We start from the raw sequence: 57,671 nt of genomic DNA on the forward strand, positions 1-57,671 counted from the left end.
TGCTTGTAGCCGACCTCGACCTGCTCGCCGGTCGAGAGCTGGAAGTCCTTCTGGGTCAGCGACAAGGTGATCAGGCTGCCGACCGGATCGACGGCCGTGGCATACTGGGCGTAGAGCGCCGTGCCCGGTACCGGCGTGTAGACGGCGCCGAAGCGGTAGCTCACCGCGCTGAGATCCTTCGTGAAGCTTGCCGAGGGCGTGCGCAGGTCCTCACGGCGCAAAGTCGGCGCCTCGTAGCGCACGCCGGCGATCAGCGAGAGCTGGTCGGAGAGGATGAGGCGATCCTCGGCGAAGACCGCGTACTGGTTCGTGCTGGTGCGGTAGCCGGGGCTGGTCCCGTTCACCCGCAGGAACCGGCCGGGATCAAAGGCAAAGGGATCGACGCTGCTGGTGCCGCCGTAAGGCGCGTTGTTGGTGTGCAGGAAGTCGATGTGGTTGACGTCGAAGCCGGCCACGAACTCGTTGCGGATGTCGAACAAGCTGCCTCGGTGGGTGATGTCGAAGCGGTTCCCGGTCTGCTCCTGGTCGTGGAAGATCTCGATGTAGTCGCTGCGGTTGATCCGGCCCGTGCCGGGCGCGAAGCGGTAGCTCTCCACGTCACGGTAGCGCCGGGCCGAGGTGAGGCGGTAGGCGGTGTTGCGGATCGTGATGTCCGCGCTCGGGCTCCACTCGGTCTTGAGCTGGGTCCAGTTGTCCTTGAAGATGATCCGGCTGTCGTCGACGTTGTAGTTGCGGAAGCGGGTGCGGGGATCGATGCCGCCGTTGATCAGCGGCGTGCCGAAGTAGCGCATCGGCTCCTGGTAGCCGTAGTCGTTCGAGAGGGTGAAGGCGAGGTCGGGTGTGGCCTGGTAGAGCAGCGAGCCCGAGATCGCGAGATTGCGGAAGTCGCCGTTCTCCCGCAGCCAGCCGTTCGCGACGTTGCCGCTGATGTTGAAGCGGTAGGCGAATTGCTCGCCGACGGCGCCGCCGCTGTCGAGGGCGAGACGCCTGATCCCGTCCGAGCCGACGGCGGCGCGCGCCTCGTTGATCGAGACGAAGGTCGGCTTCTTGGGCACCACGTTGATGATGCCGCCGATGGCGCCTTCGCCGAACAGGACCGAGGCCGGGCCGCGCAGCACCTCGATGCGATCGACGTTCCAGGTGTCGAACGGATAGGTGATGGTGCCCGCGCCGACATAGAGCCGGGTGCCGTCGTAGAGCTGCATGACCGAGTTCAGGCCGGCAAAGCCGCGCGAGGTGTAGGACGTGCCGCCGTTGCCCGGCGCGCCGATGGTGGTGATGCCGGTGGCGTTCTGGGTGACTGCGTCGGTGACGTTGTTCTGGCCGCGCTCGCGGATCTTCTGGCCTGGGATGATCTCGATGCTGGCCGGCGTCTCCAGCGGCGTGAGGTTCAGCCGGCTGCCGCTGCGGCTTGGCGTAGCGAGGTTGAGCCCGGACGGGGCGGCTGTGTATGGCCCGTTGCCGGCGCCAGAGCCGGAACCGATGACCGACAATGTATCGAGCGTGACAGACCCGGCCTGCGCGGATCGCGGCAGCGCGTCTTCCTGAGCCAGTGCAGGGGCAAACCCGACGAAGGCGAAGACGGCCGATAGTGAAAGGGCGGACGCAGAGCGAAGCGACGGCATCAAGCCTGTCGCGATAAGAGCAATGGAAGACATCGGGAGACCCCGGGCGACGGCAGTGGCACGTCACCGCGAACTCGTCTCCACGAGCCCTCCTGGAGGGAGGAACCCGTCTCGACACCCATCAGGACACCCCGCCCGACGCGTTTCGCGTGTGACCACGACTGACGGCAGGTCTCCTGGCTCGCGGGTCACTGCCCTCTCATCGTCTTCCCAGATGCCGGAGCGTCCAGTGACGTGTTGATGATGGGCTCGCCGCTTACAGTTGCGGGGGCAGCCGCGGCATCGGGCCAAGCACCCTCACCTCGTTCCCTTTTGATCCCCGAGGGGAACCGTCGCATTTGAAGCTCGCATTGGTTTCGATGCTCGTCAAGGCCTTTCGAGCATTCTCCTAAGTTAGATCCTACGGGCAGAAATGATTTCCCTAATCAAATGAGGTTCAAACGCTGATGGTAAGACCAGTCATTTACTTTTATTTGCATCTAGAGCGTTTTCGGTCTGGGCTGAATCGGACGGGTGGGGTTCACGTGGGGCTTGTGGGCTGATTCACTGCTCGCTCTGGATGAGGAGCGATGGATGGGCCGACCCTACAGCCAGGATCTTCGCGAGCGTGTCGTGGATGCTGCGGCAGCGACGTCGTGCCGGCAGGCGGCAGCGCGATTTGGGGTCGGTGTCGCGACCTCGATCCGCTGGATGACCGCACTGACGACGACCGGGACGGTGGCGGCTCGTCCGCAAGGACGGGCACGCCGCTCGAAGCTCGATCCGCACGAGGCGTTCCTGCGCGGCCTGATCGACGAGAAGGTGGACATCACCCTGGAGGAGATGCGCGCCCGGCTGCGGGACGAGCACGGTCTGACGGTCGGGCTCGGCACGCTGTGGAGCTTCCTCGACGCGCGGGATCTCAGCTACAAAAAAAGACAGCCCACGCCGCCGAGCAAGAGCGGCCGGATGTGAGGGTTGCGCGCGAGGCCTGGTTCGAGGGCCAGCCCGATCGCGATCCGACCCGCCTCGTGTTCCTCGACGAGACGTGGACCTCCACCAACATGGCCCGCACACGCGGGCGCTCTCCGCGCGGCGAGCGGCTGCGCTCGCCCGTGCCGCACGGCCATTGGAAGACTACGACCCTCGTCGCCGGCCTGCGCCTGTCCGGGATCGCCGCACCCTTCGTGCTCGATGGGCCGATCAACCGCGACGCCTTCCAGGCTTACGTCGATCGCGTGCTGGTGCCCGAACTCGTTCCCGGTGACATCGTCGTCATGGACAACCTCTCCAGCCACAAGGGTCCGGCGGTGCGAGCGGCGATCGAAGCCGCGGGGGCGCGGTTGCTGTTCCTCCCGCCCTACAGCCCCGACTTCAACCCGGTCGAGATGGCCTTCTCCAAGCTCAAGGCGGGCTTGCGCAAGGCAGCCGCGCGCACCGTCGAGGGACTGTGGGCGGCCATCGGGCGGCTCATCGAGACCGTCACGCCCGCAGAGTGCGCCAACTTCTTCGCCGCCGCAGGATACGAACCAGATTAAACCGAAAACGCTCTAGAGCGTCGTGTTTTCGCATCGGATTTTCCCGAAAGCCGAAAACCGTCTGTCGGCCCGATGCTCTAGTAAAAGATCGTCGACCGGATGCCAAAGACGGCGCCGCTCTTGATCTTCTCTTGAGGTCTGCTCGGATTGACGACACCGCCACTAGGATTGAAAATGTATCCAAAATCGGGCTGCACGAGCCAGCCGGGTACGATCTGAGCTTGGTAGCTAAGCTTGAGCGTGGCCTCATGACTGCGGATTGGCTGAAAAGCTTTGGTGACGCGTGCAACGTCGCGATCAAAGGCTTGGGCACTCTTGCGATCTTGGCATAAATGAAACTCGCGCCGAATTTGTCGTTAGGCCGGCCATCGATCATGTTCGCGAAAACGATGCCCCCATCGGCCCAGATATCGACGAGCGCGACGTCCGATGGGCTTCCTGCGACGCGGGCATAGAGTGAGACGCCACTCTCATGATCCCCACCTTGAGGCCGATAGATCTGTTGGTCGATCACGCCATAGATACCGCTGCTGCCGCGGATCCGACGAGCAATTCCGTCACTGGACAGACTCGCGAGCGAGACGCCGACTCTATCGAAACGCTGGTCGTCGAAATTGCCGAAATGCTGGTAGCCGCCTAGCTTTAGTCTGGTTGCCAGGGCCTCGGCGACCTGCTCCTGGTTGTCGCGGTATTGCACCTCTGCCATGACCAACGGCGGATCGCCGATCGGGAAGTTCGTGCCGGTTCTATTAGCGAACCGTTGCTCGCCAGGAACGCCGTTGAAGATAGCAACAAGGGCAGACGTCTTTTCATCCGGATCGTATCGCAACCGCACGCCGGGCGTCAAAACAGGATAGGCCGGACTACCTGCCGCTCTACTTTCCGGAGGTCGACCGCTTCCGGCACAACAGCCGCTCGGACTGGTTCTTCGCCTTCCTCGATCGCTTCCCCACGCCTGCCAGCATCACCGCGCTGAGTAAGGAGGCCTTCATCGCTGCTGCCTGGGACGTGGTCGGGCGCAAGGTCGCCAAGGCGCAGCTGCTCGGGGACATCTACGAGACGGCCCGCAGCTCGATCGGACTGCCGGTGCCACCCGATGCTCCGGCGGTGAGCATGTTCCGGCTCGTCATCGGCGAGGTGCGCGGCCTGATCCAGCAGCGCGACGCCATCGAGGCCGCGGCCGAGGCACTCCTGACGGACTCTTCCGACTACAAGCTGCTGCGCCGCATCCCTGGCATCGGCCCGATCAACGCCCTGACTATCCTGGCCGAGACCGGCGATCTGCGCCGCTTCGGCCACCATCGGCAGTTCCTGAAGTTCTGCAGGTTGGATCTGGCGACCCAGCAGTCCGGTACCTTCCGCGGTCAGACCAAGCTGTCGAAGTACGGCAACGCCCGGCTCCGGCGCACCCTCTGGCTGGCCGGACAGGTCGCCATCCGGCAGCGGGAGAACGGCTTCCGCGACAAGTTCGAGCGCTACATCGCCCGTGACCGGCACAATGCCGACCTGCGGCGCAAGGCGCTGACCGCGATCACCGCCAAGATGGCGCGCGTGGTGCACGCCGTCATCAAGACCGGTGCCGACTACCGGCCCTTCGTCGAGGGGCCGGTGCCAGGTGGGAGAACCCCTCTCAGCAGAGCCGTGAGGGCGTGAGAGCCACGACCCTGTAGACAATGCTCGGGTCTCCTGCCTGGATCGACATCTCGTGTTGAGGACGGTGAGGACCACGGCGCTACGTGCCGGTTGGATCCTGTGTTCGCTATGGCCGAGAGTTCTTCCAGATTGGCAGGAGCCACCTGGATCGACGTTGACGACGATCACGCCGCAAGCGCATGTTCGCGGGCAGAGACCTGTTGCCCGACCCGCCGTGTTTCCTCGCTACGTAGGACGTTGTCGACCCTCAGGCTCTTGAGCCGACCCCGTAGCTGAACCAGCGTGTCCAGGACCTCGACCACCTGGAACGCGCGGAAGTTGGCTCGCGGGGTGAGTGAGAGCGCCTCTCGCGTGTGGCAATCGACGACGGTCAGGATCCGGAATGGACGCCCGTCGAAGAGGCTGTCTGACATGAAATCCAGCGCCCAGACCTCGTTTGGTCCACCCACCGCTGGCCGGCCCTGGCGATAGCGCCAAGCTCGCTTGCGCTTGGGCAGCTTAGGCCGGATCGACAGCCCTTCGTCGCGGTAGATCCGGTAAGTGCGCTTATGGTTCACCGCCCAGCCCTCCCGCCGTAACAGGATGTGGAGGCGCCGATAGCCGTAACGGACCCGTGCTGCGGCCAGCTCCTTGAGCCGCATTCGTAGCGCCACCTGCGGGTCCGAGCGCTTACGGTAGCGCTGAGACGAGCGGCCAAAGCTCGTGGCCTGACAGGCCCGACGCTCGCTGATGCCGTAGGCCACCTGCAGGTGACCAGCGACCTCACGACGAACGGCTAAGCCTCACCACTTTCGCTTGAGTACGTCCTGAAGCATGGAGCGATCCAGCGTCAGGTCGGCGACCAATCGCTTAAGCTTGCTGTTCTCGTCCTCCAGCTGCTTCAGCCGACGGATCTCCGGCACGCCCATGCCAACGAACTGCTTCTTCCACCGGTAAAAGGTTGGCTCGGATACACCCATCTTCCGGCAGACCTCGTCCACCGTCGCGCCGTTCTCTGCCTGCCGCAGGGCAAAGGCGATCTGTTCGTTCGTAAAGCGTTTGCGAGTCATGGCATCCACCCTCCTTCAGGGTTCAGGATGCCCGAAAAACTTGCGAGCGAAATGGACCAGTTCGCTGGGTCAGGACCACACCACGGTCGCCACCGCCAATCAGGAAACGGCCAAATTGTCTACGATAATGACGGTTATCATAGCGAATTTGTGGATCGTTAGGATCTGGGCGGCTAAGCTCCGGCTATGAAGCTTGAAGCCGATGTTCCTGACCGTTCTCAGATTCGCGACTCACGTCCCCTCCCCGTCCCACTCGCAGAAGAGCGGTCGCCCGACCTCGAGATTCTCGCTGAACGCTTCGAGCAGCACGCTCGCGCCGCGCGCGGCGCCTTCGCTGACAACACGCTGCGCGCGCTCGCCACCGACAGCCGGATCTTCGCCGCTTGGTGCCGTGAAAACGAGCACGCGATGTTGCCTGCAACACCGCAGACCGTCACGAACTTTTTGGATGCGCAAGCCAAGGTGAAGTCCCGCGCCACGGTCGAGCGCTACCGCTCGTCGATCGCCGCTCTCCACCGCGCGGCTGGGCTAACGAATCCCTGCAATGATGAGCTTGTCCGGCTCGCGGTCAAGCGCATCAGCCGGACCAAGGGCCGGCGTCAAAAGCAGGCCGAGCCACTCAACCGCCCGAACATCGAGCGCATGCTCGATCAAAAGGCGACGACCCGCCGGCATAAACGCGTCACGGAAGCCGAGCCGGAAGTGCCGCTCATCGGCTTGCGCAACGCGGCCCTCGTCGCGGTCGCCTACGACACGCTGCTGCGCCGTTCGGAACTCGTCGCGCTGCACGTCGAGGATGTCGAGCGCACGGCTGACGGCTCAGGAACCATCCTGGTGCGCCGCTCCAAAACCGACCAGGAGGGAGAGGGCGCGATCAAGTATCTCGCGCCCGACACGATGGAGCGGGTCTCCGCATGGCTCGTGCAGGCAGGCCTGACGCATGGCCCTCTGTTTCGGCCTTTGACCAAGGGTGGCCGTGTTGGAGCGTCGCCGCTCGGCGGTGCCGAGGTGTACCGTATATATAGAGAGATCGCCTTGGCTGCTGGCGTGAAGCTCGCCCGCCCCCCCTCCGGGCACTCGACGCGCGTCGGCGCGACGCAGGACATGTTTGCCGCCGGGTTTGAGCTCCTCGAGGTCATGCAGGCGGGTTCGTGGAAGACGCCGGCCATGCCGGCCCGGTACGGCGAGCGCCTTAGGGCACAGCGTGGTGCCGCCCGTAAGCTTGCGAGCCTTCAGAACCGTATGTAGCTTTAACCGGCTACTCTTGCTGTTACGCAGATTTTCGTGCCTCCAGCACTTCTTGGATCTCCTTGGCTTTCGCATCCGCGGACGCCATCGCATCGCGAACGAGGCTCAGATGGGTGTGAGCATCGGTGCCATCGCCTTCAGTCGACCTGATGCCCGTCTCCAAGTTCCGGCACGCTTGCGAAATGGCGTAAAACCCGAACATGCCGGCGGTGGAAAATCAGAGCGTGCGCATCGCTGGCGACGCTGCGTCCTCCGGTGGTATCGATCGGCTCGCCTTTGAGACTGCGGTCGAGATCCGCCACGAATTTTGCCAGCATGGCGACCGCCATCTTACCGCCGATCATCTCCACGTGATCGTCGAGCGTGGCCGCGTTGTGTCCGGATGCCACCTCGGTCCGCATAGCGCTGTCCAATCCAGCAGGAGCGTTGGCTCCTGCCCAGTGCACGATGACGACGCGAAGGTGATCGGGAACGAACGGCTTTCCACCATGTGCGTTCGTGCCGGCGGCCTGGCACGAGTCTACGTCGCGCGGCAGCACGTTCGCAGTCGTGGCGATGATTGACAGCGTCTTGAGCGGGCCGCCGAGCGCCCGGATGCGTCGGGACGCTTACCTGCCATCCATGCTTGGCATCTGCACGTCCAGTCCTGACTGATACTCCCAATCAGCCCGGTCCAAAGCCAGTTCGTTAGTCAGGTAGGATCGACCGGCTCCTCCTCCTCCTCCTCCTCCTCCGGGGGGCTTTGAAAAATGCCCTTGCGCCTTCATCGACAACTGGATCATGCAATACCGGATGATCCGGTCACATGACGAAAATTGTCCAATGCCTCTGCTGAGAAGGTCAGTATCAACACAGCGACGCATATGCTGCAGGACTTTCGACGCAGACGTATCGTCGACGCAAAGCGACCTCATTATCTTGAAAACGGCTTAAGCCCTTCGGGCACTCTTCGCAGTCGTCGATAAAAGTCACCGAACGAAGTCGCCAATGAACCTGTTGGTGAGGGCAAAGGTGTGCCGTGCCCAGCGGCATCACCTGATTACCACAGGATGCGTCGAACTGGACCGGCAGGAGACCAGACGTTGACGCCCGGCCGATGTCTCTGCCAACGTCGAGGCTGGCGAAGGCAACGGTTGCCAGGGGCGAGTAGGTAACAGCGTGGGCGTCGGCGATGTCTGGGCCGCAGAAACCGTGACCAAGCGAGCGCTTGTTGTATGACCGATGAGACCTTCGCTCCCCTCACCATCGCGGACTACGCGGCGCAGGCGGCGCTCACCGATCAGCACAGTGACGGCGGTTCCCTAGCTTTCCCGCTCCTCGGTCTCTTCGGCGAGGCAGGGAGCCTCCTTAGCGAGGTCAAGAAAAAGCAGCGCGATCATGCCTCCTACCGTGGCTACGCGGGAGCCGTCGTCGAGGAGCTCGGCGATGTCCTCTGGTATCTGGCGGCGGTCGCGTCCCGCGTGAACGTCCGTTTGTCCGATGTCTTCGTCGAGGCTGCATCCACGATGGGCGCCAGCGGCACGATCACGCTGGCGGCCTTGCAGCCCGCCATCATGTCCCGGGCGGGTGAACCGACGATCGCTTTCGAGCGCACGCTGCTGAAGCTGGCGGGTGAAATCGGGCTTCTCGTGATGGATCTCCAGGAGCGAGGTACGGAGGAGCGCGATAACCTTCCGCGCAGCCGTTTGGCGGTCATCGCACGGACGCTTATTCAAGCGGCCAACGAGGCCGGTGTTACGCTTGAGGCGGCGGCGGTCAAGAACCTCGCCAAGATCGCCGACCGCTGGCCGCGCCAGCGCCACTATCCAGCGCCTCTCGACGCAAACGCGGAGCCAGAGGAACGCCTACCACGCAGGCTCACCATCGAGATCTTCGAGCGGCAGGTTCGAGGGCGCACCTTCGTCTTCCAGCGCTGCAACGGCATCAACATCGGGGATCGGCTGACCGATAACGCGATGGCCGCCGACGACTACCGATTCCACGATGCCTTCCACTACGCCTACGTTGCCGTGCTGGGCTGGTCGCCAGTCACCCGCGCGCTCTTCCGCCTGAAAAGAAAATCCGCCCCGAAGGTCGATGAGGCGCAAGATGGCGCCCGCGCGACGCTGATCGAGGAGGGGATCACCACCTGGATCTTCGGGCAGGCAATTGAACTCGACCTGTTTGACGGTATGAAGCCGGGCGACCTGCCGTTCGACCTGCTGAAGCACGTCCGGCAGTTCGTGGTGGGCTACGAGGCCGAACGATGCCCGTTATGGCTTTGGGAAGAAGCCATCCTTCAAGGCTACGCGGCGTTCCGCTTTCTGCGCGAGCACCGACGCGGACGTCTCATTCTCGACTTGGACAAGCATCAAATGACAATCGAGCCGCTTTCGTGAAAACGCCTCGCACCTTTGCCGACGCTCTTGCCGACACGGCGCTTAAGTCGGTGTTCAACCCCTATCGCGATCACTGCGTCCTCCACGACCGCGATGACGGTGCGCGCGTCCGCAAGCGCAATCTAGTTCATTGCCTGGAAGCGTCGATCGAGACGAAGGTCGACACGATCTGGATCGCCCGTGATCTTGGCTATCGCGGTGGGCGCCGAACCGGCGTGCCACTCACCGACGAGGTTCACCTGACGTCCGCGAGCGCGCTCCTCGGCGGGATCACGCTCGACCGCGCGACGCGAGGCCCCGTCGTCGCCGAGCGCACGGCCGCGGTCGTCTGGCGGGTTCTCACGCAAATCGAGGCGCCAGCCGTCCTCTGGAACATCTTCCCGCTGCATCCACACGAGCCGGACGATTCTCTTTCCAACCGTTGCCACACTCGCTCTGAGCGAGACGCCACTTGGCCCTTCCTGACCGCGCTCATTGCGATGATCGCGCCGCGTCGGATTGTGGCGATCGGGCGCGATGCCGGGTTGGCACTCTCCGGGATCGAAATCCCGGTGATGACGGTCCGCCACCCGAGCTATGGCGGACAATCGGAATTCATTGCTGGCGTGCATGCGATCTACGGGTTACATAAAAACGACCCCGCTCCGGAGCTACCCTTTCTGTCATCTCAGGCCGCGAGTGGGGCAATGGCCTGATCGAACTGCGCGAGGAGAGCCTTAATCTCCCCGCGCGTGGCGCCGGCAGGCTGGTCGATCTTCGCGTGGGTCGACACCACGGTCAGTGGACCGACTTCCAGCCCGGTCTCGCGGGCAACGAAGGCCATCAGGCGGCCCAGGCCGATCAGATTTCCGAGCAGCTTTTCGACATAATAATGGTTCCGGTACTGAGCCGTAAGCGTCACCTTGCGCGGTGAACCAGGAACGATCTTGAAGCTCATGAAGCTCAGGCACTGACCGCCGTAGACGGAGTTGTCGACGTCGCGGATGGGATCGAACAACGAGAGCTCGAACTTGTTGAGCGCCCGCACGCTGTCGTCGTTCATCCGCTCGACGATGTCCCACAGCTGGTTTGGCGGAACCCCAGTAGTTCCTTGGTAAGCGATCATCCGCTCGAAATAGTAGCCGGACCACCGACCGCCGCGGCGCACTTTCGGCAAGACCCGATCGTTGAACACGTCGAAGAACGCTGGCGCGCCGTGCCGCAGGTACAGCGAGGTCGGAAAGATCGTGTTTGCGACCGTCTCGATCGGTTTTGCCCGATCGGCGAGGAAGCCGTCGACGGTTGCCACGCCCGGATGTGCGACTGTCGATGCCGCCGTCGGATCATCAATGTCGATGATTACGTTGTAGGCTTCGTGATTGCGCATGTCGTCGACACGGCGCACCGCTTCGCGCCAGGCGCTCGCGCAGTCAGGCTGCGAAGGGACGGGCAGATACATCGACATCCTCCGTGAGAAGCGCGGCCCCGAACAGGCGCGGCACGATGAACCCTTCGGTCAGCCAGCCATGGCCTCCGACACCCCAACCCGGACCCCAGCTATTGCGCACGAGGATCGCGCGCCCGCTCTGGATCGTCCCGTGACCGACCGCGACCACTGCGTGCCGCCGCGCGGGGTCGGGCGCCTCACCAGCCGCCGGCTGAACCACCCCTTCGAGCGTCGGCATGAAGAAGGATCGAGACAGCCTCAGCAGCAGGATGACCGGACGCTCCGCGTCGAGCTCGGCAACAATCGCATCGACGGCGTGAGCATGAGGTGCGCCGGCCCTTCCGAATCGCGGGCCGACCGCCGCAGGCGGTGACCACAGAGCGGGATCGGTAGGAGGCGCCGTGAGATACGGCCACCTGATCTCCTCCGGCTGCCCCTCGTGACGCAGCGTCGCCAGCATCGCCGACAGCGTTGCGCCCTGGTCAGGCGATCGTCCTGCGCGCTGCTGCGCGTGGTAGAAGGCGAACTCGCACGACAGCGGCGACCACCCCAGCCGCAACGCGGCGTGCGCGTCGCTCGCCGCGAAGGCGAGGCAGGTCGGGCGCGATCCCTGGTTGCGGGCCGCTCCGAACTCGGACCGCAGATCTTTGAGAATGGTCACGGAGGTCATGCGGCTTCAAGCAGCCTCCGCCGCTCGGCCCGCGAGAGGCCTTCCTCTTCGGGTCCCGTAAGATCGAAGTCGAGCTGCAAACGGGAGAGCGGCGGATCGGGCTCCCATGGCCGGCGCTCGTCGAGCTGCAACGATCCGCGACCGCCTTCCTCGGGCGTCGCAGTTACGCGACGGATGACAGGGCCGCCGATGCCGTCGCCATCGGTGGCTTCCGTTGCATCGCAAACAACCGCGAAACCGCTCGCCGCGAGCTGCTCGATGTTCCAGAGATAGCCGCCCCCGCTATGCTCCTTGAGACGGAGCACGAAGAGGTCGTTTCGGCTCCCATCGATGCGAGTTCCGGCGTCGCGCTCGGTCAGCAGCCAGACATCGCCCCGATAATCCTGGGGTCGATAGTCCTGCAGCAACGCGACCTTCAACTCGCGCGGCTGCGTCTGCTGAAGCTCGCGTGCCAAGGCCACCGCAATCATCCGGTGGCGCACGAGGGTCCAGCATGTAGCCTCGTAGCTGGCACCGAGCCGCAGAGCGAGCTGATACACCCGGTTTGGTCGCCGAAAGTCGTCCACCGTCCAGCCCTGGCGCGCGGAGTGCCATTGGATCAGCCAGCGCGGCATCATGAATCCGACCGCGAAGGCGTCAGCCTCGACTTCCTGGAAGTCTTCCGCTGATGCACCTGTCATCGGCATGCGCCGCAGAATGCTCTCGTCATCGAGGCTCGGCAGATGCTTCATGGCGTAGTGGCCGAGTTCGTGCGCGGCGGTGAACCGCTGGATTGCCATCGACCGCTGCGTCGTGACGAGAATGCCCGGCGCGGGATCGTTGAGATAGGCGCCGAGCAACCCTTGCAGAGGGCGCAGCAGCAACGGCAGATCGAGGGCCTGGATCGCGCCGAAGATATCGACGGGTCCTCCACGCGCCTCAACCATGCCACGCATCTCGAGCGTTTGATGGAGGCGCGCGGCCGCCATGGTCCCGGCCCGCACTGCGCCTGCATAATCGGCGGCGGCCATGCGCGTCAGCCCCGAACTATTTTCGCGCGCGTCCGCAGATAATCCGCGAAGCGGCCGAGCTCGTCACGATCCTGCATCGACAGTGCGGCGGCCCGACGGGCAAGATGCGCGACATCGACGGGCAAGGCCGCCGCCTCGTCCTCTCCCGTGAAGAATGCGGCCGGCTGCCGATAAAGCTTAGCCAAGCGCGTCAGCTCGATCGCTTCTACCCGCCGCTGGCCATTCTCGATGTCGGTCAGCGCGGTGCGCGGGATCTTGAGATAAGTCGCAACCTCCTCCTGCTTCAGGCCAAGATATTTGCGGGCTTCGCGCAGCCTTTCGCCGAGCCGGCGACGCTCGGCGTCGTCTTCGTCTTGCGGGGTCGCGGCCTGGGTCATCACTTACCTCCTGTGTGCTTCTTCCAATAGGCCTCGATCTTCGGCAGCAGATGCGCCAGCGCCTGATCGACCGAGCCATAGCCGCCTGTCCTCACCACGCTGTCCGGGAGCTCGACGCCGAGGATTGGCTCGACGATGCACAGGATCGACACCACCACCAAAGAGTCGATCTGGAACGACGTGCTTCCGATCGCCGCCAATGTTGGCGGCAAAGCGACACCTTTGATCGAGGCCTCACCCTTGACCACCTCGATTAACTCGCTGCGCAAATCCTTCGCGACCGCTGCCAAAGGGAACGGTGCTGCGGTGGGAGTGGAAGTGGGTGGCGCGAGCGTAGCAGTCGTCATGGCGTCCCTTTCCAGCACTTGCAACCAACGTAATGTCGGATTTAACGACATGCAAGGGCATAACGGCTGGCCGCATGCTTTGGGCTTCTGGCTGGTCGCCTCCCTCGACACGGTGACCGGTTGAGTGTGTTCAGCAGCGGCGCGGCTGGCTAAACAGGGTTATGGCTGACCGCGCGACCTTCCTTCACATCACCGATGCTCATGTGTCCGCATCCGGCGCTCCGTTTGAACGGGATGACCGGAAGGTCGACGTCGCGGGTCTCCTTGCCGCTGCCCGCGAAGGGCCGCTCGAGCTTTTGTTCCGACGCTTGGCCGAACGGTTGACCAGAGACAGCCGCACGCTCGACGGCGTGTTCTTCTCGGGTGACGCGCAAAGCAAAGGCGCAGCGGGTGGCCATGAGCTCGTCTTCAAGCTGATCGCAGAACATCTCTGCGTTGCGGCCGACCACATCGTCTCCGTCCCAGGCAATCACGACGTGCCGCGCGACGCCGATCCCGGCACCGCCGAACGCTACGAGAGTTTCGTCCGGGTCTGGAGCGCTGCGGGCTGCGTCGTGCCGTGGCTCGACGGCATCGATGGCTGGCCGGCGATCGCGGAGCCGGGACGGCATCGGCTGGTCGCCGCCGACCGTAGCTGGGCGGTGTTCCCGATCAACACCAGCAACTGGTCGCACGTCAGCTCAGTCCTGCCCGAGCCGCTGCGGAGCCATTGGAACACGATTCCCGAGACGCTTGCGCCGGGCGATGCGACCGTGGCGGCGCAGTTGCGGTCACAGCTCCAGGCTCTGGCTCGGTACGACATGGCCCGCGTATCGGAGCATCAACTTGAGGCCTTGCGAGCGCTCGTCGCCTCGACGCCTCAGCCGGCTCGCGGCCGCCAGCTGCGTATCGCGGTGATGCACCACCATCTCCGCTCGCCCAGCTTGCGGGAGGAGTTGAAGCCCTTCGCAGATATGTCGAACCTCGAACAGGTTCGTGCTTTCCTGCGCGGCAGCGGCATCGGCTTGGTCATCCACGGGCACAAGCACGAGCATGCCACCTATTTCGACCATATCTACGCCGGCGATACCGATGACATGCATCGCGTCCTCGTCATCTCCGGCGCGACCTTCGAGGTCGGACGCGAGACGGACGCGGTCCGGCTCATCACGCTCGACGGTCTCCCGCACACGCCCGAGGTGAAGATCGAAGCGATCCCGCTTCCGCGATCGGGCGCCGAAGACCTGCGGCCGGCACCAACCATCCGCCGGCTATGGACGACTGGCGTCCGCCCCGCTGAGACCGTCCTTGTCTCGCCCGGCGCGCCTGTAATCGTCGAGGGTGCAGACCTCGACGAGGTCTACGCGCGCGCTCTTGCCATCGCCGGGACGAACGCGAAGCGGGGCACCCTGATCGTCCACCTCGATCTGCCCGACGACGACGGCAAGACGCTGCCGTTGCCCAGCGCCTATGCCGTTCCAGACGACCTGCAAGGTGATGAGCGACAAGCTTGGCTGCGCGAACTGGTTGAGTGGTGGCAGCTCGACCGATCGCAGCTGGAACCGCGCATTCCCTACCTCCACGGCGCACGTCTGCGGCGATACGGCGGCAAGATCGACCAGATCGCGCGCATCATCGCGCTCCTCAGGACGAAGCCGAGCACCAGGGCAATTGCCGTTCTCGTTGACCCATTCCGTGACTTCGCGCCGAACGGCGCGGGCGAGGAGTTTGCGTCCTTCTGCCTCATCGAGTTTCGTCGAAGGGACGCTGACGCCGGTCGCATCGCCGTCGATGCGATCGCCTTCTATCGGGCGCAGGAATTCGAACGTTGGTGGCCGATCAACATCGCCGAGTTGCGCTTCCTGCAACGAGAGATTTGCGAAGAGCTCGGCTATCGTCCCGGGCGGATCACCACCATCGCCGCTGACGCGCGAACGATCTCCCGATCGCCCACCCAGGTCGCGATGCCGATCGTCGATCGATGGCTCGACCAAGCTCCCGAGCGGCTTCACCTCCTCGCTGACGCCCTCGTGCACAAGGCCGCGCGGGGCGACGCCCAGGCGAGCGCCGTTCGCGAATGGCGGCGCTCGCTGGCAGAGCTGCGTACGGCAACCAATGGGTTCAATTCCGATGGCATTCCCGTCGCGATCGAAGGGCTTCTCACGCTTGCCGCCTACATCGAGGCGACCGCGACGGTTGGCGATGAGGAGCTTCCAATCCTGGCGCGAAACCTGGGCGACCTCGCGCGAGTCAACGAGACGTTCGAGCATTCGACGCGCTCCCGTGCCGCGTTCAACCGATGGTCGCCCGTGGCGCAGAGTCTCGTGTCAGCGTTGGAGCGCATGACCGACACACGCTTGCCCGACGATCGCTTAAAGGCCGCCGGGGGAGGCGAGGGCGCTGCATAAATCCGACGAAAGCGCCCTGCCCTTCTGCATCGGCAGCTGCACCAGACAGATTACCCCCTGGGGCAAAGCCCAATGTTCCATAATGATAATTTTATCTTGATCTTTTAAAGATTGATAGAACAGGCTATAGTTCCATAACGAATGTTATGCGAATGCGTGGTGTTAACGCAAAATTGAGACTGGAATATTGATAAGGTGGGTGCGGGCGCCGCGCAAGTTTTAGAGCCAGAGGAGGGCCGGAGCGAATTGCCGGGAAGGATGGTCGGAGAGAACCTCCGGCGCCCGGCGCGAAAGCTTCCCGATGGCCAGACCTGCGACCGACCGCGCGACACAACCCGAGCGCACCAACCTCTACCGTGAAATCACCGATCGGATCATCGCCCAACTTGAGGCCGGCTGCGTCCCTTGGGTCCAGCCCTGGGGCAGCGGCCGCGGAACCGTCGCGGTGGCCATGCCGCGCAACGCCGCCACGGCCCGGGCGTATAGCGGCATCAACGTCATGCTGCTTTGGGCGGCGGGCATCGCAGCGGGCTATCGCGATCAACGCTGGCTGACGTTCCGCCAAGCCCTGTCTCTCGGCGGCTGCGTGCGCAAGGGCGAGCACGGGACCGGGATCGTTTACGCCGATCGCTTCACGCCGAAAGACGAACGCCGATGGGCCGATCGCGACGGGGACGCGGCCCGGCAGGTGGCGTTCCTCAAACGCTTCACCGTCTTCAACGTTGCGCAGGTCGACGGCCTGCCCGCGAACTTCACCGCGCCGCTGCTCCCGCCGCGCGAGGATCTCGTCCTGCCGCGCTTCCGTATGCTGATGGAAGCCTCCGGCGTGACCATCCGCGTCGGTGGCGGCGTGGCCTTCTACCGTCCTTGCGACGACGTGGTCGTGCTGCCCCCGCCAGAGGCGTTCCACGAGCCGATCAACTTCCACCGTACCGCCGCGCATGAGCTCTCGCACGCCACCGGCCATCGCTCGCGCCTGGACCGCTCGATGAAGGAGCCGCGCGGCGGCCCCTGCTATGCCCGTGAGGAACTGGTGGCCGAGATTTCCGCAGCCTATGTGTGCGCGAGCCTCGGTATCGTTCCGACCGTACGCCACGCCGACTATATTTCTGCCTGGCTCCAGGTCCTGCGCGATGACGAGCGGGCCATAGTGCGTGCGGCCTCTCACGCCAGCAAGGCCGCCGACTGGCTGCTTGATCGCCTCGCGCTCGCGGAAGAGAGCTCGGATACGGCCGTAAATGACGGTGAAGGAACGCCAATCTCGGTGACAGCGCGGGAGAAGCAGCATATGCAGGGTCGGGCCGCGTGACGCGTTTCCACGGTTAGCTCCGATCAACACACGATTCGGGAGATGGGAAGCGGAGGGCGTCGATGTCCCTCGACCATGCGTACTCGGAGATAGGCTGTCGCCTCACCCCAGGCTCTGCAACCCGACCGAGGAAAGAGGGGCCATCTCGGTCGTCGTAAACTAGACCGGTCATGGTTCTGACGGTCGAAACCGGCGTCGCGCGTCGGCAAGTCGCCAAGGGCCCAGGCTACGCTGCTCCGGTCTGCCGTTCTCCCCATCGCGGCGCTGCCCTCCAGAGGAAGAGGGCGGCGCTGCGCGTCATGACGGAATCGAGAGCGGAGGAGAGGCCTCCGGCGCCCGTCGCGGAGACATGATGATGGCGAATACGGTTCAGAAGATCACACTGGCGCCCGCCCGCCCGATCCCCTTCAACAAGCTGGTGTTAAGCCAAGCGAACGTCCGGCGCGTGAAGGTCGGCGTGCCGGTCGAGGACCTCGCTGAGTCGATCGCCCGACGAGGCCTGATCCAGAGCCTGCACGTTCGGCCAGTGATCGACGGCGAGGGTCGGGAGACCGGGATGTACGAGGTGCCGGCCGGCGGCCGGCGCTTCCGGGCCCTCGAGCTCTTGGTGAAGCAGAAGCGGCTGGTGAAGACCGCACCGATACCCTGCATCGTCTCGGATGCCGCCAGCGGCGTCCTGATCGAGGAGATCTCGCTGGCCGAGAACGTCGAGCGGGCGCCGCTCCATCCCCTCGACCAGTTCCGCGCCTTCCAGGCGATGCGCGAGAAGGGCATGACCGAGGAGGCTGTTGCCGCGGCCTTCTTCGTGCCGGTCAACGTGGTCAAGCAGCGACTACGCCTTGCGACGGTCGCGCCCGCGCTGCTCGATGTCTACGCCGTTGACGGCATGACGCTCGAGCAGCTCATGGCCTTCACCATCACGCACGATCACGCCCGCCAGGAGCAGGTCTGGGAGGCGGTGCGGCATTCCTGGTCGAAGGAGCCTTATCAGATCCGGCGGCTCCTAACCGAGAAGGCCGCGCAGGCGTCGGACAAACGGGTCCTGTTCGTCGGGATGGACGCCTACGAGGCAGCCGGGGGCACTGTGCTACGCGACCTGTTCCAGGCCGATGGCGGCGGCTGGCTCCAGGATGTCGCACTTCTCGACCGCCTCACGGCCGAGAAGCTGAAGGCCGAGGCCGAAGAGGTCGCAGCCGAGGGCTGGAAGTGGATCGAGGTCGCGATGAACTTCCCCTACGGTCATCAGTTCGGCCTTCGCCGGATCGACGGCGAGCCCGTTGAGACGACCGGGGCGGAGCAGGCGACGATCGACGCCCTTACGGCCGAACAGGAGCGGCTCGTGGCCGAGCATGAGCAAGAGGACGAACTGCCGGAAGCGGTTGACGATCGGCTCGGCGAGATCGAGGCGGCGCTCGAGCAACTGGCGCACCGCCCGTTGCGCTACGATCCGGCCGAGATCGCCTGCGCAGGCGCCTTCGTCGGCCTCGGCCATGACGGCCGGTTGCGGGTCGAGCGCGGCTACGTCCGGCCTGAGGACGACGTGCCAGCCGCTCCGGCCTCGGAGAGCGAGGGCGAAACCTCGGACGGTAAGACTGGCCGAACCGGTGCGCCCGCGCAGCCGGCGGTGAAGCGGGCCGTCATCACAATCGGGGGGACGCCGCCCGCGTCCGAGCCGGAAGAGGAAGACGGCATCCGGCCCCTCCCCGAACGCTTGATGGCGGAGCTGACGGCGCACCGCACGCTGGCGCTGCGCGATGCCGTGGCGAGCCGTCCGCAGGTCGCACTGACGGCGCTGCTGCACAAGCTGGTGCTCGACACCTTCCACGTCCGCTCGGGATCGGGCTGCCTCGAGGTCTCGGTCCGAGAGATCCACTTCGCCGCGCAAGCCGAGGATTTGAAGGACAGCGCCTGCGCCCGCGCCGTCGCCGAGCGGCATGCGAGCTGGGAGGCCGAGTTGCCCGCCGAGAGCGATGCGCTCTGGGAGTGGCTTGCCGCCCTCGACGACGCGAGCCGCTTGGCCTTGCTCGCGCATTGCGTCAGCTTCGGGATTAACGCTCTTCACGAGAAGCCGAACCCCTACGGCGGGATAGGCGTCTCGGAACACGGAGTGCGGGTCCGCCTCGCCCAGGCCGACCGTCTCGCGCGAGCGACGGACCTCGACATGGTGTCCGCCGGATGGCGCCCTACCACGGCGAACTATCTCGGCCGCGTCACCAAAGCGCGTATCCTGGAAGCCGTACGGGAGGGGGCAAGCGAGCGGGCAGCGCAGCTCATCGACCACCTGAAGAAGGCCGAGATGGCGAAGGAGGCCGAGCGCCTCCTCGCGGACACCGGCTGGCTGCCCGAGCCGCTGCGCGTCGACGCTGGCGATGGCGAGCCAGCCACGGCCGAAGGACGTGACACCGATTCCTGCGGGACGGACGAGGCCGACGCGCTGCCGGCCTTCCTGGTTGCTGATGCCGCGGCCGCGCAGGACGGTTCGGTTGCCGAGCCCTACGGCGTCGCCGCGGATTCGGCGTCAAGCCAGATCGGACAAGCGGCTTCGGGCACGAGCCCGGAGCCGGCTCGGTCGATCGTTCGTTGTCAGGCTGTTGTGGGACGCGCGGGCGATACGATCTGACGCCGCCCGGCTCACGGCCTCGTCCGCTGGCGGCTCGTCCCGACCTGTGCGGTGCCTGGTGTTATACGCGGTGGAGCGTGCGACCACCGCCTTGGTCGACAGTCCGACCATCAATGTTCGCAGTTTCGCACGCGGCCTATCTGATCATCCGTCAACGATGCGCCGCTGCGGGTCGGAACGGGATCAGCATCAGTTTCCCGCCGCTTGAGCCCAAGGGCTCACTCCGCTCTGGAGGGCGCAATTCCTTGGTCACGCCCGCGGCCTTCCACGATCAACCCTCAAGGGGTCCGCTACGCTGAGGCGTGCGGCCGCTGCGGCTCGCGCCTCCACGGTGATCGCGGCCGCGTCCGGACTCATCGGGCACCCGTCGAGCGGGGATGGCCCCCGCCACAGGACGGGAGCCGGACCATGGCGCACGATCTCACCCTCGCCCGCAGCTACGCCTATCACCTCGCCCGGACTCTGATGGTCTGCATCACCCTGTTCCAGACCGACGACGGCTACGGTGTCATGCCCTCCGACGAGTTCGACGGCGATGCTGCCACCGTCGTCCTGGAATTCGATCCCTACGCGATCTGAACGACCGCGAGAGGGTCGGGACCGTCCGACGGCCCCGACCCTTATCCGGCGAGAGCTTTTCACAGACCATCCAACACCTGAGTCCGCATCGCGGTCCGGCTCCAGCGCGGCAAGGGCTTGGATTATAGCTTTCAGGCGAGCCGGCTGTTCGGCGCTGTCATGAAACCACAACTCGATGGCGACCGGGTCGAGCGTGTCGACATAGGCCGAACCCAGCACGGCTCAGCCTGATGCCCGAAGCGTGCGGGTGTTGTGCTGGTCGCGCCGTACCCGCTCGACCATTGGCAGCTCCGGGCCGTTCTGCAGCAGCCTGTCCTTCGGCCAAGTAAGCATCGGGCGCCCCTTATCTGACGTCTTCGACGAATTCGGGATGCCGGTCCAGAACCCGGATGAACTGGATGGTCGAACCGCTCGGCTCCACGAGTCCTCGACCGTGATTGTCGAAGGAACCCTCGCCGATTTGGGGCAACGCTGCCGCCACGCGTTGGGAAGGCTTCAGCTTCGCCGGGACCCGGCGGATCGTCGTCGGCGTCGGCACGCGGCCGATCGTTTCGTCCAGGCAGTGCCGCGCGTAGGCAACCACTTCCAAGCCGCCACCGATAGCCACCCCTCCCCTTCCGAGTCGTGTCTTGACGCGTCGACCGTAAGCGTCTCGCCCTTGCCGGCAACCGCGAATGGGTGCGTGCCGCGCCCAAGCATCCGTCCTGACTTCGGTGACGGTATCGTCCCAAGACGTGCGTCCGTCGGCATCCTGATCGCTTCTCGAACGACATGCCCCGAGACGCCGAGACCACGTCCATCTCGACCTTCATGGAGAGCACTGACCCGTCAGCCGCTACCTGATCGACGTTCTGCCAGATCGTCGGTCGGCGAAGGTGGCCAACGACGTCACGACCATCGTCGGCTCGAGGCCGAGAATCGTGGCAGCGCCCCACAGCGGTCGACGCCAAGGACCGCCGTGTCGCGTAGAAATTCTGACCGCCATCGTCGAGACCGACCCGAGAATCTGCGTCACCGCGTTGAGCTCTTTCGTGGGAAGCTGCTGCTCCTCGCCTGATCCTGATTGCGCGACGGTGGCAGCGCTATCGGCCGGCGCACAGCGCTAGAACGGGAGGCGGATCAAGTGCTCGACCGAGCGGCGATCGAACGGTGAATCCGTCACGGCGGTCTTCGAAGCGGCGTGTCACCAGCCTCTCCGCGATGGACCTGTCGCAGCCCGGTGACCGCGCGGCCTCTCTCATGGCTTGATCTGGCCGGGGACGGCTAGCGCCTCGTCCGGCTTAGCCGCAACGGCGGCCGGTCAAGTTTCTTCCCCTGCTGCGCTGACGCTCTCGCATTCCTCGCGGGACAACAAACCCGCCCGTCCGCCGTCCTCCGCTGACGCTTCGGCCCGCTGACGCAGGTGCGGCGCCGACCGCCTCCGGCCTCACCGATCGCCATCGAGGCCGCGGCGGTCGCGGGCTCGGAGCAGGACACGGAGACATCTCATGGCGACCATCGGCAACTTCACCAAGAACGAAGACGGCTTCACCGGCCAGATCGTCACCCTCTCGGTTCAAGCCCGCAACGTCCGGATCGTTCAGGATCCTCGCGCAGCCGGTGAGAACGCCCCCAGCCACCGGGTCTATGTGGGTCGGGCCGAGATCGGAGCGGCGTGGTCCAGGCGCTCGAACGAGGGCCGCGAGTACCTCAGCCTGAAGCTGGACGATCCGAGCTTCACGGCGCCGATCTACGCGAACCTCTTCGACGACGAAGAGGGCGAGGGCTACTCGCTGATCTGGTCCCGGCCCACGAGCCGCCGAGACTGAGACGCGCCGCGATGCCTCGCCCGGTATGCCGGGCGGGGCGCAGCCTGATCCCTTCAGGCCACTGACGGGAGACGCTGCTGGCTCTCACGGTCATCGACGGGGCGGTGGGATCGCGGGCCTCTTGATGCGCCAGCGACCGCGAGGATTTCTCTCGGCTTGGTAAGGCGCCCTCTCTCGTCATGCGTCCTCGGTGGGGACCCGGAGTCGGAGGAAGGCGGGGACAGGATCGAGCCGGTGCGGATCGAGAGAGAGCGCCGCCTGGGCTCGGTCCGTCCTGCTCTCCCGGAATCTCGTCAATGACCGCCCTCCCCTCCTCCGCAGCGGCCCCAGTCGCGGCGGCGCCTCCGCACGTCTCTCGTACCGATCGAGCCGCCGCGATCGTCGCGGCCGGCCGTCACCTCGGATCCCATCTGGAGCGCGGCGAACCGATCGACGCTGTAGCTTTGCGCTCCGCTATGGAGACCGCCTTCGGCGCGTCCGACGCGGCCGGTGCCTGGGCCTGGAAGCTGGCCTACGAGGCCGGCGAGGTCGCGACCGTGCTGTTCCTGCGCAAGTACGGTCGCGCGCTGTTCCGCGCGGCCCCCTCCCCGGCTGCGCGTCTCGTGCTTCTGTCGAAGATTGCCGGCCTTCTGCCCGCGCATACGCGGCGCTCCGAGGAGACGCTGACGCGCCAGCAGTTCTCGACGCCTCTCCCTATGGGGCTCGCCGCACTGACCGCCGCAGCGATTACCCCGGGCGATCGGATCCTTGAACCCTCGGCCGGGACAGGGCTTCTGGCCATCCTGGCCGAGATCGCCGGCGGCGTGCTCACGCTCAACGAACTCGCCCAGACCCGTGCCGGCATCCTGGCCTCGCTCTTCCCGGCGACCCCCCTCACCCGCTTCGACGCCGCTCAGATCGACGATCATCTCGATCCGGACGTCGTTCCCAGCGTCGTACTGATGAACCCGCCCTTCTCCGTGCTCGCCAATGTCTCGGGCCGTATGTCCGACGCTGTCCTGTGCCACGTGGCCTCGGCGCTGGCTCGCCTGGCGCCCGGCGGCCGGCTTGTGACGATCACCGGAGCTGGCTTCTCGCCGGAGGCATCCGCGTGGCGTGACGCCTTCATCCGGCTGCAAGCCCAGGGCACCGTCGTGTTCACGACGGCGGTCGACGGTACCGTTTTCGCGCGCCACGGCACGACGATCGATACGCGGCTGACCGTCATCGACAAGCGGCCGGCGGACGAGCCGACCCACTTTCCGGCCGCAGCGGGCATGGCGCCCGACCTCCCCACCCTGCTTGCGTGGATTTCGGAGCGTGTGCCGCCGCGGCTGCCGATCGCCGTCCCGCCGCTCCCGCCGAGCACACCGATCGTCGGCGGGCGACCCGCCGGCGTGCCGCCAGGCGCCGCCACCTTCCACCGGCCCGCCCTCGCCCGCGCCGTGGTCGAGCTCAAGGGTGCCGAGCTGGTCTACGAGACCGTGGACGGGAAGCCCGACGCCAAGGGGAGGCTGACGGAGGCTCTTTACGAGACCTATGCGCTACAGGCGATCCATATCCCGAGCGCACAGCCGCATCCCACCAAGCTTGTGCAATCGGCCGCGATGGCCTCGGTCGCTCCGCCAAAGCCCTCTCATCGCCCGCTGCTGCCCGCGACCGTGGTCGCGGACGGCCTGCTCTCGGACGCCCAGCTCGAGACCGTGATCTACGCCGGCGACGCACACGCCGCCCATCTCACCGGATCATGGACGGTCGATCCAACCTTCGACACGGTCGCCGCGGCATCGGAGGATGCGGCGAACGCGGTGCGCTTCCGCCGCGGCTTCATGGTCGGCGACGGCACCGGGACCGGCAAGGGCCGCCAGGTCGCCGGCATCCTCCTCGACAACTGGCTGTCCGGCCGGCGCAAGGCGGTGTGGGTGTCGAAGTCCGATACCCTGATCGAGGACGCGCAGCGCGACTGGTCGGCACTCGGTCAGGAGCGGTTGCTGGTGACGCCGCTATCGCGCTTCCCGCAGGGTAAGCCGATCGCGCTGTCGGAGGGCATCCTGTTCACCACCTACGCCACCCTGCGCTCGGACGAGCGCGGCGAGAAGGTCTCCCGCGTCCGCCAGATCGTCGATTGGCTCGGCGCCGGCTTCGACGGCGTCATCGTCTTCGACGAGAGCCACGCCATGCAAAATGCGGCGGGGGGCAAGGGGGAGCGCGGCGACGTCGCCGCCTCGCAGCAAGGTCGAGCGGGACTACGCCTTCAGCACGCGCTTCCCGACGCCCGCGTGCTCTACGTTTCGGCGACGGGGGCGACCACCGTGAACAACCTCGCCTACGCTCAGCGCCTCGGTCTCTGGGGCGGAGCCGACTTTCCCTTCGCGACGCGTACGGAATTCGTCCAGGCGATCGAGGCGGGCGGCGTCGCTGCGATGGAGGTGTTGGCGTGCGATCTGCGGGCGCTCGGCCTCTACACCGCCCGCTCCCTGTCTTATGAGGGCGTCGCCTACGACCTCGTCGAGCATGCGCTGACGCCCGAGCAAACCGCGACCTACGACGCCTATGCCGGGGCCTTTGCGATCATCCATACCAACCTCGACGCAGCGATGCAGGCGGCCAACATCACCGGGACGTCTGGCACGCTGAACGCTCAAGCGAAATCCGCCGCGCGTTCGGCCTTCGAGTCGACCAAGCAGCGCTTCTTCGGTCATCTGCTGACCTCGATGAAGACGCCGACGCTGATCCGGGCCATCGAGCGGGATCTGGCGGCGGGTCATGCCGCGGTCGTGCAGATCGTCTCGACCGGCGAGGCCCTGACCGAGAGGCGATTGGCCGAGATTCCGCCCGAGGAATGGGACGATCTCTCGATCGACGTGACGCCGCGAGAGTACGTGCTCGGATACCTCCAGCACGCCTTCCCGGTGCAACTCTACGAGCCGTTCTCGGACAGCGAGGGAAACCTCTCCTCCCGGCCGGTCGCCCGCGATGGCCAGCCAGTCTTCTGCCGCGAGGCGGTGGCGAGGCGCGACGCCCTGATCGAGCGGCTTGCCGCGCTCGACGCCGTGCCAAGCGCCCTCGACGCGATCGTGCAGCATTTCGGGACCGACACCGTCGCCGAGGTGACCGGGCGCTCGCGCCGAATCGCGAGGAAGCGCAGTGCCAACGGCATCGACCGCCTCGCGGTCGAGAGCCGAGCCGGTGGCGCCAATCTCGCCGAGACCGCGGCGTTCATGGACGACGTGAAGCGCATCCTCGTCTTCTCGGAGGCGGGCGGCACCGGGCGCTCGTACCATGCCGATCTGACGGCGAAGAACCGGCGGCTGCGGGTGCATTACCTGCTCGAGCCGGGCTGGAAGGCGGATGCGGCGATACAGGGGCTCGGGCGTACCAACCGCACGAACCAGGCGCAGCCGCCCCTATTCAGGCCGGTTGCCACCGACGTGAAGGCCGAGAAGCGCTTTCTTTCGACCATCGCACGCCGGCTCGACACATTGGGTGCAATAACCCGCGGTGCTCGCCAGACCGGCGGTCAGGGCCTGTTTCGGCCCGCGGACAATCTGGAAAGCGCTTACGCTCGGGATGCCCTGCGGCACCTCTATGGGTTGATCGTGCTCGGCAAGGTCGAGGGCTGCACCCTCGACACCTTCGAGTCGACGGCGGGCTTGAGGCTGACGGGTGAGACCGGAGGCCTCCTCGACGAGCTGCCGCCGATCACGACCTTCCTGAATCGGCTTCTGGCGCTCACCATTTCGTTGCAGAACGTCTTGTTCGAGGCGTTCGAGGGTCTGCTCGCTGCCCGGATCGAGGGAGCTATCGCCAGCGGCAGCTACGACGTCGGGCTGGAGACGTTGCAGGCGGAAAGCTTCACTGTCACGGGCACTCACGTGATCCACGTGCATCCCGGCACTGGTGCCGAGACGCGGCTGCTGACCATCGCCCAGCGCGAACGCAACAAGCCGGTGACGCTCGTCGATGCTCTTGGGCGTCTGGACGACCCCCGTGCTCGGCTACTGCTCAACGAGCGATCCGGCCGCGCTGCCGTGCAGGTACCCGCGCCCGGCATCATGCTCGAGGACGGGTCGATCGAACGGCGGATACGGCTGATCAGGCCGATGGAGACGCAGGGGCTCCCGGAGCGGATGATGGCGGAGACGCACTGGGTCGAAGTTGGTCCGGAGGCTTTCGCAGCCGCCTGGAAGGCGGAACTCGCCGAGGTGCCGCCCTTTACCGACTCGACCCTTCACATGGTCGCCGGGCTACTGCTGCCGATTTGGAAGCGACTACCAACCGAATCGACGCGGGTGTACCGGCTCCAGACCGACACAGGCGCGCGTATCGTCGGTCGGCGAGTGTCGCCGGCCTGGGCTGCATCGGTGCTGGCGAGCCAGGGCGGTATCACTCTGTCGGCCAAGGAGGCGCACGCCGCCCTCCTCGATGGTCGTACGGTGCTCGACCTCGCGGGCGGGCTCCAGCTCCGCCGCGTGCGGGTGATGGGTGTCCACCGCATCGAGCTGTGCGGCTTCACCGAGCCGATGCGCGACCGGCTGCGCGCGCAGGGCCTGTTCGGTGAGATCATCGCCTGGAAGCTCCGGTTCTTCGTACCCGTCGACGCCGGCGGTATTGGAGTGATGGCGAGAGTTCTTGAAGCTCACGACATCATCCGCGTCGCGGACCGTGAGGTGGCGTGATGGACCGCATTGAGATTTCCGAACTAGCCAGACGCCTCGGCGAGAACGCCGAAAGCGTCTGCCGGCACTATCTCTCGAACGGCCGCCGCCAGGGGCGATACTGGCTCGTCGGCGACGTCCACAACAGTGCGGGCTCGTCGCTCTACGTTCGCCTGACGGGGCCGGGTTCCGGCCATGGCCGGCGTGGCAAGTGGACGGACGCGGCCACCGGAGAGCATGGCGACCTCATCGACCTGATCCGGCTTAACCGCAGCCACGACGACTGGTGCGAGACCCTGGACGAGGTGCGCCAGTTCCTGCGCCTGCCGCGGCCGGTTGTCTCTGGATCCGAGCCGCGGTGCGAGACCCGCGTGAGCGCTGATCGCAATGCCTCTGAGGCCGCCCGGCGCCTGTTCCGCATCGGCCGGCCCTTGGCGGGAACACCAGCTGCCGCCTACCTTGCCGGCCGCGGGCTCGGCCACGCACTCGGTGCGGCCCCTCTGCGCTACCATCCCCGCTGCTACCACCGCCTGAAGGACGGCACGGCGGTCCAGCACCCTGCCCTGCTGGCCGCGGTCACGAATCTCGGCGGGACAGTCACGGGCGTGTCCCGTACCTGGCTCGCCCGTGACGGAAGCGGCAAGGCAGCCTTGGCCGATCCGCGTCGAGCGCTCGGCCACCTGCTCGGCCACGGGGTGAGGTTCGCTGGCACCGTTACGGACGTGCTCGTGGCCAGCGAGGGGTTGGAGACCATCCTGTCGGTGCGCCGTTCGCTGCCAGCGATCCCGGCGGTGGCCGCTCTGTCGGCCAACCATCTGTCTGCCCTCCTTCTGCCCTCTGGCCTGCGCCGTCTCTACGTCGCTCGGGATGCTGACGCAGAGGGGCTACGCGCCTATACGGCGCTCAGGGCCCGGGCTGAGGCCGCGGGTGTCCCCGAGGTGTGGGAGCTCGTCCCGGCCGAGGACGATTTCAACGCGGACCTGATGCGCCTCGGTCCACGCGGCCTGGCGCTGCATCTCGCGCCCCAGCTCGCCGAGGCAGATGCGATGGCTCATCTCCACCTCGAAAGCGACGCGGCCGATGTGGCGGCCTGATCCGGTCGGGAGGCCGGACTGCTGCTGATTGACGGGCAGCACGGAGGTTCCGGGAAGAGCCGGCGCAGCGGCCTTCCTCAGAGGACGACCGATACCGGGTCGGGTGCCACGCGCAACGGCCTGCGGCCGACGATTTTCCGCCGCCGCCCAAGAGCGGCTTTGCAGCGCGAGGCAAAATCGTTGCCGCCGGCCGTCCTCCGCTGCCGCTTCGGCCCTCGCGTCCCATCGCGATTGTCTGCGATGGGTCCCTGCCCGCTCGGATGCGCACGCCCTCCGATCCCGGTCCGGATCGCCATGAAGGCCGCGGCGGTCGCGGCTTCCCGGACCCAAGAGGCCCTTTTATGCTCGATCATCATGAGTCCCGCGCATTCGCCACGGATCGTCACGGCGCCGGCCAGGGCGATCACCTTCTGGAGGAGTTGCTGACTCACCACTACCGACCGTTCGAGCAGGACGCGGACCCACGTCCCCTGCCCGAGCCCGAGGCGGTCGACGCCGCAGTCACGGGTGCGATGAACGCGCTCACCGACGTGCTCACCGATACTCGCCTCGAGGACGATGCCACCGATCTGCTCTGGGGTTTCGTCAACCTCTTCCATCGCCGCGTCGAGCACCTCGAGCGCAAGCTCGACGACAACGAGGTGGCGCAGAAGCGATCCCAGGGTGAGCAGGATGGATCGGAGGTACGCTCGGTCGAGCTCGAGCGACTGATCGCAGAAGGGCTCAGCCTGATCGAACGGCGCAACGCCTTCGAGTTCACCCGCGACGCGGCCGCAGCCGTCTACAGCGTCCAGACCGGCTCGCTCTGGCGCCCGCGTTCCGGCTCACAGGTCAACCGCCGCACGATGACCGCAGCGATGATCGACTCGCGCGACTTCCTGGCCGCCAAACGCAGGGCGGAAACCGAGATCCTGGTACCGCCGGGACCGCGCATCGCCTTCACCGGCGGCAACGACTATCAGGACGTGGAGCAGATCTGGAGCGTGCTCGACAAGGTCAAGGCGAAGCACCCGACCATGGTGCTGTTGCACGGCGGCAGCCCGAAAGGCGCCGAGCTGATCGCTGCGAAATGGGCCGACAGCCGTCAGGTCCCGCAGGTCGCGTTCCGGCCGGACTGGACGAAGCACAATCGGGCCGCTCCATTCCGGCGCAACGACGCGATGCTGGAGGCGCTGCCAATTGGTGTCGTGGCCTTCCCTGGCAGCGGCATCAGCGAAAACCTCGCCGATAAGGCGCGGGACCGTGGCATCCCGATCCAGCGAGGCGTGCGTGCCGGCGCGTGAGCGCTAGCGCGTCCGCCACAGTGCCCCGACCAGGACAAGATTGAGCAGGGCCATGCCGGCAAGCAAGCCGAACGTGGCACCAGCGCCACCGTGGGCGAGGACGAAGGCCCCGACCGGTGGGGCCAGGGCTTGGGCAACCAGGCCCGGCCGCGCCAGGCGGCCGACCAGCGGCGCGTAGCGTTCCGGGCCGAACAGCACCAGCGGCACCGTGCCCCGTGCGATCGAATAGATCCCGTTGCCGGCGCCGTAGAGGATCACCGCCAGGGCGACCAGCGGCAGGCCTAGGGCCAGCAGCAAAACCCCGAGCGCGACCAGGCTCATTGCCGCCGTCAGGGTCCACAGCGGATGGTGCCGGCCCTTGAACATCATCTCCACGATGCGGGCCGCCACCTGGGACGGGCCAATCAGCGCGCCAAACGTCACCGCTGAGGCGAGCGGCACGCCCCGGGCTTGCAGCAACGTCAGCACATGGGCTGAAAACAGGCTCATCACCGCGCCGCCCAAAACCAGCACGCCGGCCATCAACAGTAACGGGCGGCGCTCGTGCGGCGCCAGGTCGACCGCTGGTGCAGAGCCGGCGCTGATGCCGGTCGACCGGGCCGCCGCTGGGATCAGCAGCAAGACCAGCGGCAGCGAGACCACCAGCTGCAACCCGGCATAGACGAAACATGCCCCTCGCCAGCCGCCATGATCGAGAAGGAACGCCGAGAGTGGCCAGCTCACCGTGCTGGCGAACCCGCCCCACAGGGTCAGGGAAGTGATCGCCGGTCGGGCGTCGGCGCCGTAGAGCCGGCCGAGGGTCGCAAAGGCCGGATCGTACAGGCCGCAGCCCATGCCGAGGCCCAGCAGCAGCCAGCCGGCCAGGAATACCGGGAGCGACGGCGCCAAGCCGAGGACGACGAGTCCGGCGGCAAGGCTGAGGGACGAGGCCCCCAGCACCGGCCGCCCGCCGTGCTCATCAATGATCCGGCCGATGCAGGGCGAGACCAGGCCGGCGACCAGTAGGCCGAGGGTCAGGCCGCCAAAAACCCACGCCAGCGGCCAACCCGTATCGGCCGCGATCGGCGCTGCCAGCACGCCGAGCAGGTAGAACGACGAGCCCCAGGCGAGGATCTGCGCCACGCCGAGGGCGGAGATCACCGGCCAGCGGCGAGCCTCGCCCATGCGTCGCCTATTGAGTTCCGAGCAATGGGAGCCACAGGGCCAGTGCCATCAACGTCACCATTAGGACGGGAGGTGTGATGGTCAAGCCGACCTTCATGTACTGGCCCCAGGTGATCCGCTGACCCTTGCTGTCGAGAACGTGCAGCCACAGCAGCGTCGCCAAACTGCCGATGGGCGTGAACTTCGGCCCGAGATCGCAGCCGATGACGTTGGCGTAGACCATGAGCTCGCGCATCAGCGGCGACAGGTCCGGGGCCTGCTGGATCGAGAGGGCTCCGACCAGAACGCTCGGCATGTTGTTCATCACCGACGACAGGATGGCCGCGGCGAAGCCGGTCCCGATGGTCGCCGCCCAGGTGCCGTGACCGGCCAGCCAGGCAAGGCCCTGCGCCAGGTAATCGGTCAGGCCGGCGTTCTTGAGCCCGTAGACGACGAGGTACATGCCGAGGCTGAACAGCACGATCTGCCAGGGCGCGCCGGTGAGCACCTTGCCGATCGGGATCACGCCCCCGTTCCCGCCAGAGAACCAGCGGCCGGCCAGCGCCAGGAGCAGGATCGCCCCGGCGCCCGTCACCACGGAGACGGGCACGCCGAACGGAGCAGTGACAAAGTAGGCCGCCAGCAGCACCCCGAGGAGCGGGAACGCCGCCTTGAACACCGTCTCGTCCCTAATCGCGGACCGGGGCGCTTCGAGGTCCTCGACGTGATAGGTCGCCGGGACGTCGCGTCGATAGAACAGCCACAGCACCACGAGGGTCGCGGCGAGGGAGACGAGGTTCACCGGCACCATCACGGAAGCGTAGCGGCTGAAGGAGATCGAGAAGAAGTTGGCGCTGACGATGTTGACGAGGTTCGAGATCACCAGCGGCAGGCTGGTGGAATCGGCCACGAAGCCGCAGGCAACGATGAAGGCCAGGGCGGCCGCGGGCTTGAAGTTTAGCCGGAGCAGGATCGCGAGGACGATGGGTGTCAGCAGCAGCGCCGCGCCGTCGTTGGCGAAGACCGCCGCGATGGCCGCGCCGAGCAGGATGACCAGCGGGAACAGGAGCCGCCCCCTCCCCCCGCCCCAGCGGGAGATGTGCAGGGCTGCCCAGTGGAAGAACCCCGCCTCGTCGAGCAGGAGCGAGATGATGATCAGGGCGACGAAGGTGAAGGTCGCGTCCCAGACGATATGCCAGACGACCGGGACGTCGCCCGGCGTGATCACGCCCGTGGCGAGGGCCACGCCGGCCCCGATCAGGGCGCTCCATCCGATCCCGAAGCCCCCTGGCTGCCAGATGACGAACACGAGGGTGACGATGAAGATCGCGAGCGCGAGCATCGGGGCCGTTTCTTCTTGTTGGAGGATCGGGAGGGGTCAGGCGCTGGCGACGCGACGTCCGTGCTCATCGACGACGCGCTCGCCGTCCTCTTTCACAAACTCGCCCTGCTGGGGCGGCAGCAGGTCCAGCACGGCCTCGGAGGGCCGGCACAGGGCGACGCCCTTTGGTGTCACCACCAAGGGACGATTGATGAGAATGGGATGCTCGACCATGGCGTCGAGAAGCTGGTCGTCGCTCAAGGCCGGGTCCGAAAGGCCCAGCTCGGCGAAGGGTGTGCCCTTCTCCCGGATCGCCTCACGCACCGTAATGCCGGCGCGCGAGATCATGTCCTGGAGCAGCATCCGGGAGGGCGGGGTCTTCAGATACTCGACCACGTGAGGCTCGATGCCGGCGTTGCGGATCATCGCCAGGGTGTTGCGCGAGGTGCCGCAAGCCGGGTTGTGGTAGATGACGACGTCCATCACGCGACCTCGGGACGGGGCGAGGTCGCTCCCTCCTGCTGACCGATCTCGCGGAGCTTGGCCGACAGGGCTACCTGATCGAGGCTGGCGACCGGAAGGGCGACGAAGGCGGCGATCCGGTTCTTCAGGTAGCGCTGTGCCGTGACGAAGGCCGCCTTGCGCTGCATATCCGGTCCCTCGACGGCGGCGGGATCCTCGATGCCCCAATGCGCCGTCACAGGCTGTCCCGGCCAGAACGGGCAGGCCTCACCGGCTGCGTTGTCACAGACCGTGAAGACGAAATCCAACGGCGGCGCACCCGGTGCGGCGAACTCGTCCCATGACTTCGAGCGCAGGCCCTCGGTCGGGTAGTCGGTCTCACGAAGCACCTGAAGAGCGAGCGGGTTCGGCTCTCCCTTGGGCTGACTGCCGGCGGAGAAGGCCCGGAAGCGCCCCCGTCCTTCCTTGTTCAACATGGCCTCGGCCAGGATCGAGCGGGCAGAATTGCCCGTGCAGAGGAACAGCACATTGTAGACGCGATCAGGCATGAACGGTGTCTCCGGCGGGGGTGCAGCAGGCGGCGAGCGCGGCGACGGCCGGAGTGCAGACCTCGGGATGCCCCTGGCAGCAATCGCGCATGAGGAACTGGATCAGGGCCGAGAGGTCCGGATAGGCAGCGCTGTAGATGATCGACCGTCCCTCGCGGCGCGAAGTGATCAGCCCGGCATGGCTGAGCTCCTTGAGGTGGAACGACAGGTTGGTCCCCAGCACGCCGACGGCCTCGGCGAGGACACCGGCCGCCATGCCGTCCGGTCCTGCGGTGACGAGTTGGCGCACGATGCGCAGGCGGTGCTCCTGGCCCAGCGCCGAGAAGGCAGCGACGGCTTGTCGTTCGTCCATCATTTGTGCAATATCTCAATCATCATTGAAATGTAGACGAAAGCGACGCCGTGGACAAGCTCTTTCAGCCATTCACCGATGGCATACCGAACCTCAGTGGAGCGCACTTCCAGACGCCGACGAACGGCAGCCTGAGCGTGGCACGGCGGTTCGAGCACGCACCCCGCTTCCTACTCCTCTACGGCTCCCTTCGGGAGCGCTCCTTCAGCCGATTCCTGGCCTATGAGGCAGCCCGGCTCCTGGAGGCGATGGGTGGCGAGGTGCGAATCTACCACGCCCACGGCCTACCTTTGCCCGATGACGCCACTGCAGATCATCCGAAGGTGCAGGAGCTGCGCAACCTGTCGGTCTGGTCCGAGGGCCAGGTCTGGGTGTCGCCGGAGCGGCACGGCAACATGACGGGTGTGATGAAGAGCCAGATCGACTGGCTGCCCCTCAGCGAGGGCTCGGTTCGGCCGACCCAAGGGCGCACGCTCGCGGTCATGCAGGTCTCGGGCGGCTCGCAATCGTTCAACGCGGTGAACTCGCTCCGTGTGCTCGGGCGCTGGATGCGGATGATCACCATCCCGAACCAGTCTTCTGTGGCGATGGCCTACAAGGAGTTCGACGAGGCCGGAAGGATGAAGCCGGGGCCGCTCTACGACCGGGTCGTCGATGTCTGCGAGGAGCTGGTGAAGTTCACGCTGCTCACCCGAGAGCAGGCGGATTATTTGGTCGACCGCTACAGCGAACGGAAGGAGCGCGAGCCGGACCGCCTCACAGCCGTAGCGGCCGACATCGGTTTCGTGAAGCGCTAGGCAGGATGCCGGACCCGTACCGCAGAGATTGGCAGGCTTGGATTCCTCCCGACAGCGAACCGACCCGGGGCACCCGCCAAGACGTTCACCGAGGTTGAACCATCTTACGATGGACACTGCTGCCAATGTCAGGGGGGTCTTCTGATTCCTCGCAGCACAGAAATGCTTGATGGCGGCTGCAACGGTTGAAGGCGACACGCCATACCCGCCGGGCTACGCAAGGGCAGCCCATCCGATCGCTCGTTCCCGCGACCGTGCGTCACGATACAGGCATCCCAGCGGCTTCGGTCAATGTCGCGCGGTCTCACTCGGTTTCGGTATCGTCGGCCCGACTGGTGGTGGCAATGACCTGAGGATCCCATCCTTGCTCTCGTCCCGATCCGTTCTGTGTTGCACCCCCTCCCCTGACGTCAGGGCCACTTTGGAACAGTTGTTCGAAGGCTGTCCGTTGGCATCCGCTCGTCACGACGGAGCAGGGGCTCATCCTTGCGGCATCCAGCCATCACTGTTTCAGCCGCAATCGGATAAGCAGCGCCGGCGGAAGCCAAGGTGGATGCTCGTCGTCCTTCGGCGCGGACAACATGCCGCCTGTCGCAAGGAGCTTGAGTGGGCGTCCCCTTCGGGACGCGCTCTAGTCGCGGGCGCCTCGCCCGCCACCGGAGTCCCCGTGGGTCTCCGCCCTACGGGTGACGATCGCTGACGCTGACGTTCCCCTGAGAGGCAGCGAACACTTCGCCCTGTCATTTCGCGAGAGAGATCATCGCCGCGGCCGATCCGCTCTGGGCTTCAGCGCAGACATGGACGAGGCGGATTGCGGAGGGCACGGATCGCCAGCCATCCAGCGCACGACCTGCACGCGCCGGAGTTGCCAGCTGGCAACTTTTTGACTCGCCGAAGGGGGAAAAGGGTCCCGTCAAACTCGCGGCATCGTGCCATTCCAGATCGTCGTGGGCCCGTTCACAACTGGCTTTGCGTCTGATTTCGACGATCCCGACAGGCCGGTGCTCATCAGGCAGCCGATCCTCTAGCCGCTGACCCAATTCCTCGGAACGCATCCAGTCTGAGTGGTTAAGGCCGGTTAACCAAAAATCCCTTTGCAAAAGCCCGACTCGGCGCCATTGTGTTACGGCAAATCGCCGCGATGCGCGATGGAACCGTAAATGATCGAACAACCGCAAGAACAGCAAAAATCCGCAGATGCGGTTCGCGCCTCGATCACGGCGATGATTGGAAGCGACGGGAGTGCCCTGTCTGCCGAACTCAATGCGCTGCGAAAGGCTCTGTTTCCACCGGCGTCTCAGAAGGTTCTGCGATCATTTTCCTCCGGCGAGGCCGCCAAACTCGTCGGCGTCGCGGACGGTTATCTTCGGCAGCTTTCGCTCGCCGGCAAAGGTCCGCAAGCCGAGACTGGCCCGGGCGGGCGCCGGTCCTACACCCTTGGACAGATCAACGAGTTGCGGGAACTGCTCGACGACGCTCCGAAGGGAAAGCGGTATGTCCCTCACAGGACGGACGGGGAGCATTGCCAGGTTCTCGCTGTCGTGAACTTCAAGGGCGGCTCCGGAAAGACAACGACCGCCGCACACTTGGCACAGTTCTTAGCCTTGAAGGGCTATCGTGTCCTCGCTGTCGACCTCGATCCGCAAGCGTCGATGACGGCCTTGCACGGCTATCAACCCGAATTCGACGTCGATGCCAACGAGACGCTCTATGCCGCCATCCGGTATGACGGGGGCCAGCGGCCGCTTCCTGAGGTCATTCGCAAGACCTACTTCTCGGGTCTCGATCTCATCCCGGCGAACCTCGAACTGATGGAGTTCGAGCATGATACGCCGAAGGCCTTAGCGGATCGCGGCAGTGAACCATTTTTCGGACGCATCGCGACCGCGCTCGGCACGGTGGAAGCCGATTACGATGTGATGGTGCTCGACTGTCCTCCACAACTCGGCTTCCTGACGCTCGGAGCCTTGTGTGCTGCGACCGCCATGATCGTGACAGTTCATCCGCAGATGCTTGATGTGATGTCCATGTGCCAGTTCCTGCTGATGACCTCAGACATGCTCGGGGTCGTACAAGAGGCCGGTGCTCATCTGTACTACGACTTTCTTCGCTACGTCGTCACCCGATATGAGCCGTCCGACGGTCCGCAGACCCAGATGGTCGGGTTTATGCGGTCGCTGTTCCGCGAGCGGGTTCTCACGCATCCGATGCTGAAATCCACCGCGATCTCAGACGCGGGCCTGTCGAAGCAAACTCTGTACGAGATCGGTCGAGAGAGCTTCTCCCGCGCCACCTATGATCGGGCGATTGAAGCGCTCGACAATGTCAACGGTGAGATCCTCGCCCTGATGCATCAAGCCTGGAATCGGCCGACATGATCAAGCGGAAGGATACGCTTCGCGCTGCATTGACGGCGCGCGAGCGCGAGTTGCCAACTGGCAACTTTGCGAACACGGACGGGGAGGGGCGGGAGCCTTCCGCGGCCCCGTCGGCCCTTCCACTAGCGGCTGAGCCCGCCCGGCCGCTCGTGCGCTCAGGAGCGGTCGGGGCGATGGGGCGCAGCCTTGGCCGCATCGCACACGCGGCCGACGAGGCACGCGCCATGATCGCCGCCGGCGACACGGTGGTCGAATTGGACCCCGGCTTAGTGGACCCGTCCTTCATCCCCGACCGTCTCCCCACCGAGGCGCAGGATGCTACAGATCTGATTGCGTTGATCCGGGACCACGGACAGCAGGTTCCGATCCTCGTTCGACCCCATCCGGACCGCCCCAATCGCTACCAGGTGGCCTATGGTCATCGTCGGCTGCGCGCCGCGGTCGCGCTTGGACGACCCATTCGGGCTGTCGTGAAAACGCTCTCGGACGCCGATCTCGTGGTGGCCCAAGGCCAGGAGAACTCCGCCCGCACCGATCTCAGTTACATCGAACGGGCTCTCTTCGCCGTCTCGCTCGAGGACCGCGGTTTTGACCGCGCCACAGTCATGTCGGCTCTGGCGATGGAGAAAACGCAGCTCTCGCGCCTGATCGCGATCGGGCGGGCCGTCCCCGCCTCGCTGGTGACCGCCATCGGTCCCGCTCCGAAGACAGGGCGTCCGCGCTGGTCAGCCCTCGTGGAGGCCCTCGCGCGAGCCGACGCGGACGAGCTGCTCAAAGTGACGCTCGGCCGGAAGGATTTCCAAGGTCTCGATTCGGACGGCCGCTTCGGGCGTGTTCTCACAGCCCTGACGGCGACACCACGCCCCGAACGCGGTGGACTGGTCTCGGCTTGGAAGAATTCCATCGGCCAAGCCGTCGTTCGCATCGATCAGAATGCCCGACGCACCCATCTCACCATCGACGAGCGTATTGAACCGAGCTTCGGCGCCTTTCTGATCGAGAACTTGCCCAATCTCTACGACGCGTTTCAGTCTCGAAAGACGAAAGGCGACTCGTCATGACGAATGTTTCGCAAGGCCTACAATCAAGGGGGGAGGGTAGGCGCCGAGCCACGACTCCATCGATTCACAGGAATCTCGGTCGGTGCCTTAGAAATCTGAATACCCCGACTCGGTGGGTGCCGATCCGGCGCGTTAGCCTCTGGGCGAAACCAACCATTGGACTTTCCACCTGTACCGAGCTCCAACGATGATGTCCGTCACTCAGCTCGACGGCTCCGACGACATCCGAGACCCGGATCTCGTAGCACTGGTCGAGAAGGCGCGCGGAAGCGTCGCCTACAACGCGACCTTGACTGTCGCACGCGCCGACCAAGCCCGACGCGATGCCGATCGTATCCAGGCTGAGACCGCCGAGGTTCAGCGGAACACGATCATCGGCGCACGCGCCAAGCTGGCCCGGAATGCCCGGCGTCGCGATCTCATTCGGGAGGTCATCGAAAACGAGCCGGCCGCACCCGAAAACATTCAGCACCTCCACTCGGTCCTCGCCTTGTGCGGCCTTCCCTATCGGGAGCCGAAAGGCGCGACGAACTTCTTCCGCGAGTATGGGCGCAATACGCTGGCCATCAATGCCGGCCGTCTCACCAATCCGATCTCAGGCGAGATGGAGTTGCAAGGCCTTCCCTATGGACCGAAGGCCAGGCTCCTGCTCCTGCATCTGTGCACCGAGGCGGTCAAGCAACGCAGTCCCAAGATCGAAGTCGCGCACAGTCTGTCGGGTTTTATCCGCGATATGGGCTTTCCCGTCACGGGCGGAGACCGGGGCACCCTGAAGCAGTTCAAGGAACAACTGAACCGATTGGCAGCCTGCAGCATGCAGATCGGCCTATGGGACGGCAGCCGCGCATCGACGCTCAACGTGCCCCCCTTCCGTCAGTTGGATGTCTGGTTGCCGCTCAACGCGCACCCAGACCAGGGTCTGCTCTGGTCGTCGACCATCACCTTCCAGACCGATTTTTTCGACAATCTGCTCCAGCACGCATTGCCGGTCGACATCAGGGCGGCCCGCGCCTTTGCCGGCTCCGCCCGGCAGCTCGATCTGCTCTTCTGGGTCGGATATCGCCTGTCTCGGCTCGAGCGACCACTCCGTCTTACGTGGGATAACCTCTACAAGCAGTTCGGTAGCGAGAACGGCTCGATTCGGTCCTTCCGACAGGAATTTCGGAAGGACGTCGCACATCTCACCGAAGTCTTTCCCCGCCTAAAGCTCACCTTGGACGAGAATGGGATGCAACTCCTGCCATCCGACCAGAAGGACCTTCTGGTGCCGCCGAAAGCCATCCTCGCGAATAGGCGTGCACGCGCAAAGGGTTGATTCCGCCGACTTCCCTACGGCTGATTCGCCCAGCGTCGCTCCGAGTCCCCTTTGCATTGTGCCGCAGGGTCGGCAGGCAGGCGCGCGCCGATCACATCCGAGCCTGCAACGGCGGCATCCATCTCACACCACAGCGTCATGCCACGTCATCGGAGCGGCGCACGTAGACTTGCCTACGCCTCTCGCCTCCGTACCAGCACGACCACTTCCAATCACCGGCGAGACACGCGGACTCTACAGGCTCTTCACATCCCGTCATGCCACCTCATACCTGATCTCCTTGCTCATGATCGATCGCCAGGATCAGAGAGGTTCGGTCGACGGCCGTCGCCGCGCCGTCGCGCGGGCAGACATCAATGAGTCCAGCTCATCGCAGTCTGGTCTAAACACCGTCAATGCATTGCCAGTCGCACTCTCTGCGTGGGACCACACCATCCCGTCGTCTCGATGCCTGCATGACCGTCTGACACGCTGAGTTGCCTACGCCACATCCGGACGATCTCTCCCCACCTCGGGTCTTGGCCACGCCGATTTCCCTACGCTTAACTCGGGGTCGAATTTGGTCCTTGCGGGTCGTGTACTCGGCCACCGCGTCACGCTGATCACCCTACGTCAGCGCTAGAAAAATGCTCAGAGCCTTGAAGGGTTTAGACAAAGCTTGCCGCTGATTACCCTACGCTAGCACGCCGAGTCGCCTACGTCTGACACCGCCCGCGACGCTGATGTGCCTACGCAGTCACGCTGATATGCCTACGGATCTACGCCGATATGCCTACGCGAAACGGTGTTAAGTATCTCATTTGAAAAGGGATTTCGGCTGCGCATATAGCTTTACTGATAGCTCTACAGATAGAGCACGCGGAATCTCTTTTCCGAATCATCATAACAAAGCGACTTCTCAAAAAATTTCTTTTTGAAAAAGGGAGGGGAGTTGATTGCCGATAGGGCATTGGACGATGGTTGAGGGCACAACCTGAAACGGCGTCGGTTGACCTCATTTCATCATGGGAATGTGGAACCGTTGACTACGATGGCGGTCAATGCCGGATCCCAAATCGTTGAGCACTCGAGGCTCCATAAAGTGCTATCGGTGGCAACTCTCTGCACGTAGTATCTGCCCAAAGCAAAGTACTCGGCAAAGCCGTGTTGATGTCGGATTGGTACAGATTGTTTCGACACGAGTAGCCATTCATCCGTCTTGCCAATGATCCGTGGTCCTGTGTCGAGTAGAATTCAACCTGGCTGCGATGCGAATGGAACCGTCGCTGGGCGCCCCATCCTGAAACCAGTGATATGCTCAGTCTGCCAAGAATACTGGCGCGGATCGGTCTGCCTCAAGGACGAGCGGTGCCCCCAAAATGCTGACGCATTTCGGCTCCCCCACTCGCCGGCTTCGCCGGTCGCTCTGCGATCCTTGACCCAGGCCGACACGAGCCCGTGCACGCCCTCGTCTTCACACGATGAGAGGAACACGACATGTCCCGTATCGACCATATCGCGGAACTGCGCGCGGAGCTCGCCCACTGCGTCCTGACCAAGCGAGAGCGGGCCCAGATCGAAGCGGAACTGAAAAGCGCTCTTCTTGCGCTGGCTCCAAGCGATGATTCCACTCCAGAGGCCGCCTGTGAGGCCTACGCCGGCTAGGAAGCGGAGCATCGGACACGGGAGGCGGCTCACCCGCCTCCCAGCCTTCCGCATGATCGGCAAACCAGCCGTTCCCGAAGGCTCGTCACCCGACCTAAACCTGTGACTTTTCACAACGTGTCTCGGATCGGAACGGCTCGTAGGTTCACATCCACTGGCCGGCGGCGGGACGTTCTCGCCTTTGGCCGGAGAAAGGGCGCGAGCCGGATCATGCGATGAAGGTGCTCGTCGTCAACAACCAGAAGGGCGGCGTCGGCAAAAGTATGATCGCCGTCCATCTCGCCTGGTACTTCGCGGAAATCGGCCAACGGGTGCTGTTCGTCGATCTCGATCCGCAGCGGAACGGAACCTCGACCCTTGAGACGTATGTGGGGGCCGTTCCTGCCTCCGCGCTGTTCGCGGAAATGGTCCAAATCGAACCTTTGACGGAACCGGGCATTCGCGTGGTGCCGGGTGACGCGAAGCTCCAGAATATCAATGACGTCGATGCTCAGGTCATCAACCAATACAAAGCCAATCTAACGGTTGCCGCCGGCGGCTTCGACGTTGCGGTGATCGACACGCCGCCGACATTCGGCGTGCGCAACCTCGCGGCACTGATCGGTGCGCGCTACGTGCTCGCACCGATCGACCTCGACGAGTACGCGATCGATGGCATCGAAGCGCTGCTGCGCAACGTTACCGGGGTCAAACAACGGTTCAATCCCGATCTCACTTTCCTCGGATTGATGCCCAACCGGCTTCAGGCGACGTCGCCCCGCCAGCGTGCGAATCTGGAAACCCTCGTTCGAAACGTCGGCCCCAGGTACCTGTTCGACGGCGTGATCCCGCAGAGGTCGGCGCTCAGCGAAGCCCTGTCCGAGAAAAAGCCGGTCTGGGCCCTCACCAAGACCTCCGCTCGAGAGACCGGGCGAGAGATCCGAGCGGTATTCGCGCGCATAGCAAGCCGAATGGAGATCGCCTGATGAGCTACGCTCACAAGGTCGAAGGCCTCGCCACCTTGTTCCAGGGTCTCGACGGCGTGGAAGGCGCGGTGAGCGCCACCGGTGCACCCTTGGAAATTCCGCTTGCCGCCATCGAGGAGGATGAAAACCAGCCGCGCATGCGGTTCAGCGAGGCCGAACTCGATGAACTCGCGGCCTCGATCGTAGCGCGTGGTGTCCGGCAGGCGATCACCGTCACGCCGAAAGGGGAGGGGGGTCGGCACCGTATCCTTTACGGCGCCCGTCGGTTCCGAGCCGCGCAGCGCGCTGGCTTATCGACCATCCCTGCCGTGATCCGTGAACCTTCGCCCGACGATGCCTACGATCAGATGATCGAGAACATTCAGCGGGAGGGCCTGACCTCGGCGGAGATCGCGGCTTTCGTGAGCTGCCGAATCGTGCTCGGCGAGGCGCAAGCCGACATCGCCCGCCGACTTGGGAAGGCCCCGGCGTTCGTCGCCTTGCATGCCGCGGTCGCGCACATGCCCGAACTCCTCCGGAGCAAGATCGATTCTGCACCAATCCGCGGTCTGTACGACCTCTATCAGGCATGGCGGAGCCAACCCAAGCCGGTGCTCGCGTTCTGCGAGTCGCGAGAGGGCTTCACCCGAGCGGAGGTGACGACGTTTCTCACGAGCCTGAAGGATGCTTCCGCACCGCAGGTCGACCCTGTTTCACGGGTCGAATTCTTCGAAGTGCCTTTGCCGCCCGTCGAGGAGCGCGTTCCATCTGCGTCCGCTCGAGGAAAGCGCCATCAGCCAGGCGAAGTGCGTTCGACAGGGGCGCCTTCGGTCAATGGTGTGGACGCCGTCGTCCGCGTTGGCCAGCGCGAAGGGCGGTTGCTTCTTGATCGCCAAGCCGATCGCGGGCCGGACCACGCTCGTATCCGCTACGACGATGGTACGATCGCCGAGGTCCTACTTTCGGACCTCCATCTTGCGGCCCTGCGTGACCGGCGGTCCGCATGAAGCCGAATGTATGTGTTTGCCCGGGCAAACATCGCAATTCGGTCGCCGGGAGAGGTTTTGAGCGACGAACCGCTTGGCCGGCGAAAACGCCTGACGGCCTTCATGATGGTGATCATGCCGAGCGCGTCGGGTCACGAGCTACACGGGTTCGTCCACGGCAAGACCGCGCTGCTTTTCCACCCGCAGGGCGGAGCGGAACGCGAAGCGGCCGGAGGCCGAACGCGCTTCCCCATAGCGCCGTAGAGAGGCCGGAGGCTGTGGGGAAAGCGGCTTCCGTTCGCGGAGCCTGCGGAGCGATGTGGCTCCCGTCTCACCCTGGCGACATCGGAGACCCGCACCCTCGACATCGCCGTCGGATCCGACTGTGCTGCAGTACTGTCGGTTCGACGGAAGGGGCGTGGATGGATGAGCGAGGTCTAGTGCAGGATAGGCTTGCCGCCAGCATTGTATTACGGGGTTGGTTGTCTATTGAGGCGTCATGGCGACACTGACGTTCCGAGTGCCGGACGAGGTCGCCACGCGCTTCGCGGCTCATGCTCGCGGCGAGGGCGGGAAGTCGGCCCTTCTCCGGCGGTTGATCGACGAGGCGGTCGGTGCGCGCCATGCGGCATTGGCAAATGGTGCCGGTTCGGCGCTGCCGGCGATTTCCGCTGCACTCGGACCTTCGACGAAGGTCACCTTGCGTCTGCGTGCGGACGAGATGGCCCAGGTCGTCGCGCTCGCCGAGGCGCGTGGGATGAGCCGGACGCAGTGGATCACCTCCCTGGTCCGGGCGCGGCTCGGTGTGGAACACCCGCAGACTGGAGACGAGCGTGTCGCCCTGCGAGCGATCGCCCGCGAGCTCAACCGCATCGGCAGCAACGTCAATCAGATCGCTCGCGCGGCGAACAGCGATGCACGATCGAACCGGTCCGTCGCGGTTGATGCCGGCCTGCTGGCGGAGATGAGTGCGGCGGTGGACCGGCTCTCGGACGCGCTCCGCCAAGCGCTGGGCCGTAGCGCCGGCTACTGGGATACCGGAGCGTGAGCCGAGGAAAGGCGGACGACCTGCCGCCGATCTCCTATGTGTGGCAGACGCCGATCCGTCGTCCCAAGCGGCAACCCTGGGACATGCCGGCCCCCGTCGACGGGAAGGCGATCACCCCGGCAATGCGAGGCCGCCTCGAGCGGATCGTTTCGCGCGTGCCCGAGGTGATGGTCAAGATCACCGGACGCACGAAGGGTGTCGCGCACCTGTGTTCGCATTTGGCCTACATCACGCGCAACGGCGATCTGGCGGCAGAGACGGAGACCGGTGTCGTCATGGAGGGGCGTGAGGGGTTGAGCGATCTCCAGGACAGATGGTCCGAAGATGTCGCCCTCGACCTGCGGCGGGCAAACCGGACGCTGTCGGTGAATATGATTCTGTCGATGCCGCCAGGAACCGACGGGACGAAGGTGCGCGACGCGGTTCGAGCTTTCGCGATCGACACCTTCGAAGGGCGGCACGATTACGCCTTCGTGCTTCATCAGGACGATGTGCATCCGCATGTCCACCTGACCGTGCGCGCGGCCGGCTATGACGGGCGCAGGCTCAATCCGCGCAAAGCTGATCTTCACCAGTGGCGCGAGCAGTTCGCGCAAGAACTTCGGTCGCGTGGCGTCGCAGCGGAGGCGACCCCGCGGCGCACGCGCGGCAAGGTGCGTAAGTCCGATCGGGGCAAGGTCCGGGCCATCAAGGAACGCGGTGAGCAGCCTCGGGTGGAGCGCCAGGCGCGCGAGGAGGTGGCGCGGGTTCAATCCTGGGAGACGGCCGAACGGCCTTGGGAGACGCGGATCCGGGAGCGGCAGGCCAACATCCGGACCCGGTATCTTGCATTCGCCGAAGAGATCAGCCGCTCAGACGACCCGGCCGACAAGATCCTGAGCGAACGTATTCGTGGCTTCGTGGAGCAGATGCCGCCATTGGAGACTCGCCGGCACGCCCTGCGTGAGGAACTCGCGCGCATGAGCGCGCTTCGCAAGTCTCAGCGTGAGCCGCTCCAACGCGATGACGACCGTAGAGACCGTGGATTGGGGAAGGATCGGTCGCGCTGAGGTCGGCAGTGTTGAAAGGCGTGGTGGTTGGAGAGTGACAGTGTGGCCGTCGGCGCCGGCCGAGGATGCAGCACCTAGCCGACCTGTAGCTGGCAACGAAAGTCGCCTTGCCATCTGTCCGAAAAATGCCGCACTCTTCGGACACCCTTTCCGTTGTCCGAATGATGTGACATGATTCGGACATGACCGTCGCAGTCTCGACCGCCGTCCCCGAACTGCGAACCCGCTTGCTCGACCGCATCATCCGCGATCCTGGATCCGTCTGGACGCCCGGCGACTTCGCCGACCTCGGCAACCGCGCCGCGGTCGACAAAACGCTCCAGCGACTTGAAACCGCTGGCGAAGTTCGAAGGATCGACCGAGGCCTTTATGACCGGCCTACGATCAACAGCCTGACCAAGCGGCCTGCCGTTCCCGATTACCGCGCGGTCATCCGGGCCGTCGCGCGGCGAGACAAGGCTCGATTCGTCATCGACGGCATGAGTGCCGCTAACGACCTCGGTCTCACTACGGCCGTTCCGGCCCGTATCGAGGTGCTGGTCGACGCCAGGCTGAAGCCCATCAAGCTTGGCAATCAAGTCGTCCACTTCAAAACGGCGGCGCCGAGCCGCCTGTTCTGGGCGGATCGTCCCGCCATGCGCGTCGTTCAGGCGCTCCACTGGCTGCAGGACATGCTGACGGCCCCAGAGGAGCGGGTGCGGGTGGTGGATACGCTGCGCCGCCTGTTCGCCGACCCACAGCACGGCAATGCCATCCGGGACGATCTTCGAGCCGGTCTCTCCGCACTGCCGATCTGGATGCAGGAGTTCCTGCGTCCCCTCCTGACCAACGAGAACGAGGCAGTACGGTGAGCCAGACCGATTACGCCCAGATCATCCGTGCACCGTCTCGCGAGCGCCTCGACCTCTTCCTCGCCACCGCCAACCGACTCGGAGCCCCGGTGGGCAATATTGAGAAGGATTTCTGGGTCTGCTGGACGCTGGATGCTCTCTATCATCGCCTTCCGCCAGGCGGGCCGCGCCTCCTGTTCAAGGGAGGCACGTCGCTGTCCAAAGCCTACGGTCTGATCCAGCGCTTCTCCGAAGACATCGACGTGACGGTCTTTCGCGACGATCTCGATGAGGCAGCCTCGGTCGAGGAGCTCGAAGCGCTCTCGAACAAAAAGCGCAGGGCCAAACTCGACGCGATCCGCGATGCATGCCGGGCCTATATCGTCGGTCTCTTGCGGGAGGTGCTGAGCACGCTGGTTGCCGAGGCGACGGATGGGGCCGGGCGGATCGAGGTGGACACGGCCGACCCCGATGGTCAGACCCTGCTGTTGTGGTACCCGGAAGCGGAGCCACGGGACGAAGCCTATGTCCGCCCCGTCGTTCGCATCGAATCAGGTGCCAAATCTGCGCTCGATCCCAACCGGCTCGCGACCATACGACCCTATATCGCCGACGAGGTCGCCGATCTCGACCTGTCCGTTCCCGATGTCGTCACCATCGAGCCCGGCAGAACGTTCTGGGACAAGGTCGTCATCGCCCATGGTCTGCGGCGCTGGCACGAACGTCGGGGCGTCCTGCGGCAGGAGGGACAGCGCGTGTCGCGTCACTACTACGACCTGTATTGTCTGGGCCGCTCGGAGCTGGGGCGTGCCGCCATGGCGGATCAGGCACTTGGTCTCGACTGCGTGCGGCACGCGCAAATGTTCTTCGACCGTCCTGACTACGATCTCGCCTCTGCCCGACGAGGTTCGTTCGCGCTCGTTCCATCGGCCGGAATGATCGACGTGTTGCGGCGGGACTACGACAATACGGTTGCGATGATCTTCGGGATCCCGCCGACATTCGAGGCCATTCACGACTCGCTTCTCGCGATCGAGGAAGTGATCAATCAATGACCAAAGGGGCAATCTCGCAGCGCAATTCAGCGGTCGCGGCCGCGCTCGCGGGTCTGCAGGCGCTCCTCCCGTCGATGATGGATGCGCGATGGAGGCTCGACGGCATCTCTCACTGACGTCCGCTCGGAGACTCGGATTTCAGCTCGGCGAAAGGTCCGCCCCTGTTCCAGATGCTCCGCGACGCGCTGTCGGGCCGCGTCCAGCATGATGTGCCGCGCCCGCTCATCCTGCGGAAACCGCGTCTTCAAAGCGCGCTCCAGCACCGCAATGTTCGAATGCGCTGCGGCCAGCGAGGGATCGCGGACAGCCTCTCGCTGGTCCAGGGATCGGAACTGCTCCGCCGTGAATGTCCAACGGTTGCGCACCACGTCTTGCCGTTCGACGGAGGTCGTACCGGTGCGGCCGTCGACGATCCTGATGTCTTTCGCTACCCGTTCCACACCATTGCGCTGAATCCGTATCCCGTCTCCGACTTCGACCTTCGCAGCCTCGACCGCTTTCGGCAGAGCCGCTCCCCAGATCCGCCGGGAACTGCCATCGCCCAGCGCCAGATCGACGTAGGCGGACGATTCCGCCCCCTGGCGACCGGAATAGGGAGCTCGGCCGACCTCGACGAGACGGCCCGTCACGCCGACATCGAGATTCGCTCGCGGTGACGGCCCGTCACCTTTCGTCGTTGAAGAAGCATCGAGATCGGGCGCGGGGCGAGCTGGATCGCTCCTCTGGGGAACCCGATCGGCAAGTCGCTTTCGCAAGGTTTCGTGGTCGAGCTCCGCCGGCTCGAAACCGCGCAGGGGGAGTCCGCGCGCCGTTGCCTCAAGCCACGCCTCCCGCCGGAACTCGACTGGACCGCGCACGCTCACCGCTTCCCAGCCGCGGTGCTCCGCAACGGCGATCATGTCACGAACGACCTCCGGTGCCTCGTTCCGGGTCGAGAGACGATCGCCTGTCGCCTTGAAGGCAAGGTACTCTCCCTGCCGGTCGGTGTAGATCCGGGCATGAATCGCGTCCCCGTCGAGACCGACCTTCGCCGCGACGACGTAGTATTTGCGCCGGATTCGGTCGGGAAAGCCGCTCCGATCCTCCTGCTCAATTCCATGGCTGCCTTCGGGTTGTCGTTCTGGTCGGGGCTGAGCAGGGGTGCTCTTGATCCTCGCACTACGTTCCACCGCGAACTCGCCAGCTTCGTCCGTCATGATATCAGGCCCTTCCGCTCACGCCGCCGCGGGTCGATCGAGAGCGCCATCGATCAGCCCACGCGCGAAGGCCTCGAGATCCGCGTCGGAGAGGTGCTCGCGCTCGATCGCGACCTCCGTAAAATCTATCGTCAACGCCTCCACGGGGATCTGATCGGGATCGAGGATTTCCTCATCCGTGACGGGCCGCATCCGGATCGTGGCCGAGAGCTCGGCTACCGTCGCTGAGAGCCGGCGCACCTGGCGATGAAGATGGATCATCTCGGGTGCCGAACCGGAGACCAAGGGCTTCACGTCCGGAGGAGCCACGAGGCGCACCGTGAAGGACGGGTCGGCATGGTAGACGATCTTCTCGGCCTGGATCGGTGCGAGACCGCCCATCAGGATGAACGCCGTGTTCGCGTCGGCGAGTTTGAGTTCCTGCGGGAGCATCAATGGTCGCGCCTGGTCGGACAGCGTCTCGCTGCGGCCGTGCCGACCGCCGTGCAAGCCCCAAGGGCGGCTGCGCGTCCGGCCCTCGACGGTATCGACCCCGAACCGTCGTGAGAGCTCCTCGGCGACGTCCTGTTCTTTGGGCCGGAAGACGAGCTCGACGGCGTGGTTCGTCATGAACGTCTTGGTCACGTCGGGTCCGTAGATCGCCCGTAGCTGCGAGGGGCTCTGGAGGATGGTGAGCAGACGAATGCCGTAGCCGGCGAGGAAGGGGACAGCGTTGGCCAGCACCGCGACGTTTCCGAGGGCCGGGAACTCATCGAGAAGGAGCAAAAGCTGCCGGGTGGGATCGCGCTCATGAACAGCCGACTTGGGAAGCTCGCGGGTCTGAAGGTCGATCACTTGTTGAAAGAATAGGTTCAGAAGAGGCGCGAGGCGTGCCAAGTTGTCGGGTGTCACGGCGAGGTAGATCGACATCGGTCGCTTGACGAGCTGTCGCAGATCAAAGTCGCTCTCGGCCGTCGCGAGGTCGATGCGGGGGTTTAGCCAGATCTCAAGCGAGGCAGTAACGCTCTTTCGAATCGACGAGAAGGTGTTGTCCGAAGTCGCAAGAAAATCGTTGAGTGCCGTCACGCACGATGTGGAGAGTGGCGCGTCCCCGAGCTTCCGCTTCTGGATGACATCCGTGAAATGCTTCTTCGGGTCGGCTTCCGCGGTCAGTTGGCGCAGGATCTCGCCGATGGTGAAGGGCAGCCCCTGCGTCTCGGCGATGTAGCCGCCGATGCCGACAAACGCCGCCCGCGCCGATTTCGCCCAGAACGGGTCTTCCTGCGCACTCGCGGGATAGAGCATGGCGGCGACCCGCTGGAGGTCGTCGTAGAGGTCGATCGGGTTGCGCCGTACGTAGGTCAGCGGGTTGTAGCGGGCCGTGCGTCCCTCCGCATCGAGCGGATCGAGGATGAAAACCTCCTGACCATGCGCGGCCCGGAAGCCGGCCGTACGCAGGAAGTTCTCTTTCTTGATGTCGAGCACCACGACCGACCCTGGCCAGTTCAGCAGGTTCGGGATCACGACCGCGACCCCTTTGCCAGACCGGGTCGGGGCATAGACGACGACGTGCTCCGAGCCCGGAAAGGTCAAGAGTTGCCCGCCCTTGCGGCCCAGCAGGATCCCGGTCTTGACCCGCAAACCGGCGCGTTGAATTTCACGATCGGTTGCAAAGCGAGCCCGACCGTGCAGGGGGCGCGGTCGTGCGCGCAGGACGGCGCCGATTCCAAACAGGAACACGAGCCCTGTCCCAATGAGACTCAGGCGGACCCAACGCGCCACCTTTGGTTCGTGGCCGTAGAACCAGCCGTACTCGACGACCGACACCAGGTGCAGGCTGCCATCGTGCCGGCGCAGTCCTAGAAGCATCACGTTTGACGCGATAAACAGGTAGAGCGCGACCGCGATGATGGCGGCGGCAATGCCGAGAGCGAGCTTATGCCGCCAATCGCCGTTTGGCGTCAGGCTCATAGTAGATCTCCGAGATGCGATATCGGCCTTCGATGCGGGTCATCTGAACGACGACATCGACGGTCAGCTTCAGGAGGTTGCGGATGTCGTCGCGTGCGAGCTCGCGACCCTCGGCACTCTCCTTCACCAGCAGCGTGAGCTGCTCGAAGGCGAGGCGGGCGGAGTCGGCATGGACCGTGGTGATCGAGCCGGGGTGGCCGGAGTTCACGTTGCGTAGGTAGTAGAAGGCGGTGCCGTCGCGCAGCTCCTGAAGCAGGATGCGGTCAGGGCGCATGCGCAGCGACGATTCGAGCAACTCACGGGGACCGGTCTGGGCAATACCGAGGCCGTCCTTGGCATAGAGCAGCCGGACGTGGTTGGCGTGCGGGACCGTGAGTTCGGCGGTGTCCTCGATCGTGAGGATGCGCTCATGGCTCGGGATGCAGGCGACGAGGCCCTTGGCGAGCGTGGTCTTGCCCGATCCGGTTGCGCCCGAAATGATGATGTTGCGCCGGGTCCGAACCGCCAGCTCGAGGAAAGCGCGCCAAGCGCCGCCGTCCCGGAGAAGCAGGAGTTCCTCTTCTTCGATCGAGAGGATACCGGCCGCGGGCTGAACCTCGCCGAACAGGTCACGTCGCTCGAGTTCGTCGAGGGTCATTGGGAGGCGGGCGGCCTTGCGGATCGTGAGGCTGACCGTGCCTGCCGGGACCGCCGGGGGCACCACGATCTGGCAGCGCTCGCCGCCGGGCAGCGTCGTCGAGACAATCGGATGGTCGGGTGCGATGTCCTGGCGGGTATAGGCCGCGGCGGCTAGCGCGAGATTCTGAAGGTGCGCGCCTGAGAGCGCAGGAACCTCGTGGCGTGTCCAGCCCTCTGGTCCCTCGGTAAACACCTCGCCGGGACGATTGACGACGACCTCGCTCAGCCGCTCGTCGGCAAGGAAGGCTTTCAGTGGCGCCAGATACCGCTCCAGCACCCGCTGCTGCGCGCTCGATGTGTCACCGAGGGAGACCGAGCTGCGTTCCCCGTTAAAGAGGGGAGGGGCCTTCGGACGACCGATCAGACCGACGGTCATGGCTTGAACACCGGGCGAGCGGGCGCGAGGCCGGCCGCACGATCCAGAAGCTCAGTCCGGCTCCCAACCACCTGCAAGGCGTAGACCGAGGAGAAGTCGAGGTCGCGGGCGACGAAGATGGAGACGAGCTCACCCTGGTTCTTGTTGAGCGTCGGCGGAATGTTGATCGAGTTCTCCGTAGCTATCGCCGCCGCCGACTGACTGCCGCTCTGGGCGGTGTTGATCTGCAGGCCGCCCTCAGAGAGCTGGCGTCCGGCGATCTGCCCGGCATCGCCAACGATGGAGAGGAGGAGGGCGCCGCCGAACCGCTCGAGGAAGTGGTTGTCCATCTCGCCGTCGAAGCCCGCCCGGCCGAGCGCGTCTGTCGCCGGCGAAGCCAAGTTCACGATGACGCCGGTCGGGGTCTTCGCCCTGCTCCAGAGCACGAACATGCGTGACGAGCCGCGGCGGACGTTGCCGCGATATTCGCCGACCACCTGGGTGCCCTTCTCCATGAGCACGACATGGCCGTTGTCGCTCATGACGTCGCGAGAGATGACGCAGGAGACGAAGCCAGCCACGTCCGACGACATCGCTGTCTCGAGCACGCAGGGAATGGCGGCGCCTTGCGCGACAAGGAGATTGCGGTTCGGCAAACGCGCTGCCCGGACGCCCTCGATCGGGGTGGGGCGAAGCTTATCGGACAATTCGTTGCGGGGCTCGGGCGTACCGTAGCCTGATCCGTAGGGCAGGGGGCCTGCCGTATCGTTCGAATAGCCGGTCATTGCCGATCCCGGTCTTGCCTGCGGTGGCCGGTTGTAGATCAGCACCGGCGCGCGCCGGCTGCTCTCCAGGAGATCGTCGGCCTGCGAGCGCTCGACCCGTGCCGGCTGCGCCGGGGGCGGCGAGGGCACCGGCAGCGCTGCCGTCTGCACAGGCTCACTCGGCGGCTCGCGCAGGCGCTCGAAGCTGCTGGCGACCGAGATGGTCGGGTTCGTGCGGGCCTCGGCCTCCGCTGGCGCCCGCTTCCAGCTCGCCCAGAGCAATCCGCCGCACAAGGCGACGAGCGCCACGGTGCCGGCGACCTTGCGACCGCTTGCCGGACGGGCGTCGGCCGCACCGGCGACTGGTGTGATCGCCCGATCCGGGACGTCGAGGGATGGCGCGTCGTGCTGGTCGGTCATCGTGCTGCTCCCTGGCTGCGGTTCGGCCGCCGTGCCGTGCGCATCACGGCCGGGCTCGTGGTCCGGGTGCCGTAGTTCACCCCGACGGCGTCGAAGGCCTCGTTGAATAGGCAGGTGACCTGCGAGCCCTGGCGCAGGCGGAGTTCCCGGCCGATCGCGTGAACAACGACGAGCTCACCGCGCACATCCTTGGGCACCAGGCTCTCAGTGCCATCGCTCGCAACAAGGTAGATGGCCGGCACCTCGCGGTTGCCCTCGAAGCGCAGGTAGGTCTCTCGGCCGTCGTCGTAGACGCCGTCCGGCTCGAGTGCGGCGGCGCCCTGTGCCGAGTAGCGCCAGTTGCGCGGGCCGGCCGCGTCCGAAAGCGCAAAGGTCTGGTCGACCGCTCCGGCTTCCGCGGCCGAGCGGCGCAGCGAGGCTTCGGCACGCCGGATCTCTGCCTCGTCCTCCGGATAGGAGAACCGGACGACGAAGTAGCTCTCGGCCAGCGAGCCCTCGTTGATCGAGAGCTCGAACTGGTAGGAGCGCTTGCGACCGTCGCGGCGTGTGGTCACCACCTGCAGGTTGGTGGCGGGATGCCGCTCGCGGGGCTTGAGGAACAGGATGTTGCCGGCCGGTGCGATTTCCCAGGAGACGGAGTCACCGATCGCCACGTGCGCGATCTCCTCGCCCTCGGCGAACATTACCTGCGTCGAGGCGCGGATGACGCCGTTGACCTTCACGACGTTCGAGGGATCGTAGACGACATTCCGCACGCGAGCGTCACGGCTTCCGGCTTGCGGATGTTGCAGAGCCGAGGCAGGGGCCGTGAGCGCGGCCAGCGTCGCGCCCGCGAGTAGCGCAGCCGGGAGAAGGCCCAATCGGTTCATGGGGCCACCTCCGGGTCGGAGCGATACTCGGAGACGAGGAAGCCGAGCGGGTTCACCAACCGGTCACTCGTCGACATCTTCGCCCGTGGCTCGAAGCCGAAGGCGAGGGTGGCGATCCAGTGGGAGACCTTGGTCTCGTCGCCCCGCCGGCTCTCGCGCAGGTAGCGGACCGAGGCGAGGTGCGGCCCGAGCAGCGAGATTGCCTTGATGCGAATCTCCGCGATGCCAGACCGGCCGAAGGCGACCTGCGGGCTCTCCGGGTTCGAGCCCTTGTAGAGCGTCGCGAACCGGACCTGTTCAGGCCCACTCGAGAGCAACGAGACGGTGCGGAAGTTCACCGGCGCCTCTACGAAGCTGTAGCCCTCGCGCATTCGGACGTATTGGCCGAGGAAGTACTTCATCACGGCCTCGTCGTAGGAGGCCGGGCCGGCATCGAGCCCTGAGACGACGTCGACGATGCCGGTCGCGTTGTCCACGCGCACGACGAACGGCTCGACGCTCTTCAGCGGACTCAGCGCCGCGACCGCGCCGACGGAGACGACGGAAAGCAGGCAGGCGCCGGTCGCGACACCCCAGGCGAGCCGTTTGGAACGATGTGCGGCGGTAAGCTGATCCTGCTCCCAGAGCCGGGCGCGCGCGAAGTAGGTTTTGAGATCGCTCGCTTCAACCATGATCGACCTCGCCGGTGCAGGGCTGCAGAGATGCGGCAACGTCGAAGCCTGGCACCGCTCGTCGACGAGCCTCTCCGACGCGCTCGGGGGTGACCGCTTCGCCCTTGCGAATGACCGGGTCACTGGAAGGGATGGGAGCCGATGTCGGTGCCTGGCTCGGGACCGACGTGATCGCGCTCGCGACGGGAACCCCCGGCCTCGTTCCCTCCCAGTCCCACATCGAGCGGTTGAGCGGGCGGCGCGCCCCGCCGTCGCAACTCGGCGCCGGCGTCGGCCCCATCACGCTCGTACATCCTCCACACCCGGTCGCGATCACGACCAAGCTTGCCATCATGATCCGTTGCATGAGTCTGTCCCCTGTTTGCTGGGCCCAGCTCTGCGGCGGGCTCCTGGTTTGCGGTCGACGCCGAGGCCCTTCGCTACCCGGCCCGGTTCCGTTCGATGATGCCGCCGGACCGCGCGGTCCGGATCGCCGCAGCCGACTGCCGTGCGGCGGCGCGCGAGCCCGCATAGGCGCCGGCCGCCGCGGCTGTGCCGCCGGTCAATGCGGCTGCAGTCAGGCTCCGACTCATGGCGCGGCCGGCGAGCGACGCCCCGCCGCCGGCGAGCGCCCCGGCGATCTCGGGCAACTGGAGGGCGACGTAGGCGGCGAGCCCCAGGATGGCGCTGATCGCCACCGCGCCAACGATGAGCTGGCCGCCGGTTGCGGCGTTGGCGCCGTACTTGTCGACGAACTGCACAACCGTGGTCAGCATCAACCCGACGAGCGCGATGACGAGGACCTGCAGCACGACGAAGTTGGCGAGTTGACGCGTCCAAGCCTCGGCGAAGGGGCGAGTCGCCTCGAACAGAGCGAGCGCGACGAAGATCGGTCCGAGCGCGATCACCAGCGCCATGCCGACCTTGGCGTAGAGCATAATTGCGAATTGTAGGAAGCCAGCGGCGGCGGTGAACACCATCAGGATCGCAGCCACGAGCGCAGGAGCGATGTTGGTCAGTCCTGCCTGCTCGTAGATCTTCGTCGCGACCTCGATCCCCTTGTTCAAGAGCTGATCGAAGGGTTGGCCGGACTTCATGTTGAGGCCGGCACCAGAGATCGCGTTGCCGATCTCGCGCGGCAGCGTGTCGTTGAACAGGTCGGTGACGTATTGCTGGAAGGTGGCGGCGTTGGTGGCGAGCATGACGATGGCGACGAGGCGGACCGAGCGCCAGGCGAAATCCATGACCGGCTCGCGCACGCCGCCGCGGATGATCGCGATGCCGTAGAGCACGATGTAGAGCATCAGCCCGACGCGCAGCGGCCCGCTGACCGCCGAGGTCAGGTTCGTCACCGAATCCGAGACGAACCGCGTGATCGGCTGCTCGAACTCGCGCAGAAACTCGTCGAAGACCTGGATCGCCATGCGGATCTCCTGTTCAGTTCCTGAGGCTCTGAATGGCGCGCTCGCGCCCGAGCATCATGATCCGCTCCTTGGCGTGGCCTGCGTTCCGGCACTCCGGCGTATCGCCGATGCCGCCTGGGTCGTTTCTGCAGCGCGCCCAGGTCTCGTCGAGCGCTGCGGGATTCTCGAGAAACTGCAGCACCGTGCGGTACTTCGACTTCCGGCTCGCATCGCTGAGTGTCGGCTGAGCGGGTGGCGCGGGATCGTTGCAGGCGCCGACAACGGTCAGCACGGCCAAGGCGAGGGCAGGGCGGCTCATCGGACCGCCGCCTTCATCTCGTCGATGAGCTGGCGGCCGCGCTCGCGCTCGCGCTGCCCGTTCATCTCGCCCTGCGCCCGCTGGACCATCGCGAGACCCTGCATGCGCAGCACGTCGTTCTGGAGGAGCGTCGACTCGACTTGGACGCGGGCGGAGAGGTCGAGGACATCCTTGACGTCGCGCGCCTGCCCGATCTGCTGGCGCAGCTTGTCGAGTTCGTCGACGCGCTTGGCCGCCGTGTCGTAAACGGCCTGCCCGATCGAATGGCTCGTGCCGGTCTGGCGCGCGATGCGGTCGAGCTCAGTTGCGTAGAAGGCATTACCGGGATTGGCAGTGTAGACCCGGTTCTGGGTCAGGTAGCTGTCGAGCGAGGACGCGAAGGTTCCAGAGCCCGATCCGTTTACGAGGCTCTCGATCTGCGAGAACTCGGCGGGAAGATACTTGCGGAACTGCGTCGAGTTCAGGAGGCCCGCAACGTCGCCTGCATTGGTCAGCTTGTTGAAGCTGTCATAGAGGCGTTTAGCCTGGGTGAGCTGATCGTTCAGCGCGGTGAGCTGCTTCTCCATTTGCTGGACCTGATCGACGAGCTTGGCGACCGCGGTGGGGTCGTAGACGATGTCGAAGGCTGTGGCCGGTACGGTCACCAAGACCAGGGCCAGTGATGCCGTCAGTCGCGCGAAACGTCTCATCGAAGGTTGCTCCGCTGTACGTGGAAGGCGGGAAGCCAAGCTGCCGGGTCTTCGCCCAGCTCGGAGCGAAGCCGATCGACGAGTTCGACCGTCGCAGTCCGACCCGACAGAACGGCGAGGTGATCCTCCATCCCGGTGAGGTCGAGCTCGGCGACGACGGCATGCCGTCCCTGCTTGACCAGGAAGCGCCGGCTCTCGTTCGAGAGGTCTTCCTTGACCAGGCGGTACTCGCGCCGGCTGAGATGAAAGCCGTCGACGTAATCCGCTGCCTGGCCCCGAGGGTTCGGGAAGAACACCTGGGTCGGACATTGCTCGACGATGGTGTGGGCGATCGGGCTCGCCAAGGCGTCGCGCGGCGACTGCGTGCCGAACAGCATCGCGCCGTTCTTCTTGCGGATGGTCTTCAGGCCGTCATTGGCGAGCGCTCGGAAGGCGTCGTCGCCGAGCGCCTTCCAGAACTCGTCGATCGCGATCAGGATGCGCCGCCCATCGATGAGCGCTTCGACCCGGTGGAACAACACCATCATCAGCGGCGTGCGAATCAGCGGATCGTCGAGGACCTCGGTCATGTCGAAGCCGAGCGCCGTCGCGTCGAGGCTGATGGCGTCGGCGTCGTTGTCGAGCACCCAGCCGAGTGGGCCACCCTCGCACCAGCGTTCGAGACGGGCGCCGATGCCCTCCGGATCGCGCTGGCCCAGAAAAACCCGCAAGGCAGAAAAGGAGCGCTCCTCTTTTGGCAGATCGCGCAGCGCGAGAAGCCCCGCGTCGATCCGGCCTTCGTCAACCGTCGAGAGCGGTCGGACCTCGGTTGAGACGAGCTGCCGGACGAGCCGTCCAAGGAAGGCGAGATTCTCTTGCGTCAGGTCGAGATGCTTCAGGGGTGCGCAGCCGGTCGGACGGCCAACGCGAAGGGCGAGATAGGTTCCGCCAAGCGCCCGGATCACAATTTCCGCGCCGCGGTCCTTGTCGAACAGGACCAACTGGCAACCGAGCTTTTCGGCCTGCGCGAGGGCAAAAGCGATGAACACCGTCTTGCCCGATCCCGACGGCCCGCAGACGAAGGTGTTGCCGAGATCGCCAACATGGAAGGAGAAGTGGTAGGGCGCACCCGATGTTGTCTTGAGACAGGCAACCGCGACACCCCAATGATTCCCGTCCGCTTGCCCTGACGGATAGGTGTGAAAGGGCGAGAGGGCGGCGAAGTTGCGCGAGGTGATGGCGCCGGCCCGAGCCCGGTAGCGGAATAGGCCCGGGCATTGCGCCCAGTAGGCCGCTTCGAGGCCGAGATCCTCGCGTGCGACGACGGCACCGGCTTCGGCGAGGATGCGCCTCCCGCGCGCCATCGTCTCCAGGAGAGACGCCGGGCTCTCCGCGCGCAGCAGCACCGACACATGGTGGTCGCCCATGACGAAGCGGCCGGATTCGAGGTCGTCGAGGGCGGTGTCGAGATCGACGATCTGGCTCGCGGCCGGGTCGTTCGACGAGAGCAACTGGTTCTGCTTGCGCGTCATCACAGCCTTGGCCTCGTGCTTCGAGAGGAAGGCGAAGGAGTGCGTGACGACGAGTTCCATTGGGGCGGCGAGCAGGCCGTCGAGGAGGCCGGGCTTCGTCGTCGCCGGGTATTCCTTGAAGCCGAACATCCCAGCGAAGCGCGAACGGCCGGCGCCGCGGATTTCCACGGCCTCGCGGCCGAAGATCAGGCGGTTCGTGTAGAGCGCCGGACCGATCGGGCCGTGAACGAGCGGGACGGGGAGGGCTTCGCCGGAGACGAGTTCATGCAGGAACTCGCTGACCTGCGAGAAGACGATTCCGCCGCGCTCGTAGAGCCCGAGCCGGCAGGGTCCGTAGGGAGCGAGCGCCGCCACGACGTCGCGCGTGGCGTCCTCGAGCTTCTTCAGGCCTCCGCTATCGAGCTCGTCGTTGGCGGCCCGGGTGCGGCCGATGCGAGACAGCAGCCCGACCGCACGCTCCGCTGGATCCCGGCCGGGGTGCCAGACAAGGGTGAGCGTCAGCTCGTTGCGATAAAGGTCCTGTGCGATGAGCCGCTTGCGGTAGGCCGCATCGAGATCACGGGCGAAGTCCGATCGGAAGCGCCCAATCGGATAATCCTGCGAGCGCCGGCGAATGACATGGGTCCAGAGCGCGAGGCGTTCGTCCGCGACGTTGCGCAAAGCGAGGTTGAGCTTGGCGTGGAGGTCGTTGAGCTCAGCCGGGTCGGCCGTTTCGAATGAGACCCCCTCGATCCGCACGCAGGTGATGAGGGCTCGGGTAGTCATCGTCACGACATGCTCGGTCGCGTGACGCAGGTAGGGGAGGTGAGCGGCCGGGCCGACTTCGCGCAGCTTGAGGCGCTGCGTAGCTGAACTAGCCATGAGCGAGTTCCTCCGGCCGGTAGCGGCGAACGAGTGGAAGGGGCGTGCAGGACGAA

At 65.4% G+C, this 57,671-nt stretch carries 49 protein-coding genes, 2 pseudogenes and 1 riboswitch (1 of these 52 running past the window's edge); of the genes and pseudogenes, 25 read left to right on the forward strand and 26 right to left on the reverse strand.

Going from position 1 to position 57,671, the window contains the following annotated elements:
* A partial coding sequence (locus MFF55_RS08200) for a TonB-dependent receptor (RefSeq protein WP_238243599.1) occupies positions 1-1,625 on the reverse strand: 1,625 nt, incomplete at its 3' end.
* Between the two features lie 149 nt (positions 1,626-1,774).
* Positions 1,775-1,974: riboswitch (cobalamin riboswitch) on the reverse strand.
* A 224-nt stretch (positions 1,975-2,198) separates the two neighbouring features.
* On the opposite strand from MFF55_RS08200, the gene MFF55_RS08205 reads away from it, so the two are divergent.
* Positions 2,199-3,142 (forward strand): IS630 family transposase gene (locus MFF55_RS08205; protein WP_238243600.1). Its coding sequence is split into 2 segments (ribosomal slippage): positions 2,199-2,535 and positions 2,535-3,142, totalling 945 coding nucleotides; the frame shifts between segments, so codons are not numbered across the junction.
* On the opposite strand, the gene MFF55_RS27280 is transcribed toward MFF55_RS08205, so the two are convergent.
* The gene (locus tag MFF55_RS27280) at positions 3,087-3,977 is read right to left on the reverse strand and encodes a carbohydrate porin (protein WP_444980372.1); all 891 of its coding nucleotides are present in this window, start codon (positions 3,975-3,977) and stop codon (positions 3,087-3,089) included. The genes MFF55_RS08205 and MFF55_RS27280 overlap by 56 nt on opposite strands.
* 29 nt (positions 3,978-4,006) lie before the next feature.
* On the opposite strand from MFF55_RS27280, the pseudogene MFF55_RS08215 reads away from it, so the two are divergent.
* Positions 4,007-4,795: pseudogene (locus MFF55_RS08215) on the forward strand (transposase); the annotation flags it as partial.
* 236 nt (positions 4,796-5,031) lie between these two features.
* On the opposite strand, the pseudogene MFF55_RS08220 reads toward MFF55_RS08215, so the two are convergent.
* Positions 5,032-5,844: pseudogene (locus MFF55_RS08220) on the reverse strand (IS3 family transposase); the annotation flags it as partial.
* Between the two features lie 186 nt (positions 5,845-6,030).
* On the opposite strand from MFF55_RS08220, the gene MFF55_RS08225 reads away from it, so the two are divergent.
* Positions 6,031-7,092: a tyrosine-type recombinase/integrase gene (locus MFF55_RS08225; protein WP_238243601.1), complete on the forward strand. Its 1,062-nt coding sequence runs from the start codon at positions 6,031-6,033 to the stop codon at positions 7,090-7,092.
* A gap of 137 nt (positions 7,093-7,229) precedes the next feature.
* Here the strand turns inward: MFF55_RS08225 and MFF55_RS08230 are convergent, their stop codons facing one another.
* A complete protein-coding gene (locus MFF55_RS08230) occupies positions 7,230-7,631 on the reverse strand; it encodes a hypothetical protein (protein WP_238243602.1) in 402 nt (133 codons plus the stop codon).
* Between the two features lie 675 nt (positions 7,632-8,306).
* On the opposite strand from MFF55_RS08230, the gene MFF55_RS08235 reads away from it, so the two are divergent.
* Complete coding sequence (locus tag MFF55_RS08235) at positions 8,307-9,470, forward strand: nucleoside triphosphate pyrophosphohydrolase family protein (protein WP_238243603.1); 1,164 nt, start codon at positions 8,307-8,309, stop codon at positions 9,468-9,470.
* Positions 9,467-10,165: a uracil-DNA glycosylase gene (locus MFF55_RS08240; protein WP_238243604.1), complete on the forward strand. Its 699-nt coding sequence runs from the start codon at positions 9,467-9,469 to the stop codon at positions 10,163-10,165. Before MFF55_RS08235 ends, MFF55_RS08240 begins: the two co-directional genes overlap by 4 nt.
* Here MFF55_RS08240 and MFF55_RS08245 read toward each other — a convergent pair.
* From MFF55_RS08245 to MFF55_RS08265, 5 genes are read right to left on the reverse strand one after another with little or no spacing between them, the layout of a single operon-like run.
* Positions 10,138-10,908, reverse strand: coding sequence for a thymidylate synthase family protein (locus tag MFF55_RS08245; RefSeq protein ID WP_238243605.1), 771 nt, complete (start codon positions 10,906-10,908; stop codon positions 10,138-10,140). The two genes, MFF55_RS08240 and MFF55_RS08245, sit on opposite strands and share 28 nt — an antisense overlap.
* Positions 10,880-11,566 carry a C1 family peptidase gene (locus tag MFF55_RS08250; RefSeq protein WP_238243606.1) on the reverse strand — a complete coding sequence of 229 codons (687 nt, stop codon included), beginning with the start codon at positions 11,564-11,566 and terminating at the stop codon, positions 10,880-10,882. Before MFF55_RS08250 ends, MFF55_RS08245 begins: the two co-directional genes overlap by 29 nt.
* A complete protein-coding gene (locus MFF55_RS08255; protein WP_238243607.1) occupies positions 11,563-12,576 on the reverse strand; it encodes an ImmA/IrrE family metallo-endopeptidase in 1,014 nt (337 codons plus the stop codon). The genes MFF55_RS08250 and MFF55_RS08255 overlap by 4 nt, the downstream gene beginning before the upstream one ends.
* A gap of 5 nt (positions 12,577-12,581) precedes the next feature.
* Complete coding sequence (locus MFF55_RS08260; RefSeq protein ID WP_238243608.1) at positions 12,582-12,953, reverse strand: helix-turn-helix domain-containing protein; 372 nt, start codon at positions 12,951-12,953, stop codon at positions 12,582-12,584.
* Complete coding sequence (locus MFF55_RS08265; protein WP_238243609.1) at positions 12,953-13,300, reverse strand: hypothetical protein; 348 nt, start codon at positions 13,298-13,300, stop codon at positions 12,953-12,955. Before MFF55_RS08265 ends, MFF55_RS08260 begins: the two co-directional genes overlap by 1 nt.
* 161 nt (positions 13,301-13,461) lie before the next feature.
* Here MFF55_RS08265 and MFF55_RS08270 point away from each other — a divergent pair, with 161 nt between their 5' ends.
* The 4 genes from MFF55_RS08270 to MFF55_RS08285 all read left to right on the forward strand — a co-directional run bounded on the left by MFF55_RS08270 (position 13,462) and on the right by MFF55_RS08285 (position 20,195).
* Positions 13,462-15,687: a metallophosphoesterase gene (locus MFF55_RS08270; protein ID WP_238243610.1), complete on the forward strand. Its 2,226-nt coding sequence runs from the start codon at positions 13,462-13,464 to the stop codon at positions 15,685-15,687.
* Between the two features lie 301 nt (positions 15,688-15,988).
* Positions 15,989-16,996 carry an ArdC family protein gene (locus MFF55_RS08275; RefSeq protein WP_238243611.1) on the forward strand — a complete coding sequence of 336 codons (1,008 nt, stop codon included), beginning with the start codon at positions 15,989-15,991 and terminating at the stop codon, positions 16,994-16,996.
* Positions 16,997-17,351: 355 nt separating this feature from the next.
* The gene (locus tag MFF55_RS08280) at positions 17,352-19,616 is read left to right on the forward strand and encodes a ParB/RepB/Spo0J family partition protein (protein WP_238243674.1); all 2,265 of its coding nucleotides are present in this window, start codon (positions 17,352-17,354) and stop codon (positions 19,614-19,616) included.
* 408 nt (positions 19,617-20,024) lie between these two features.
* The gene (locus MFF55_RS08285; RefSeq protein WP_238243612.1) at positions 20,025-20,195 is read left to right on the forward strand and encodes a hypothetical protein; all 171 of its coding nucleotides are present in this window, start codon (positions 20,025-20,027) and stop codon (positions 20,193-20,195) included.
* Positions 20,196-20,538: 343 nt separating this feature from the next.
* Here the strand turns inward: MFF55_RS08285 and MFF55_RS08290 are convergent, their stop codons facing one another.
* Positions 20,539-20,802 carry a type II toxin-antitoxin system MqsA family antitoxin gene (locus tag MFF55_RS08290; RefSeq protein WP_238243613.1) on the reverse strand — a complete coding sequence of 88 codons (264 nt, stop codon included), beginning with the start codon at positions 20,800-20,802 and terminating at the stop codon, positions 20,539-20,541.
* A gap of 880 nt (positions 20,803-21,682) precedes the next feature.
* On the opposite strand from MFF55_RS08290, the gene MFF55_RS08295 reads away from it, so the two are divergent.
* The 4 genes from MFF55_RS08295 to MFF55_RS08310 all read left to right on the forward strand — a co-directional run bounded on the left by MFF55_RS08295 (position 21,683) and on the right by MFF55_RS08310 (position 29,017).
* A complete protein-coding gene (locus MFF55_RS08295) occupies positions 21,683-22,003 on the forward strand; it encodes a DUF736 domain-containing protein (RefSeq protein ID WP_238243614.1) in 321 nt (106 codons plus the stop codon).
* A gap of 296 nt (positions 22,004-22,299) precedes the next feature.
* A complete protein-coding gene (locus MFF55_RS08300) occupies positions 22,300-26,661 on the forward strand; it encodes a strawberry notch family protein (protein ID WP_238243615.1) in 4,362 nt (1,453 codons plus the stop codon).
* Complete coding sequence (locus MFF55_RS08305) at positions 26,661-27,734, forward strand: DUF7146 domain-containing protein (RefSeq protein WP_238243616.1); 1,074 nt, start codon at positions 26,661-26,663, stop codon at positions 27,732-27,734. Before MFF55_RS08300 ends, MFF55_RS08305 begins: the two co-directional genes overlap by 1 nt.
* Positions 27,735-28,075: 341 nt before the next feature.
* A complete protein-coding gene (locus MFF55_RS08310; RefSeq protein WP_238243617.1) occupies positions 28,076-29,017 on the forward strand; it encodes a DUF2493 domain-containing protein in 942 nt (313 codons plus the stop codon).
* Positions 29,018-29,020: 3 nt separating this feature from the next.
* On the opposite strand, the gene MFF55_RS08315 is transcribed toward MFF55_RS08310, so the two are convergent.
* Genes MFF55_RS08315 through MFF55_RS08335 form a run of 5 tightly spaced genes read right to left on the reverse strand, consistent with a single transcriptional unit; the run spans position 29,021 to position 32,843 of the window.
* Entirely contained in the window at positions 29,021-30,181 is a 1,161-nt protein-coding gene (locus MFF55_RS08315) for an MFS transporter (RefSeq protein WP_238243618.1), read from the reverse strand.
* A 7-nt stretch (positions 30,182-30,188) separates the two neighbouring features.
* Positions 30,189-31,502, reverse strand: coding sequence for an arsenic transporter (locus MFF55_RS08320; protein WP_238243619.1), 1,314 nt, complete (start codon positions 31,500-31,502; stop codon positions 30,189-30,191).
* A 36-nt stretch (positions 31,503-31,538) separates the two neighbouring features.
* Entirely contained in the window at positions 31,539-31,964 is a 426-nt protein-coding gene (gene arsC, locus MFF55_RS08325; protein WP_238243620.1) for an arsenate reductase (glutaredoxin), read from the reverse strand.
* On the reverse strand, positions 31,964-32,491 hold the full coding sequence (locus MFF55_RS08330; protein WP_238243621.1) for an arsenate reductase ArsC: 528 nt from the start codon (positions 32,489-32,491) through the stop codon (positions 31,964-31,966). The genes arsC and MFF55_RS08330 overlap by 1 nt, the downstream gene beginning before the upstream one ends.
* A complete protein-coding gene (locus tag MFF55_RS08335; RefSeq protein WP_238243675.1) occupies positions 32,484-32,843 on the reverse strand; it encodes an ArsR/SmtB family transcription factor in 360 nt (119 codons plus the stop codon). The genes MFF55_RS08330 and MFF55_RS08335 overlap by 8 nt, the downstream gene beginning before the upstream one ends.
* Positions 32,844-32,893: 50 nt before the next feature.
* Here MFF55_RS08335 and arsH point away from each other — a divergent pair, with 50 nt between their 5' ends.
* The 12 genes from arsH (at position 32,894) to MFF55_RS08395 (ending at position 45,950) form a co-directional block, all read left to right on the forward strand.
* Positions 32,894-33,640, forward strand: coding sequence for an arsenical resistance protein ArsH (gene arsH / locus MFF55_RS08340; protein WP_283206713.1), 747 nt, complete (start codon positions 32,894-32,896; stop codon positions 33,638-33,640).
* Positions 33,641-34,800: 1,160 nt separating this feature from the next.
* Positions 34,801-36,018, forward strand: coding sequence for a plasmid partitioning protein RepA (gene repA, locus MFF55_RS08345; protein ID WP_373874751.1), 1,218 nt, complete (start codon positions 34,801-34,803; stop codon positions 36,016-36,018).
* Positions 36,015-37,079: a plasmid partitioning protein RepB gene (gene repB / locus MFF55_RS08350; RefSeq protein WP_238243622.1), complete on the forward strand. Its 1,065-nt coding sequence runs from the start codon at positions 36,015-36,017 to the stop codon at positions 37,077-37,079. The genes repA and repB overlap by 4 nt, the downstream gene beginning before the upstream one ends.
* Before the next feature lie 187 nt (positions 37,080-37,266).
* Complete coding sequence (locus MFF55_RS08355) at positions 37,267-38,394, forward strand: replication protein RepA (RefSeq protein ID WP_238243623.1); 1,128 nt, start codon at positions 37,267-37,269, stop codon at positions 38,392-38,394.
* 1,476 nt (positions 38,395-39,870) lie between these two features.
* Positions 39,871-40,038 carry a hypothetical protein gene (locus MFF55_RS08360; RefSeq protein ID WP_238243624.1) on the forward strand — a complete coding sequence of 56 codons (168 nt, stop codon included), beginning with the start codon at positions 39,871-39,873 and terminating at the stop codon, positions 40,036-40,038.
* A gap of 215 nt (positions 40,039-40,253) precedes the next feature.
* A complete protein-coding gene (locus MFF55_RS08365; protein ID WP_238243625.1) occupies positions 40,254-41,003 on the forward strand; it encodes a ParA family protein in 750 nt (249 codons plus the stop codon).
* A complete protein-coding gene (locus MFF55_RS08370) occupies positions 41,003-41,989 on the forward strand; it encodes a ParB/RepB/Spo0J family partition protein (RefSeq protein ID WP_238243626.1) in 987 nt (328 codons plus the stop codon). Before MFF55_RS08365 ends, MFF55_RS08370 begins: the two co-directional genes overlap by 1 nt.
* A 57-nt stretch (positions 41,990-42,046) precedes the next feature.
* Positions 42,047-42,232, forward strand: coding sequence for a hypothetical protein (locus tag MFF55_RS08375; protein WP_238243627.1), 186 nt, complete (start codon positions 42,047-42,049; stop codon positions 42,230-42,232).
* A 256-nt stretch (positions 42,233-42,488) separates the two neighbouring features.
* Positions 42,489-43,016: a MobC family plasmid mobilization relaxosome protein gene (locus MFF55_RS08380; protein ID WP_238243628.1), complete on the forward strand. Its 528-nt coding sequence runs from the start codon at positions 42,489-42,491 to the stop codon at positions 43,014-43,016.
* Positions 43,013-44,065 (forward strand): relaxase/mobilization nuclease domain-containing protein, encoded by a 1,053-nt coding sequence (locus tag MFF55_RS08385; protein WP_238243629.1) that lies wholly within the window; start codon positions 43,013-43,015, stop codon positions 44,063-44,065. Before MFF55_RS08380 ends, MFF55_RS08385 begins: the two co-directional genes overlap by 4 nt.
* Before the next feature lie 182 nt (positions 44,066-44,247).
* Entirely contained in the window at positions 44,248-44,916 is a 669-nt protein-coding gene (locus MFF55_RS08390; RefSeq protein ID WP_238243630.1) for a DUF6088 family protein, read from the forward strand.
* Positions 44,913-45,950, forward strand: coding sequence for a nucleotidyl transferase AbiEii/AbiGii toxin family protein (locus MFF55_RS08395; protein WP_238243631.1), 1,038 nt, complete (start codon positions 44,913-44,915; stop codon positions 45,948-45,950). Before MFF55_RS08390 ends, MFF55_RS08395 begins: the two co-directional genes overlap by 4 nt.
* Positions 45,951-45,976: 26 nt before the next feature.
* Here the strand turns inward: MFF55_RS08395 and MFF55_RS08400 are convergent, their stop codons facing one another.
* The 11 genes from MFF55_RS08400 to MFF55_RS08450 form a co-directional block, all read right to left on the reverse strand.
* The gene (locus MFF55_RS08400; protein WP_238243632.1) at positions 45,977-47,146 is read right to left on the reverse strand and encodes an LPD7 domain-containing protein; all 1,170 of its coding nucleotides are present in this window, start codon (positions 47,144-47,146) and stop codon (positions 45,977-45,979) included.
* Positions 47,147-47,164: 18 nt separating this feature from the next.
* Complete coding sequence (locus MFF55_RS08405; RefSeq protein ID WP_238243633.1) at positions 47,165-49,096, reverse strand: type IV secretory system conjugative DNA transfer family protein; 1,932 nt, start codon at positions 49,094-49,096, stop codon at positions 47,165-47,167.
* Entirely contained in the window at positions 49,062-50,150 is a 1,089-nt protein-coding gene (gene virB11, locus MFF55_RS08410; RefSeq protein ID WP_238243634.1) for a P-type DNA transfer ATPase VirB11, read from the reverse strand. Before virB11 ends, MFF55_RS08405 begins: the two co-directional genes overlap by 35 nt.
* Entirely contained in the window at positions 50,147-51,313 is a 1,167-nt protein-coding gene (gene virB10, locus MFF55_RS08415; RefSeq protein WP_238243635.1) for a type IV secretion system protein VirB10, read from the reverse strand. The genes virB11 and virB10 overlap by 4 nt, the downstream gene beginning before the upstream one ends.
* A complete protein-coding gene (virB9, locus tag MFF55_RS08420) occupies positions 51,310-52,182 on the reverse strand; it encodes a P-type conjugative transfer protein VirB9 (protein WP_238243636.1) in 873 nt (290 codons plus the stop codon). Before virB9 ends, virB10 begins: the two co-directional genes overlap by 4 nt.
* Positions 52,179-52,853, reverse strand: coding sequence for a VirB8 family type IV secretion system protein (locus MFF55_RS08425; RefSeq protein ID WP_238243637.1), 675 nt, complete (start codon positions 52,851-52,853; stop codon positions 52,179-52,181). Before MFF55_RS08425 ends, virB9 begins: the two co-directional genes overlap by 4 nt.
* A gap of 419 nt (positions 52,854-53,272) precedes the next feature.
* Positions 53,273-54,256 carry a TrbL/VirB6 family protein gene (locus MFF55_RS08430; protein WP_238243638.1) on the reverse strand — a complete coding sequence of 328 codons (984 nt, stop codon included), beginning with the start codon at positions 54,254-54,256 and terminating at the stop codon, positions 53,273-53,275.
* A gap of 13 nt (positions 54,257-54,269) precedes the next feature.
* Positions 54,270-54,554, reverse strand: coding sequence for an EexN family lipoprotein (locus tag MFF55_RS08435; RefSeq protein ID WP_238243639.1), 285 nt, complete (start codon positions 54,552-54,554; stop codon positions 54,270-54,272).
* Complete coding sequence (gene virB5, locus MFF55_RS08440; RefSeq protein ID WP_238243640.1) at positions 54,551-55,243, reverse strand: P-type DNA transfer protein VirB5; 693 nt, start codon at positions 55,241-55,243, stop codon at positions 54,551-54,553. The genes MFF55_RS08435 and virB5 overlap by 4 nt, the downstream gene beginning before the upstream one ends.
* On the reverse strand, positions 55,240-57,615 hold the full coding sequence (locus tag MFF55_RS08445) for a VirB4 family type IV secretion/conjugal transfer ATPase (protein ID WP_238243641.1): 2,376 nt from the start codon (positions 57,613-57,615) through the stop codon (positions 55,240-55,242). Before MFF55_RS08445 ends, virB5 begins: the two co-directional genes overlap by 4 nt.
* Positions 57,608-57,671: the 3' end of a VirB3 family type IV secretion system protein gene (locus MFF55_RS08450; protein WP_238243642.1), read on the reverse strand. It continues 272 nt past the right edge of the window; 64 of the gene's 336 nt are visible here — the last part of the coding sequence; the start codon falls outside the window, past its right edge; its stop codon occupies positions 57,608-57,610. Before MFF55_RS08450 ends, MFF55_RS08445 begins: the two co-directional genes overlap by 8 nt.

Source organism: Methylobacterium iners (assembly GCF_022179305.1).
GTDB lineage: Bacteria > Pseudomonadota > Alphaproteobacteria > Rhizobiales > Beijerinckiaceae > Methylobacterium > Methylobacterium iners.

Coding starts and splice junctions, on each gene's coding strand:
- MFF55_RS08225 (WP_238243601.1), top strand. CDS start 6,031: ATGAAGCTTGAAGCCGATGTTCCTGACCGTTCTCAGATTCGCGACTCA.
- MFF55_RS08235 (WP_238243603.1), top strand. CDS start 8,307: ATGACCGATGAGACCTTCGCTCCCCTCACCATCGCGGACTACGCGGCG.
- MFF55_RS08245 (WP_238243605.1), bottom strand. CDS start 10,908: ATGTATCTGCCCGTCCCTTCGCAGCCTGACTGCGCGAGCGCCTGGCGC.
- MFF55_RS08250 (WP_238243606.1), bottom strand. CDS start 11,566: ATGACCTCCGTGACCATTCTCAAAGATCTGCGGTCCGAGTTCGGAGCG.
- MFF55_RS08255 (WP_238243607.1), bottom strand. CDS start 12,576: ATGGCCGCCGCCGATTATGCAGGCGCAGTGCGGGCCGGGACCATGGCG.
- MFF55_RS08260 (WP_238243608.1), bottom strand. CDS start 12,953: ATGACCCAGGCCGCGACCCCGCAAGACGAAGACGACGCCGAGCGTCGC.
- MFF55_RS08265 (WP_238243609.1), bottom strand. CDS start 13,300: ATGACGACTGCTACGCTCGCGCCACCCACTTCCACTCCCACCGCAGCA.
- MFF55_RS08270 (WP_238243610.1), top strand. CDS start 13,462: ATGGCTGACCGCGCGACCTTCCTTCACATCACCGATGCTCATGTGTCC.
- MFF55_RS08275 (WP_238243611.1), top strand. CDS start 15,989: ATGGCCAGACCTGCGACCGACCGCGCGACACAACCCGAGCGCACCAAC.
- MFF55_RS08280 (WP_238243674.1), top strand. CDS start 17,352: ATGGCGAATACGGTTCAGAAGATCACACTGGCGCCCGCCCGCCCGATC.
- MFF55_RS08285 (WP_238243612.1), top strand. CDS start 20,025: ATGGCGCACGATCTCACCCTCGCCCGCAGCTACGCCTATCACCTCGCC.
- MFF55_RS08295 (WP_238243614.1), top strand. CDS start 21,683: ATGGCGACCATCGGCAACTTCACCAAGAACGAAGACGGCTTCACCGGC.
- MFF55_RS08300 (WP_238243615.1), top strand. CDS start 22,300: ATGACCGCCCTCCCCTCCTCCGCAGCGGCCCCAGTCGCGGCGGCGCCT.
- MFF55_RS08305 (WP_238243616.1), top strand. CDS start 26,661: ATGGACCGCATTGAGATTTCCGAACTAGCCAGACGCCTCGGCGAGAAC.
- MFF55_RS08310 (WP_238243617.1), top strand. CDS start 28,076: ATGCTCGATCATCATGAGTCCCGCGCATTCGCCACGGATCGTCACGGC.
- MFF55_RS08315 (WP_238243618.1), bottom strand. CDS start 30,181: ATGGGCGAGGCTCGCCGCTGGCCGGTGATCTCCGCCCTCGGCGTGGCG.
- MFF55_RS08320 (WP_238243619.1), bottom strand. CDS start 31,502: ATGCTCGCGCTCGCGATCTTCATCGTCACCCTCGTGTTCGTCATCTGG.
- arsC (WP_238243620.1), bottom strand. CDS start 31,964: ATGGACGTCGTCATCTACCACAACCCGGCTTGCGGCACCTCGCGCAAC.
- MFF55_RS08330 (WP_238243621.1), bottom strand. CDS start 32,491: ATGCCTGATCGCGTCTACAATGTGCTGTTCCTCTGCACGGGCAATTCT.
- MFF55_RS08335 (WP_238243675.1), bottom strand. CDS start 32,843: ATGGACGAACGACAAGCCGTCGCTGCCTTCTCGGCGCTGGGCCAGGAG.
- repA (WP_373874751.1), top strand. CDS start 34,801: ATGATCGAACAACCGCAAGAACAGCAAAAATCCGCAGATGCGGTTCGC.
- repB (WP_238243622.1), top strand. CDS start 36,015: ATGATCAAGCGGAAGGATACGCTTCGCGCTGCATTGACGGCGCGCGAG.
- MFF55_RS08355 (WP_238243623.1), top strand. CDS start 37,267: ATGATGTCCGTCACTCAGCTCGACGGCTCCGACGACATCCGAGACCCG.
- MFF55_RS08360 (WP_238243624.1), top strand. CDS start 39,871: ATGTCCCGTATCGACCATATCGCGGAACTGCGCGCGGAGCTCGCCCAC.
- MFF55_RS08365 (WP_238243625.1), top strand. CDS start 40,254: ATGAAGGTGCTCGTCGTCAACAACCAGAAGGGCGGCGTCGGCAAAAGT.
- MFF55_RS08370 (WP_238243626.1), top strand. CDS start 41,003: ATGAGCTACGCTCACAAGGTCGAAGGCCTCGCCACCTTGTTCCAGGGT.
- MFF55_RS08390 (WP_238243630.1), top strand. CDS start 44,248: ATGACCGTCGCAGTCTCGACCGCCGTCCCCGAACTGCGAACCCGCTTG.
- MFF55_RS08400 (WP_238243632.1), bottom strand. CDS start 47,146: ATGACGGACGAAGCTGGCGAGTTCGCGGTGGAACGTAGTGCGAGGATC.
- MFF55_RS08405 (WP_238243633.1), bottom strand. CDS start 49,096: ATGAGCCTGACGCCAAACGGCGATTGGCGGCATAAGCTCGCTCTCGGC.
- virB11 (WP_238243634.1), bottom strand. CDS start 50,150: ATGACCGTCGGTCTGATCGGTCGTCCGAAGGCCCCTCCCCTCTTTAAC.
- virB10 (WP_238243635.1), bottom strand. CDS start 51,313: ATGACCGACCAGCACGACGCGCCATCCCTCGACGTCCCGGATCGGGCG.
- virB9 (WP_238243636.1), bottom strand. CDS start 52,182: ATGAACCGATTGGGCCTTCTCCCGGCTGCGCTACTCGCGGGCGCGACG.
- MFF55_RS08425 (WP_238243637.1), bottom strand. CDS start 52,853: ATGGTTGAAGCGAGCGATCTCAAAACCTACTTCGCGCGCGCCCGGCTC.
- MFF55_RS08430 (WP_238243638.1), bottom strand. CDS start 54,256: ATGGCGATCCAGGTCTTCGACGAGTTTCTGCGCGAGTTCGAGCAGCCG.
- MFF55_RS08435 (WP_238243639.1), bottom strand. CDS start 54,554: ATGAGCCGCCCTGCCCTCGCCTTGGCCGTGCTGACCGTTGTCGGCGCC.
- virB5 (WP_238243640.1), bottom strand. CDS start 55,243: ATGAGACGTTTCGCGCGACTGACGGCATCACTGGCCCTGGTCTTGGTG.
- MFF55_RS08445 (WP_238243641.1), bottom strand. CDS start 57,615: ATGGCTAGTTCAGCTACGCAGCGCCTCAAGCTGCGCGAAGTCGGCCCG.